The organism is Rossellomorea vietnamensis (assembly GCF_008180615.1).
Lineage (GTDB): Bacteria > Bacillota > Bacilli > Bacillales > Bacillaceae_B > Rossellomorea > Rossellomorea vietnamensis_D.
Window position 1 is genome coordinate 1 of sequence record NZ_VTEH01000016.1, and the last position, 57,377, is coordinate 57,377.

The window sequence follows — 57,377 nt, forward strand, 5'->3', positions numbered from 1 at the left end:
GCTGGTGTACCAGTTGTCTTGCCAAAGGCATCGCTGGGTAGCTATGTGCGGAAGGGATAAGTGCTGAAAGCATCTAAGCATGAAGCCCCCCTCGAGATGAGATTTCCCATCACTTTATGTGAGTAAGATCCCTGAAAGATGATCAGGTAGATAGGTCTGAGGTGGAAGCGTGGCGACACGTGCAGCTGACAGATACTAATCGATCGAGGACTTAACCACGAAATAACAGCGAAACTCGGAATACTTTCTTCTTTCTTCTGATACTTTATCTAGTTTTGAAAGAACAATGTTCTTTCAACAAAATATGTCTGGTGACTAAGGCGAAGAGGTCACACCCGTTCCCATGCCGAACACGGAAGTTAAGCTCTTCAGCGCCGATGGTAGTTGGGGGATCTCCCCCTGTGAGAGTAGGACGTCGCCAGGCAAACCAAAGAGTACCCGAAGAGGTGCTCTTTTTTTGTATTCAAAAAAGGGGGAGATCCCCAAAATAGATTCTCATTCCCCGCAGGAGCGAGGATGGGGAGGAGCAAGAAGGTCGAGGACGAGAGGGAGAGAGCACCGCAGTGGGCAACCGCCCATGAGGATGTGAGCGAGCGAAGCGGACGAAGAGATTCGCCGCTCATCGCCATCCTCGCCTTCAGCGCCGATGGTAGTTGGGACTCCCCCTGTGAGAGTAGGACGTCGCCAGGCAAACCAAAGAGTACCCGAAGAGGTGCTCTTTTTTGTATTTAAAATAAAAAGAGAGAAATGCCTTTCCCTCCGCAAAATCCATAAGACGCAGGAGCGAGGACGGGGAGGAGCAAGAAGGTCGAGGACGCGAGGGAGAGAGCACCGCAGTGGGCAACCGCCCATGAGGATGTGAACGAGCGAAGCGGACGAAGAGATTCGCCGCTCATCGCCGTCCGAGCCTTCAGCGCCGATGGTAGTTGGGGCTCCCCCTGTGTGAGTAGGACGTCGCCAGGCGATCCAAAGAGTATCCGAAGAGGTGCTCTTTTTTTGTATTCAAAAAAGGGGGAGATCCCCAAAATAGATTCTCATCGCCGATGGAAGTTGGGGCTCCCCCTGTGAGAGTAGGACGTCGCCAGGCAAAATTAAAGAGTACCCAAGGGGTGCTCTTTTTTTAGAAAAATTCCCCTAATAAATCTTCTCCGGTTACATGAGTGACTAGTTTAAGGAGTAGATAGATCCTCGCGTTGGGCCGTTGGTTACATGAGTGCCCCCTTTTCGGCATAGATATGTAATCACGCTGAGTCTCTGAGGAGATGAGTGACTTGTTTTGGAATAGATATTTCTTCACGTTGCCGCTCTAGATACATGAGTGACTCGTTTTTTGAGTAGATATGTCCTCACGTTGCCGCTCTGGATACATGAGTGACTCGTTTTGGTCGTAGATATGTCCTCACGTTGCCGCTCTGGATACATGAGTGACTCGTTTTTTGAGTAGATATGTCCTCACGTTGCCGCTCTGGATACATGAGTGACTCGTTTTTTGAGTAGATATGTCCTCACGTTGCCGCTCTGGATACATGAGTGCCCCCTTTTCGGCATAGATATGTCCTCACGTTGCCGCTATGGGTACATGAGTGACTTGTTTTTGGCAAAGATATGTCCTCACGTTGCGTCTCTGAGTATATGAGTGACTTGTTATTGGAGTAGATATGTCCTCACGATGCGTCACTGCATACATAAGTGCCCCCTTTTCGTATTAGATATATGTCTTCACGTTGTGGAATTCAACGAAAGAGCTAAGGGTGGAGAGGAGAAGGAAGGTCGAGGATGAGAGGGGGAGCACCGCAGTGGGTGACTGCCCATGAGGATGGGAACGAGCCTAGCAGACGAAGAGATCCGCAGCTCATCTCCAAATAATTTGATGAAAAATAAGGGATGACAAATCGCTTTGAAGTTGTCACTGCTTTTTTGATTGTAAAACAGCCGATTCGAGTTGGGAATCGGCTATCTTCGATTTTACTATCTTATATTCTCTTCAAATAATTCTTCAAAGTTTTCTGGTATGGTGTGGCCCATTCCTTCGATAACGATTAATTTACAAGGAACATTGTATTTTTCAAAAATAGGCATTGCTTCCAGGACGTTAGTATAGTAATAATCTTTATCACCAGTAATAATTACAAACTTCACCTTTGTTTTTTGATGTGTTTTTATTTTTTCTTCAATAATGTCCAGGTTCGCTAGGGTGGGTAACAGCGCAATTACTGTATCGTAATCTCTAGTCGGTTCAAAATACATTTGAATGGCTGTATCTGCTCCTTGGGAGGCTCCGAATATAATTCTATTTTTGATAGCCGATTCAACCTTATCATTGAATTTAACGTCCGAATTCTCAATTTCATTCTTAGCCATATCGTAATCATCCCAATGATAGCAGCCATGACTAAACAGTTGAGAAGATTGAATAAAGGAAAATAAATATCTGTCTCTTAGATTGTCAGTAACTATTTGCTGAGAAAAGTCTAAGGCATTTGAATTTTTCCAATGTAAAGCTGTGATGGTAGTTTCAGATTGACTATTTCCTACCGTATGAAGCAGCGAACTTGAGTTTCGTTTATGAAGATTGTATAACTCCTTGCTTTTGTGGATGATTTCTGCAAATTCTTCAGAGTCCTGAATTAAGGATAAGTCAGTATCGTTTGTTAATATATTTGGATTCCAGTATAAACCTTTATGCAGTACTTCTTTTAGTTCTTTGAGAGCGTCTTTTTTATTATTTTGGATACAGTAAATACCTGTAAGCCAATGTCCTATTCTGTCCACTTTATTAGGAAAAATGGTTTTCGCGTCTTCTAAGCTTTTAATTGCGTCTTGATATTTTTCTTCTTTAATTAGATCGATAGCGGATCTTTGTAAAACTAGAAAGTCTAAATATGTATTTTTCATATTCCCACCCCTTTATCTATAAAGTAATTTATATTACGTTCTAATGCAATGCCTGTTTTTGCTTTTAAATAAGCAAGGGGTAACGGAAAAACAGGTTAGCGAAGTGCGATTTTTTTTCGGATGATAAAATAAAGAGGTTATTTCGAAGTAATGAAGAATTCTTAGGGTATTAACAGCTGTTTTTGAAAAGGAGAGAATCTTATGGAGATTAAAGTGGATGATCTAACGGGGGATGCTATCCAGGAGCTGATTAGGGACCACCTTCGTAATATGGAAATGCATTCACCGGCAGAAAGCAGGCATGCGTTGGATCTGGAGGGTTTGAGGAAGCCTGAGGTCACTTTTTGGAGTGCGTGGGAGGGTGGAGTGTTGGTCGGGTGTGGAGCTCTTAAGGAGATGGATTCCCGTCATGGGGAGATTAAATCGATGAAAACCTCTCCATTTCATTTAAGGAAGGGAGTTTCACGTGGGCTTTTGCTATATATAATGGATGAGGCGAAGAAGCGGGGGTATATACGGCTGAGTTTAGAGACGGGTTCCATGATGGCTTTTGAACCTGCCAGGAAGCTGTATGAGAGTTTTGGTTTTCACTATTGTGGGCCATTTGGTGGTTATATGGAAGATCCGAACAGTTTATTTATGACAAAGGAATTGTGAGGCCGTGCTGGCTGGTAAACGGCGAAAAGTTTAACCAGCCTATTTAAAATTGCTATTTCTCTCAATATGTGTTTGACTTTTCTGTCTTTTTAGCATACCTTTAAATTATAATTCAGAGTTCGAAATAGTCGTTTTTCTGCGGAAGGAATCCCCACCTATCTTCAAACCAGTTTTTCCTCTGTATAACTCTTTATAATAGACTTTGTTTAGTTATACCGCTCTTTTTTTAAATCTATCACTATAAAACTTTTAATATCGAAAGGGGGGGAAGGCGTGAATACCCCGACCGCTGTTAGTAAGGAGATCCATGCCCTTCTTGCCGCTTTTTATGAAAATACCGATGACGCTGTATTGATTACGCAGTTTGCCTCTGATGGTTCCAGGGATTGCTTCTTTATTGGAGCCAATCCGGCTGCTTGTGATCTACTGGGATACGAAATGAAGGATTTATTGAAACTAAATCCTGACCAAACCCTTTTCTCCAATATAAGCAGCATGCTGTTGGACCTTATAAAGAAGCGTCTTATAGAGAAAAAGCGGGCTATGCTGGAAATCGAGCTTTGTATAAAGGATCGAGAATCGGTTGTGGTTGAGATGAAGTCAGCTATGGTTGAGGTCAATAGTAAGCAATATGTTCTCCATATAATCCGAAATATCGAGACAAAAAAAGCTGTGCAGGATGAGTGGCTGGCTGAAAGGAACAGAACGATGGAGCTGCTTGATGGGATACAGGCTTACATCATTATCATGGACCGAAGCGGACGCATTATCAGCATGAATACATTCACTGAGGAGAAGACAGGTTATACTGCGGATGAAGTGAAAGGCAGGGTGATCTGGAATTTCCTTGTGAATGAAGAGCAGCAGATGTCTTTTAAACGAACCTGCCAGGGAGGCTTGAAACCGGAGGAGAATCATGAGAGCTGCTGGATTTCAAAGAAGGGTGAGAAGCTTTTTGTTCAATGGTCAGTTTCCTTTATGAAGGAAGATGAGACCGGAAAAGGGTATATCATTGGTTCTGGAATTGACATTTCAGAGAGAAAGCAATATGAAGAAACGCTGTTGGAGAGTACGCAAAAATATCGCAGCCTTGTAGAAGATAACCCGGATGGCATCGTGGTTTTTTCAGAGGAAAATATGATGTATTTAAATAAGGAAGCCCAGAAGATTTTAGGCTACCCTTCTGAAATGGCCAGGAGGGATTCCTTATTCTCGAGAGTGCATCCTTATGACAGGGATAAAGCTCTGGCTTACTACAAAGGCATGGTCAGCAAGGAAGATTTTTCACATAACATAATTGATGTTGAGGTCATCAGGCCGGATTTCAGCAGAGTGACGGTGGAAGTGAAGGGGATAACGAGGAAGGTGCAGGGCGAGACGTTCATTCATCTTGTGATTAGAGACGTCAGCTTGCAAAAGAAAGCGGAATCTGACCTGAGGAAGATGAACGGGAGGATGGAAAATATCCTGAGTTCCACAGACGAGATCCTCATTGGATTATGTAAAGAACTGCGGGTGACTTTCGTGAATCATTCCCTGATTAAATTGATGGGACAGAAAGAGGGTCACTTGGTGGGAATCCCTGGACAGGCCCTGTTCGATCAGCTGTCTGAAACCGGGGGGAATCAGAAGCCAATTGACCTCCTTAAATTGATGAGTGGATCTGATCCGCAGGAAATTCATGTGCTTCAGAACGGAGTAAGAAAATATTTTGAAGTGAAGGTTCTTTCTCTTGGGTTTGATGAAGGTGCATTGGTTACAATGTACGATATTACTGACAGAAAACTGCTTGAGCAGCAGAGGGGAAAATATTATGACGCAATTGCATGCGGCATTACGGTGCAGGATAGCAGCGGCAGAGTAATTTTTGCCAACCAGAATGCTGAGGAGATTATCGGGCTTCCCAAGGAGAAAATCATGAAGTTAAGCTTGGAAAATCACAAGTGGCTGCTTTTAGATGAGAATGGTGATGAACTCAGCCTCAAAGAGCATCCCTGGAGGAAAGCGGTCAGGACGCAAAAGGAAATCAGAAATTTCATTATGGGCTTTCAACATCCCCAGCATAAAAGCTTGAAGTGGATCCTTGTGAATACGAGGAACGTGCTCATGGAGGAAGAAGATAGGGTTGAAAAGGTGATAGCGACTTTTCAGGACATAACGGCCAAAGTAGAAATGGATAAAATGATTAAAGAGAAGGAAAAACTTGCGCTGGCAGGGCAGCTTGCAGCAGGGGTTGCTCATGAAATCAAAAATCCTCTGACCAGCTCCCTTGGGTTTCTTAAATTAATGCGAAATGAAGAAGTGATCAATCATGATTATCTCAATATTGTTTTGGATGAGCTGGAGAGTATCAACCTAGTCACAAGTGAGTTCCTGGTTTTGGCTGAGCCAGAAGCAGCTAGAGAAGAAGATATCCTGCTGTTCGAGGATGTCCTCATTCCCCTGGTTTCTTCCTTTAAGCGCCAGCTCAGAGAGTGCGGGGCTGAAATAGACTTCCGCATGACCCCTTCCCGGCAGGAACTTCGGGGAGTGAAGGAAAAGATCCGCCAGCTGTTCTTAAATATCTTCAGAAACAGCCTGGAAGCTATGCCTGAAGGCGGGACCATAGATGTGTCGGCTATCCGTGAGCATAAGCATATAGTGGTACGGATCAAGGATGAGGGAGTAGGGATTCCCCCTGAGCGTTTAAAGCGTCTTGGTGAACCTTTTTATTCTATTAAGGAGAAGGGTACGGGCCTTGGGCTTCTGCTTTGCAAGAAGATAGCTCATGAGCATAGAGGGGCGATCGTCATAAAAAGTGTTCAGGGCAGGGGAACAATTGTCGAAGTCAGCCTTCCTGTAACTAATAGAAAATAACCAGAGAGGGTGGATTCCACTCTCTTTTTTTATGAGGTAGAGCTGAAGTAGATGTTTTGCCGATAAAAAGGTGGTTTCCGCTGATAAAAAGGGAAAAGCGCTGATAAAGTATGCGTTTTCGCCGATAAATCTTCACTTTCCGCTGATAACCAGTTCGTTTCCGCCGATAAATCTGTACATACCGCTGATAACCAGCTGTAATTCAATGCCAGCGCAGTCGCCCCTTTTCGCAATTTATCGTAATTTGCGGATTATCTGTTCACAAAAGGGGAAAATTCTAGTAGAGTAGGTAGAAATCCAGGAGCAGCAGGCGGGTTTCAAGTTTGTGCTGTTCCAATGATCAGAGGAGGAGAACGGATTGCTAGAGAATAGTTATGTCATGGTTGCCATCATTCTGATCATTAATATCGTGTATGTTTCGTTTTTTACGATCCGGATGATTCTCACGCTGAAGGGCTACAGGTATGTTGCCGCGTTTGTCAGTATGTTCGAAGTGGTCATATATGTCGTAGGACTGGGTCTTGTCTTGGATAACCTGAATGAGATTCAGAATCTCGCTGCCTATGCCATTGGATATGGGCTTGGAGTTATTGTCGGGATGAAAATTGAGGAGAAGCTCGCCCTGGGTTACATCACCGTCAATGTAATAACAGCTGATTATGATAAAGCCCTGCCGGACAGGTTGCGGTCAAAGGGGTACGGGGTGACCAACTGGGCCGCCCATGGCCTGGAAGGAGACAGGATGGCCATGCAGATTCTGACTCCAAGAAAATATGAAATGAAGCTGTATCAGACCATTAAGGAACTGGATCCGAAAGCATTCATCATTGCGTATGAGCCAAAAACGATCCATGGAGGCTTCTGGGTGAAGGCTGTTAGAAAAATCAGAAAGGAAAATTTACCTGACAATGAGTAAAAATAAAAAGATGTTTGAAGTTGTAGAAAATGAAAGTATTGCTCAATGCCTCGACAGGATGAAACAGGAAGGCTATTCACCTGTAAGGCGGATGGAAAAGCCTGTTTTCAACGAAGAGAAGAAGAATGGCAAGGTGGAATACGTCCCTGCCAGACAACAAATAATATTTGAAGGAAGAAAAAACGTCTAAAATACGAACATTAATTTTCTGAATTTTATTATCGTTCGATTTTTCGTTGACAGTTGCGTTGTGCTGTTGTTATGATGAAAACAACAAGAAAACACCCTCATATAATCTTGGGAATATGGCCCATAAGTATCTACCCGGTTACCGTAAATGACTGGACTATGAGGGAAAGTAGCTGTCTGGTAAACAACCCGGCCATAGGTCTATCCTTTCAGGGGACCGTGCCCAGGCTGTTTGAGCCCGGATTAACTGCTTTCTCTCATGAGAAGCGTTAATCCGGGCTTTTGTGTTTTTAGTGACCTGGTGCCAGGTACACAAAAGTAAACCCAAAAGAGTTTTATAGGTTGATTGAATGCAGCGAACCAAAATATATATTCCAGGAGGTAACAATATGCAGCCAAAAGTAGGAGTTGTCATGGGAAGTACTTCTGATTGGAAAACAATGAAGCAGGCTTGTGATATTCTAGACGAGTATGGCATCATTTACGAAAAAAAAGTTGTCTCTGCTCACAGGACGCCTGACCTGATGTTCAATTATGCAGAGGGTGCGCGTGAGAGAGGATTGAAAGTGATCATTGCCGGTGCTGGCGGCGCTGCGCATCTTCCAGGTATGGTAGCGGCGAAGACGACACTTCCTGTTATCGGAGTACCTGTTCAATCGAAGGCGCTTAATGGGCTGGATTCACTTCTGTCCATCGTTCAGATGCCTGGCGGTGTTCCGGTAGCCACAGTGGCGATCGGAGAAGCGGGGGCGAAGAATGCAGGCCTGCTTGCGGCACAGATTCTTTCCACCCAGGATGAGGAATTAGCCCGCAGCCTGGATGAAAATAGAGAAGCTTTAAGGCAAAAAGTGGTGGAGAGCAGTGATGAGCTTGAATAACAAAGTGATCTGCCCAGGACAGACAATCGGCATTATCGGCGGCGGCCAGCTTGGCAGAATGATGGCATTGGCAGCAAAGGAAGCGGGTTTTAGAATCGCTGTTTTAGACCCGGGCAGCAACGGTCCTTGCGCACAGGTTGCGGATGAAGTGATCTTGGCGGACTATGAAGATCGTGAGGCCCTGGAAAAACTGGCAGCAGTCAGCGATGTGATTACATATGAATTTGAAAATATAGATTATGAAGCACTGAAGGATCTTTCGGAAAAAGCGTATGTTCCTCAGGGAGCCGAATTGATCCGAATCACGCAGAACCGGATCGCGGAAAAGGAAGCCCTTGTATACGGAGGGGTGGAAGTTGCTCCTTATGAAGTCATCACCAATGAACAGGAAATCGGCGGTAAGGCGGATAAGCTTGGCTACCCGGCTGTCCTGAAGACAGCAAGAGGCGGGTATGACGGGAAGGGGCAGGTCGTCCTCTTCAATGAGGAAGATATTCAAAAAGCTGCAGTCCTGCTGGCCAACGGACCTTGTGTTTTGGAAAAGTGGATGCTCTTTGAAAAAGAAGTATCCGTCATTGTGAACCGGACACCGTCGGGGAAACTCAGTGTTTTTCCGGCCGTTGAGAACATCCACAGAGACAATATTCTTCATCAGACGATCGCACCTGCCAGAATAAGCCGCACAGACAATGAGAAGGCTGTTAGTATAGCGAAAAAAGTCGCAGAAACCCTGGATATGGTTGGGACGCTGGCGGTTGAAATGTTTTTAACAGAATCAGGTGAGATTTATGTCAATGAGCTGGCGCCGCGCCCGCATAATTCGGGCCACTTTTCCATCGAGGCCTGCGAGACGTCGCAATTCGCCCAGCATATCAGGGCGATCTGCAACTGGCCGTTGAAAGGCACGGAAATCATCAAGCCTGCAGTCATGGTCAATATATTGGGAGAGCACCTTGAGGCAGTGGTCGAAAGCATCCCGAATCAGCCGGACTGGAGCATTCATCTCTATGGAAAAGATGAACCGAAAGCGAAGCGCAAAATGGGGCATGTGACCATTCTGACGAGTGATATCGAGACAACTTTACAAAAAGTAAATGAAACAGGCATATGGAACAGTAAAGAGATGATCGGAGGAAAACTATCATGATTGAACGTTATACCCGCCCGGAAATGGGAGCGATATGGACAGAGGAGAACCGCTTTCAGGCATGGCTTGAAGTAGAGATTTTGGCCTGTGAGGCTTGGGCTGAAATAGGAGATATTCCTAAGGAAGATGTTGCGAAGATCAGAGAGAACGCCGGCTTTGATGTAGAGAGGATCAAAGAAATCGAAGAAGAAACACGCCATGATGTTGTTGCTTTTACAAGAGCGGTTTCTGAAACACTGGGCGAAGAGCGGAAATGGGTTCATTACGGGCTGACTTCAACGGATGTCGTTGATACAGCGCTGTCTTATGTGCTTCGCCAGGCAAACGAAATCATCATTAAGGACCTGGAGAACTTCATTGAGATCCTTAAAAATAAAGCGATCGAGCATAAGGACACTGTAATGATGGGGAGAACGCATGGTGTGCATGCGGAACCGACCACGTTTGGATTGAAGCTTGCCCTTTGGTATGAAGAAATGAAGAGAAACCTGAAGCGTTTTAAAGAAGCGGCTGAAGGAGTAGAGTTCGGTAAAATCTCCGGTGCAGTCGGGACTTATGCGAATATAGATCCTTTCGTCGAATCTTATGTGTGCGAAAAGCTCGGATTGACTGCAGCCCCTGTTTCCACACAAACATTGCAGCGCGACCGCCACGCCCACTATATGAGCATGATCGCTCTGATTGCGACTTCTATTGAGAAGTTTGCGGTTGAAATCCGCGGTCTTCAAAAAAGTGAAACACGCGAAGTGGAAGAGTTTTTCGCTAAAGGCCAAAAAGGGTCTTCTGCAATGCCGCATAAACGCAATCCGATTGGATCGGAGAATATGACAGGAATGGCCCGTGTCATCCGTGGATACATGATGACGGCGTATGAGAATGTGCCGCTTTGGCATGAACGTGATATCTCTCACTCTTCCGCGGAACGTGTAATCCTGCCGGATGCGACCATTGCCCTGAACTATATGCTGAACCGTTTCAGCAATATCGTTAAGAATCTGACCGTTTATCCTGAGAATATGCAGCGAAATATGAATGCTTCGCTCGGACTGATTTATTCTCAGCGTGTCCTGCTTGCTCTTATCGACAAAGGGATAGCTCGTGAGGAAGCGTATGATACGGTCCAGCCGAAAGCAATGGAAGCATGGGAGCAGCAAGTGCCATTCCGTACTCTTATAGAGGGCGAAGAGAAAATCACATCCAGGCTTTCACCTGCTGAGATTGACGACTGCTTTGATTACCGTCACCACCTGAAGCATGTCGACACGATCTTCGAGCGCTGCGGATTAAAGTAATTCTATAAAAGGAAGAGAGGGGTCTCTTCCTTTTTTTACAAAACATAGACTGAAGATTGCTAATATTCGGTTTTGATTTAGTGCTTTAAAGCGTGAAAAGGGACTGTCCCTCTTAGTGCGGTGAAGCGGTAAAGCACACACTTCAGTATAGAAAAGGGGATTTGTGGGGATGCAGAAGCAGGGTCTTTTATACGAGGGGAAAGCAAAGAGGATCTACAGTACGGAGAACAACGAAGAGGTTTGGGTGGAATATAAGGATTCGGCGACTGCCTTTAATGGGGAGAAGAAGGCAGAAATCGTCGGCAAAGGGGTTTTGAATAACGAGATTAGCAGTCTGCTGTTTTCGAAGCTGAAAAACAAAGGGATTGAGAGTCATTTTATCAAAAGGATTTCAGAGAATGAACAGCTGGTGAAGCGGGTGGATATCATTCCTCTGGAAGTTGTGGTCAGAAATGTTGCGGCCGGAAGTTTAGCAAAACGACTTGGATTGAAAGAAGGAACTGCTTTAAGGCACAGTATCGTCGAGTTTTACTATAAAGATGACGAGCTCGGTGATCCGCTGTTGACGGATGCCCATATTGACCTGCTGGAGCTGGCAAGCCGAGAAGAGGTTGAGTTCCTGAAGATCCAGGGGTTGAAAGTGGATGCAGTGTTAACGGAAATTTTTGAGGAAATAGACATCAAATTAATCGATTTCAAACTGGAGTTCGGAAAAGACAGTGAGGGGCGGATCGTGCTCGCTGATGAAATCTCGCCTGATACCTGCAGGCTTTGGGACATGGAAACAGACCAGAAGCTTGATAAGGATGTATTCCGCAGGGGATTGGGCAGTTTGACAGAGGTTTATTCTATTATTCTGGAACGATTGGGAGGAAAAGAAGCATGTACAAAGTAAAGGTATTTATCACGTTAAGAGAAAGCGTATTGGATCCACAGGGGAAGGCTGTCCAGAACTCACTTCACAGCATGAATTACAGCGGTGTGGAAGATGTGCGCATCGGTAAATATATGGAACTGACAATCTCTCCTTCTGACAAGAGTGTGGAAGAAACCGTTGAGGATATGTGCAGCAAGCTGCTGGCCAATCCGGTCATCGAGGATTACAGCTACGAAATTGAGGAGTTGACGGTTCAATGAAGTTTGCTGTAATCGTATTTCCGGGCTCGAACTGTGATATCGATATGTACCATGCCATCAAAGATGAAATCGGGGAAGAAGTCGAATACGTCTGGCATGACGCTGACAATCTGGAAGACTATGATGCTATTCTTCTGCCTGGGGGATTCTCTTATGGAGATTATCTGCGCTGCGGATCGATTGCCCGTTTTTCCAATGTCATGAGCGAAGTGGTCAAGGCAGCTCAAGCGGGAAAACCGGTTCTTGGTGTCTGCAATGGATTTCAAATTTTGCTGGAAGCTGGACTGCTGCCGGGAGCGCTTCTTCGTAATGATGGCTTGAAGTTCATCTGCCGCACTGTGCCGTTGAAAGTCGAGAACAATGAAACGTTGTTCACAGGAAGCTATGAAAAAGGCGAAGTCCTGCAAGTGCCTGTAGCCCATGGGGAAGGCAACTATTACTGCGATGAAAACACCCTGCAGGAATTGAAAGAGAACAACAGAATCGTATTTTCATATGATGGCGGAAATCCTAATGGAAGCACAGCGGCCATTGCGGGAATCACGAATGCTGCGGGTAATGTCCTTGGAATGATGCCTCACCCTGAAAGAGCAATGGATGACCTGCTGGGAAGCGCGGATGGCCTTAAATTATTTCAATCAATTGTAAAGCACTGGAGGGAACAACATGCCGTTAATGCTTGAGCCGAACGAAACCAGAATCAAGACTGAGAAAATCTACCGTGAGATGGGACTGACGGATGAAGAGTTCACAATGGTGGAAAACATCCTCGGAAGAACGCCTAACTATACCGAAACGGGGCTCTTCTCTGTTATGTGGTCAGAGCATTGCAGCTACAAAAACTCAAAGCCGGTCCTGAAGAAATTCCCTGTGACAGGAGAGAGGGTTCTTCAAGGGCCTGGGGAAGGAGCAGGAATTGTCGACATCGGAGATCAGCAAGCAGTTGTTTTCAAGATTGAAAGCCATAATCACCCGTCAGCGATCGAGCCTTATCAGGGCGCGGCAACAGGTGTCGGCGGAATTATCCGAGATGTATTTTCAATGGGTGCGAGGCCTGTCGCATTACTCAACTCTTTACGCTTTGGAGAATTGGATTCTCCTCGTGTTAAGTACCTTTTTGAAGAAGTAGTCGCAGGCATTGCAGGCTACGGAAACTGCATCGGCATCCCGACGGTCGGCGGAGAGGTTCAGTTCGATGCTGCCTATGAAGGAAACCCTCTTGTCAATGCGATGTGTGTCGGGTTGATCAACCATGAGGATATCCAAAAAGGCATCGCCAAGGGCACCGGCAACACTGTGATGTATATTGGTGCAAAAACAGGACGTGACGGGATTCACGGAGCGACATTCGCATCAGAGGAACTTGGGGAAGAATCCGAAGAGAAGCGCCCGGCAGTCCAGGTCGGCGATCCGTTTATGGAAAAACTTCTATTGGAAGCCTGCCTTGAATTGATCAAGTCGGATGCACTTATCGGAATCCAGGATATGGGCGCAGCTGGGCTTACCAGTTCTTCAGCCGAAATGGCGAGTAAAGCGGGATCTGGTATCGAGATGAACCTCGACCTTGTGCCGCAGCGTGAAAGAGGCATGACGCCTTATGAAATGATGCTCTCTGAATCACAGGAAAGAATGCTGATCGTCGTGGAAAAAGGGCGCGAAGCTGAAATCGAGAAGATCGTTTCCAAGTATGACCTGGATGCAGTGGCCATCGGCCGTGTAACAGAGGACCGTACACTGAGACTTCTTCACAAAGGCGAAATCGTTGCGGACGTGCCGGTGGATGCTCTTGCTGAAGACGCTCCTGTCTATCACAAGCCTTCTCAAGAACCTGCTTATTTTAAAGAGTTTCAAGAGATGAATGCGGAAACTCCGGCTGTGATCGATCACCAGGAAACTTTGGTCAAGCTGCTTTCACAGCCGACGATTGCCAGCAAAGAGTGGGTCTATGACCAATATGACCACCAGGTACGCACGAACACGGTTGTAAGTCCAGGGTCAGATGCAGCAGTCATCAGGATCAGAGGGACGAAGAAGGCATTGGCGATGACTACGGATTGCAATTCCCGTTATCTCTATCTTGATCCGGAAACAGGCGGGAAGATCGCGGTTGCCGAAGCTGCCCGCAATATCGTCTGCTCGGGAGGCGTTCCGCTCGCGATTACGGACTGCCTGAATTTCGGGAACCCGGAGAAACCAGAAATATTCTGGCAGATCGAGAAAGCGGTCGACGGGATGAGTGAGGCTTGTAACATGCTTTCCACACCTGTCATCGGAGGAAACGTTTCTTTATACAATGAGTCAAAAGGCAAAGCCGTCTATCCAACGCCGGTTGTCGGTATGGTCGGGCTTGTAGAGGACCTTTCCCATATCACGACTCAGGAGTTCAAGGCTGCAGGAGATTTAATTTATGTTATCGGCGAAGCTGCAAACGAGTTTGGCGGAAGCGAGCTGCAAAAGATGATGTACGGCAAAATCTTTGGCAAGTCGCCGGCCCTTGACTTGGATGTTGAAAAGAGAAGACAAGAGTCCTTATTAAATGCCATCCGCAAAGGGTATGCCGCATCGGCTCATGATATCGCGGAAGGCGGACTTGCTGTCGCAATGGCAGAATCCACATTCGGTACAACAGGACTTGGCGCTACTATCTGCGTCGGAGCGGATTTGACATCAGAATTATTCAGTGAGACTCAGTCCCGCTTCATCGTCTCCGTGAAGAAAGAACACAAAGAAGCGTTTGAAGCAGAAGTGCCTGACGCGAAGATGGCAGGAGAAGTAAATGATTCAGCTTATCTGAAATTCGTCGATGGAGAAGGCAAAGTCGTTCTGTTATCCCCCGTGGAAGAATTGGAATCAGCTTGGAAAGGAGCTATCCCATGCTTGCTGAAATCAAAGGCTTAAATGAAGAGTGCGGTGTGTTTGGCATTTGGGGCAACAGCAATGCTGCCCAAATTGCCTATTATGGACTTCATAGTCTCCAGCATCGCGGCCAGGAAGGTGCCGGAATTGTTGTCTCGGATGGAGAAAAACTCACAGGTGTGAAAGGCGAAGGGCTGGTAACAGAGGTATTCCAGCAGGGAGCGATCGACAACTTGAATGGTAAAGCAGCCATCGGACATGTGCGGTATGCAACAGCAGGAGGCGGAGGGTATGAAAATGTCCAGCCTCTCCTTTTCCATTCCGGAAACGGAAGCCTCGCTCTCGCTCATAACGGAAATTTGGTGAATGCCAATGCCTTGAAGCATCAGCTTGAAAGCCAGGGAAGCATTTTTCAAACCAGCTCTGATACAGAAGTGCTCGCTCATTTGATCAAGAGAAGCGGATTCCCGACTTTGAAGGACAGAGTGAAGAATGCCTTGACGATGTTGAAGGGAGCTTACGCCTTTATCATTATGACGGAAACGGAAATGATGGTGGCGCTGGATCCCAATGGGTTAAGGCCTCTGTCACTCGGGCGCATCGGAGATTCTTACTGTGTGGCATCAGAAACATGTGCATTCGACATTACGGGCGCGGAATTCGTTCGTGACGTCGAGCCTGGTGAATTATTGATCATCAATGATGAAGGAATTACTTCAGAAAAATTCACGATTTCTTGCAACACGTCTGTTTGTACAATGGAGTATGTTTATTTTTCAAGACCGGACAGCAACATCCATGGCATCAATGTTCACAGTGCCCGAAAACGGATGGGCATTCAGCTTGCGAAGGAAGCCCCGATTGAGGCGGATGTGGTCACAGGAGTGCCGGATTCGAGTATTTCCAGCGCCATCGGTTATGCCGAAGCATCAGGCATTCCCTATGAAATGGGCTTGATCAAGAACCGGTATGTCGGCAGGACGTTCATCCAGCCTTCCCAGTCGCTTAGGGAGCAGGGTGTGAAAATGAAGCTTTCCCCAGTAAGAGGCGTAGTGGAAGGAAAACGCGTGGTGATGGTTGATGACTCGATTGTCCGCGGAACGACAAGCCGCAGGATCGTCACGATGCTGAAGGAAGCGGGAGCGACAGAGGTCCATGTGGTCATCAGCTCGCCTCCGATCAAGAATCCATGCTATTACGGAATTGATACCAGCACTCATGAAGAACTGATCGCCAGCACCCGTTCAGTGGAAGAAATCAGGGAGATCATTGGAGCAGATTCGCTGACATTTTTAAGTGCGGAAGGAATGGTGGAAGCTGTCGGCCGGAAGGATTCTTCTGAAAACCGGGGCCACTGTCTTGCCTGCTTTACCGGCAAATATCCGACTGAAATCTACCCGGATACCCTTCATCCTTATGAAAAAGAGCTCGTACGCTAGGAGGAACGAAAATGGCTAATGCTTACAAAAATGCTGGTGTCGACATCGATGCCGGTTATGAATCGGTAAACCGGATCAAGAAGCATGTGGAACGGACGAAGCGCAAGGGAATGCTCGGTTCACTTGGAGGCTTTGGCGGAATGTTCGACCTGTCCGAACTCGGATTGAAAGAGCCTGTTTTGGTTTCCGGAACAGACGGTGTAGGAACGAAGCTGAAGCTTGCTTTCATGGCAGACAGGCACGACACAATCGGCATCGACTGCGTGGCGATGTGCGTTAACGATATTATCGTACAGGGCGCCGAGCCTCTCTATTTTCTGGACTATATCGCTTGCGGAAAAGCGGTACCTGAAAAAATCGAAAGCATTGTAAAAGGGATTGCCGATGGCTGTGAAATGGCAGGAGCCGGACTCATAGGCGGCGAAACAGCAGAAATGCCGGGTTTATATGAAATAGACGAGTATGACATTGCCGGTTTTGCTGTTGGGGCTTGTGAAAAAAGTAAAATAATCACAGGCGAAGAAATTTCTGAAGGAAATATGTTAGTCGGCCTGGCTTCGAGTGGTATACACAGTAATGGATACTCTTTAGTCAGGAAGATCTTTTTCAATGACCATTCATATGAAATGAATACGTATATACCTCAGATAAATTCGACACTGGGCGAGGCGCTGCTCACTCCAACCAGGATTTACGTCAAGCCGGTTTTAGCGGCCATGAAGAAGTTTTCCATCAAAGGCATGTCCCATATCACCGGCGGCGGGTTCATCGAGAACATACCAAGGATGCTGCCTGAAGGCTTGGGAGCCAAAATCAATGCTTCAAGCTGGGAACTTCCAGAGCTGTTTAAAGTGATGGAAGAATTGGGAAGCATCAAACGTGAGGAAATGTACAACATTTTTAATATGGGAATCGGATTTGTCATGGCTGTCGATGCTTCTGAAGCAGAAGCTGCAGTAGATTTTTTCAAAGAAATCGGGGAAGAGGCTTACCTCATAGGAAAAGTAACTTCCGGCGGTGGAGTCCGGATCATTGAAGGAGAAGGGCAAGAAGATTAAAATGGGAGCAAAGACACTCTATCCAACTGGATGGCATGCAGGTTCCCATTTTGGCTTTCGCCTTTTATATTAAGCTACAGCAGAAATGGGGACTAAAGATGAAAAAGATAGCAGTATTTGCTTCAGGAAGCGGAACGAACTTTCAATCGATTGTCGACTCGGTACATAGCGGAAGGCTGCAGGCAAAGGTGGAAATCCTTGTCTGCGACCGCCCGGATGCCTTTGTTATAGAAAGGGCAAAAGCGGCAGGGGTCGCGACCTTTGTCTTTAATCCAAAAGAATATAAGTCAAAACCGGATTTCGAAAGAGAAATTGCTGCGGAGCTGATGAACAGGGAAGTTGATTTCCTTGTCCTCGCAGGCTACATGAGGCTGATTGGAAACGTTCTCCTTGAGAGTTTCCCTGGTAGGATCGTCAATATCCATCCATCGCTGCTGCCTTCTTTTCCCGGCAAAGATGCGGTCGGGCAGGTAATTGAAGCGGGCGTCAAAGTGACGGGGGTGACCGTCCATTTTGTCGATGAAGGAATGGATACCGGACCCATCATCGCCCAGGAAGTTGTCAGGATATCTCCTTTTGATAACAGGCTGACGCTTCAGCAGAAGATCCAGGATGTCGAGCACAAGCTGTATCCGGAAACATTGACTCATGTATTCATGACATCGATCCACAACGTTTAAGAACGGTACTGCACTACAAGGAGGAAGATCTTTATGAAAAAACGAGCACTGATCAGCGTTTCAGACAAAAGCGGCATTGTCGAGTTTGCGAGGAGCCTTCAAGAGCTGGACTATGAACTCATTTCGACTGGCGGGACTAAGAATATCCTGTTGGAAAACGGCATTTCAGTCACCGGCGTTGAAGAAGTGACAGGCTTTCCGGAAATCATGGAAGGCAGAGTGAAAACCCTTCATCCAAAAATCCATGGAGGTCTGCTTGCGAAGAGAGATGTCGAAGGACACCGCAGACAGATGGAAGAACAGGATATCTTCCCGATTGACCTCGTATGTGTTAACCTCTACCCATTTCAGCAAACAATCGCTAAACCGAATGTCTCTGAAGAAGATGCTATCGAAAATATCGATATCGGCGGGCCGACCATGCTTCGCGCGGCTGCCAAGAATCATAAATATGTAACTGTCGTGGTCGATTCCCAGGATTATGATCAGGTCATCAATGAAATCAAGGCAAACGGAGGAGCCCCGGAGGTTTTCCGGAAAAAGCTTGCGGCGAAAGTGTTCCGCCATACAGCAGCCTATGATGCGTATATCTCCCAGTTCATGACAGATCTTGCAGGGGAAGAAAATCCTGAGGCCTTGACGGTGACATATGAACGGAAACAGACATTGAGATACGGCGAGAACCCTCATCAGAAAGCTGCTTTTTATAAGCAGCCCCTTGGCTCGGAATACTCCGTTGCGATGGCGAGACAGCTGCATGGCAAGGAATTATCGTTTAACAATATCAATGATGCGAATGCGGCCCTTCAGATCATCAAGGAGTTTGATGAACCTGCTGCTGTAGCCGTAAAGCACATGAATCCGTGCGGAGTCGGAACAGGCGAAACGATTGAAGCCGCTTTTGCAAAAGCCTATGAAGCTGATTCGACATCCATTTTCGGGGGAATCATTGCCCTGAACCGAGCAGTAGATGAAGAAACGGCTGCACGCCTGCATGAAATTTTCCTTGAGATCATCATCGCGCCTGCCTTCACAGACAGAGCAATGGAGATCCTGACAAGCAAAAAAAATATCCGCCTGCTGACGGTTCCATTCGATACTGCCAGGAAAGTGGAAGACAAATTGGTATCCATTGAAGGCGGTCTTCTTGTCCAGGAAGACGATACGTTTACACTGGAAGATGCCGATGTAAAAGTCGCAACCAAACGCGAACCGACGGAAGCGGAATGGGACGCAATGAAACTTGGCTGGAAGGTCGTCAAGCATGTGAAGTCCAATGCGATCGTCGTGGCCGATAAAGATATGACGCTCGGAATCGGAGCCGGCCAGATGAACCGGGTCGGTGCCGCAAAGATTGCCCTTGAGCAGGCAGGAGCGAAGTCCGAAGGTGCCGCAATGGCTTCCGATGCATTCTTCCCGATGGATGACACCGTTGAAGCAGCAGCAAAAGCGGGAATCACTGCCATCATCCAGCCGGGCGGATCGATCCGTGATGAAGACTCGATCAAGAAAGCAGATGAGTATGGAATCACGATGGTCATGACAGGAGTACGCCACTTTAAACATTAAGGATTGAAGGATGGGATTCAGCGGCGGTTCCTTTTTTGAAGAATGTTCGGGCGGCGAAATCTGAGTTTTGCCGCCCCTGCTTTATAAGGGGGTTGCTATTCCCGTTCACTTTGAAATAATTTAAGTGTTTGATGCTGGTTGGTTATTCGTGATTCCTTTATTTCATGCGTGAGCCTTGAAATTTGTACGTCACCGAACCGCCGCTTCCGCTTTATAATTTACCGCTCGCCATGCGGAGTCGTGCGCCTGGAGTGGAAATCAATTGCTTTTAAACAACAGGTGTCCCTCGAGGAAGTCACGAGAGACACTGAAAGGGTGAAAGGGCCCTCCAGGTGCCCCTCGAGAAAGTCACGAGGGACACTAAAAGGGTGAAAGAGCCCTCCAGGTGTCCCTCGAGGAAGTCACGAGGGACACTAAAAGGAGTAAAAAGCTCTCCAGGTGTCCCTCGAGAAAGTCACGAGAGACACTAAAAGGGTGAAAAGGCCCTTCAGGTGTCCCTCGAGAAAGTCACGAGAGACACTAAAAGGGTGAAAGGGCCCTCCAGGTGTCCCTCGAGGAAGTCACGAGGGACACTAAAAGGGTGAAAGGGCCCTCCAGGTGTCCCTCTAGAAAGTCACGAGAGACACTAAAAGGGTGAAAGGGCCCTCCAGCTGACCCTGGAGGAAGTCACGAGGGATACAAAAAGGAGAAAATACTTCCAGATTCAGAAAAAAGCATGGAAATAAAGGCTTATACATAAAAAGGGGTGTCCAAATGAACGTACTTGTTATCGGGCGGGGCGGAAGAGAGCATGCGCTTTGCGATGCCTTGCGAAAAGGTCCCAGCGTGGAAAGAGTATTTTGTGCTCCAGGCAACACCGGGATTGCAGGAATCGTCCAAACAGTCGATATTGCTGAAACAGATTTTGACGGACTGATTTCATTCTCGAAAGAAAACAAGATTGACTTGGCCGTGGTAGGTCCCGAAGTTCCGCTTTTAGAAGGAATTGCCGATGCCTTCAAAAAAGAGGGAATCAGGGTTTTTGGTCCCGATAAAAGAGCTGCGGTTATTGAAGGAAGCAAGTCGTTTGCCAAAGAATTGATGAAAAAATACAGCATCCCAACAGCTGCCTACGAAACGTTCTCTGATTTTGAGAGCGCTAAAGAGTATGTATTAAAATCAGGTGCTCCGATTGTCATCAAAGCAGACGGTCTTGCTGCAGGAAAAGGGGTCGTGGTTGCCCAGACAGTGGATGAGGCGCTGGATGCTTTGGAACAGATGCTCCTTCAATCAAAATTTGGGGAGGCATCCGCGAAGGTTGTCATTGAGGAGTTTTTAGAAGGAGAAGAGTTTTCCCTGATGGCCTTTGTAGACGGAGAAAACGTTTATCCAATGGAGGCAGCGCAGGATCATAAGCGAGCTTATAACGGTGATCAAGGTCCCAACACAGGCGGCATGGGTGCTTATTCTCCTGTACCGCATATCAGCACCAGCGTTATTAACGAAGCTGTCCAAACTATATTAATTCCAACGGCAAATGCGATGAAAGCTGAAGGTCGGCCATTTAAAGGGATCCTTTATGCGGGGTTAATTGTAACTTCTCAAGGCCCGAAAGTCATTGAATTCAACGCGCGTTTCGGTGATCCCGAAACACAGGTGGTCCTGCCGAGGCTTCGGTCCGACCTTGCCCAGGTGTTTTATAATATCTGCGAGGGCAAAAAAGTCACATTGGAATGGGATGAGTGCGGGGCTGCTGGTGTCGTGCTGGCTGCTGAAGGCTATCCGGAGGCATATAAAAAGTCGGTGCCCATCCACGGATTGGATCTGCTGAATGATGAGACACTCGTATATCATGCGGGAACCTGCCTGGATGAAAATGCCCGATTGGTATCCAATGGAGGAAGGGTTCTGCTGATTGCTTCGAAACAGCCTCAATTAGAGGAAGCACTGAAAAGAGTCTACAGTGAGATTGGGAAATTGGACATTGACGGACTTTTTTACAGGACAGATATCGGCAGAAGGGCTATCGAACGCGCTTCTTCCGCCCTTTCCGAATAAATGCATAAAGAATGGCAATGATGCCGCCAATGACAGAAATCAGCACATAAGCCATATCGGTCACATATTCCAAGAACATCGTGATCACTCCACTTCTATAGATTTGTAAACAACAGGGTGCCCAAAGAGGACACCCTGTTTTAATTGTATAGTCTCGTTTAACGTGTTAAAGCACTGATAGGGACAGTCCCTTTTCGTGTGGTAGAGCACTAAAAGCAAATCCCTTATGATGGGTTATACGGCAGGTCTGGTGTATCTGTGTTTCGTTCGTCGCTGTCGATGTCTTGGATTTTTTGGTGGGAATCATTCTCTCCCTTTTTCCCTTTCAGCATTGAAGCAATGTTCAGCATGCTTTTGCCTTCTTTTGCTTCGGAATCGCTGTCCATCTGATTTTCAAAAATGGCCGTGATGGGGCAGAAGCGAAGGATTCCTTCTCCCACTTTCATGCCGCCAAGAAGAGCCATCCATAGATAAGAGTCTCTCCAAGGCATTTTCACCAATTTTGCCGTTGCCCAGGATAAAACGGTAAACCCTACCGTAATTCGAATTAAAGCATTCACAATACCTATGTTTTGTGTAACCTTCATGGCAATTCCTCCTTACAAAATATTTACAATTTTTCTGTAAACCTTTAATGCGTTAAAGTCCAAACTATGATAACATTAGTAATTAATACATTGAGCTAATGCTGAAAGAACTTGTTCATTAGTGATCTCTATCAAGAGGAGTGTTCATAGTTGGTACAACGTTATCGATGGAAAAACAAGCAGCTGCGTGAACATATAGATGTTTTAAACGGCGAAGTGCAGCCGACCAAGATATTGAAAAATGCAGTATACCTGCATTCCGTTCTAAAGAAGTGGGTATCCGCCCATATCTGGATTTATGACGACCGCATCATCTACTGTGGCGATAAACTTCCTGAAAACCTTGAAGGGTGTGAAGTCACGGACTGCAGCGGCTACTTTCTTGTCCCTGGCTACATAGAACCCCATGTTCACCCGTTTCAACTTTATAATCCCCATTCTTTTGCACATTATGCATCCCAGACCGGAACAACGACCTTCATTAACGACAACCTTATGCTGTTTTTATTAATGAATAAAAAGAAAGCGTTTTCTTTTTTGGGAGAGCTGAAGAAACTTCCCTTTTCAATGTTCTGGTGGGCTCGTTTCGATTCGCAGACGGAAATGCAGAGGGAAGAGACGGTATTCTCCCACAGTGAAGTGAAGGCTTGGCTGGGACATCAAGATGTGGTCCAGGGAGGGGAACTGACTTCGTGGCCGAGGCTGCTGGATGGAGATGATATGCTGCTTCATCTTATGCAGGAGGCCAAGAGGCTGAACAAAGTGGTGGAAGGCCATTTGCCTGGAGCTTCTGAGAAAACGCTGGCTAAACTCGCTTTGCTGGGAATAGACGGCGACCATGAGGCCATGACGGGAAAAGATGTATACATGAGGCTCATGCAGGGCCTGGCGGTGACACTGAGAAATTCATCGATCCGGCCGGATTTGGATAAACTCCTGGAAGAAATAAAGGAATACAATATAGGTAACTATGATGAAATGATGCTTACCACTGACGGCTCAACACCTGGTTTTTATGAAAATGGTGTGCTGGATGACCTTATCGCAAAAGCCATTGCCAGCGGAATTCCGGTAATCGATGCCTATCATATGGCGAGCTACAATGTGGCCCGGCACTACCGGATTTCCCACCACCATGGAATGATTGCCGCGGGAAGGGTCGCAAACATCAATTTTCTTGAAAAGAAAGATCAGCCCGCTCCTCTAAGCGTTATGGCGAAGGGGCAATGGGTGAAATCGCTGCAAGGTGAACAGGCGGATGTCCCGGCACCGGATTGGGGAAGATTTGGCCTCGCCCCGCTTGATTTACAGTGGGAGTTGAGCTACGATGACTTGCAGTTTTCCATGCCGTTTGGAATCGAAATGGTAAATGAAGTGATCACGAAGCCTTATTCAGTCAGTATTGATGCCTCTGAAACATCCTTATCAGAAGCACATGATGAATGCTTCCTGATGCTGGTGGACAAAGGCGGCAAGTGGAGGATAAGCACCATGGTGAAAGGCTTTGCCTACAGCGTCAAAGGTTTCGTTTCTTCTTTTTCAAATACAGGCGATATCATTTTGATCGGCAAGGATAAAAGAGACATGATGAATGCTTTTAAAAGGATGAAAGAGATCGGCGGAGGAATTGTACTGAGCGAAAATGAAGAGATTCTTCATGAAATTCCGCTGAAGGTCGGCGGCATCATGTCAGACAAAGGGATGGTAGAGTTGATTGATGAGGAGAAGAAAATGAAAGAGCTGTTATTTGCAAGAGGCTACTCTTTCAATGATCCTGTTTATACCCTGCTGTTTCTGCAATCCACCCATCTCCCTTACATCAGGGTCACCCAGCGCGGAATATATGATGTTATGAAGAAAACGGTACTCTTTCCTACGATAATGCGTTAAAATGTTAAAGTGAGAGATAAAAGACAGGTTTAGGGGTGTAATACTTAGATGTGGAAGAAAACTGCGATAGCGGCAATGGCCGCGTTTCTGCTGACAGCATGCAGTTCAGATAATGAAGCAGCCGATAATAACGATAACACGGCAGACAACAATACAGAACAAAAAGAACAAAATCAGGATAAAAGTGATGAAGCGGCTGAACCTCAGTTTCATCATCCGCTGACTGGAACCGCTTCTGATGAAGAATCACAGCAGAGAACGGTGGCCGTGGTTGTCAATAACCATCCGAAAGCACGCCCGCAGTCCGGCTTGGATCATGCGGATATAGTCTATGAAGTCCTCGCGGAAGGAAATGTGACACGGTTTATCGCACTTTTCCAAAGTGAGCAGCCTGAAACGGTCGGGCCGGTCAGAAGTGCCCGCGACTATTTCATTGAGCTGGCAGAAGGCTATGACAGCTTCTTCGTGGCTCACGGGTACAGCCCTGAAGCGAAAGACTTACTGGCAAGCGGTTCTGTCGATAATATCAATGGCATGGAATACGACGGCTCATTATTCAAGAGGGCCGATTTCCGAAAGGCTCCGCACAATTCATATATATCATTTGAGAATATTGAAAAAGGTGCTGACAAAGTAGGAGCCGAAATGGATACTCCGCCGGAAGCGCTGGAGTTTGCTCAATCAGCAGAGGCTGAAGGAGAAGAGGCGGCATCTGTAAAGCTTTCCTACTATGATAATCCGTCATTTTCCCCGGTTTATAAGTACGAGCAGGCTGAAGGAAAATACACAAGAGTCTCTGATGGTGAAGTGCTGGAGGATTATGATACTGGAAATCCGGTACTGCTGGACAACATTTTTATCATAGAAGCACCTCATGCAGTCGTCGATGATGCCGGACGCCGGGACATCGACCTGTCCTCTGGAGGAAATGCATATCTCCTGCAAAAGGGGAAGCTTTTGAAAATAAAATGGGAAAACCAAGATGGAAGAATCGTTCCCGCTGGTGATGCAGGTTTGCTGCCGGGGAAAACATGGATCAATATCATTCCTGACAATCCAGGGCTGGAAGAATTCATCACAGTACAGTAATTGAATAAAGGCTCTTTTCATAAGCTTGTTTCAAAAGCAGCAATTTATCCGAAAATATCCTTCAATAAAAAGGAGAAATGAACATGCAGATCAATAAAATCAAAGGTAAAGAATTGGACCAGTTGTTTAATGCGATCTTGTCACTTCAAGATAAAGATGAGTGCTATCGTTTTTTTGACGATCTTGCTACAATCAACGAAATCCAGTCTCTTGCACAGCGCCTGGAAGTAGCGAGAATGCTGGAAGAAGGCAAAACCTATCATAAGATCGAGGCCGAAACCGGCGCCAGCACAGCAACGATTTCCCGTGTAAAGCGCTGCCTCAATTACGGAAACGACGCCTATCATATGGTATTGGAACGTGTCGGCAATCAGAAGGAAGAAGAGTAATAGTATTTCATAGTGTATGAGCGGAACCAGGCTTGAAGTAGAGTCCTTTCCGTAGAAAACCAAAAAGACTGGCACAGAGCAAAAATGTGCCAGTCTTTTTGGTTTTTCTTACGAATTATAAGATTATATTTTTCCTCGGTTAGTTCAGCGCCCAGCCCCTCGGGGTTAAATGGTTACGTCGGTCGGGCTGGGCTGGTTTGCGATGAGATGTGTATGAAGCGGCGGGAACATCGGCCGGGAGCAGGTGTTTTTTTGTAGAGATGTGTATGAAGCAGCGGGAACATCGGTCGGAAGCGGACGTTCTTTATAGAGATGTGTATTATGCAGAGGAAACCTTTCTCAAAATAGGAGTAAATATAGGCCCTGCAGAGTCTGAGCCAGGCACTTGCGGTTTGGGAATAAAATCCATACTCTCTCTGCACGGCTCCCTCGTTAATTGGTGATAGGAATGGTATAATGTTTTAATGGAAATGAATGAATTGGAGGATGTAAGGATGTACGATGTCAGAGAGTGGCGCCATGTATTTAAGCTCGACCCTGCCAAGGAGATCAGCGACGTAGATTTAGATAGAATCTGTGAATCGGGAACGGATGCGGTAATTATTGGCGGGACCGACGATGTCACCCTTGAAGGGGTTCTGGACCTGATGGCGAGAGTCAGGAGGTACACTGTGCCGTGTGCTCTCGAGGTCAGCAATATGGAATCTCTCACCCCGGGATTCGATTTTTATTTTATCCCGACTGTGTTAAACAGTGACGACCCCTTGTGGCTGAAGGGCCTGCATCATCAAGCGGTGAAGGAATATGGGGAAATCATGAACTGGGACGAGATATTCGTAGAGGGATATTGTATCCTGAACAGTGACTGCAAAGCAGCCAAGCTGACAGGCGCCAGCACGGATTTGGCTAAAGAAGATGTGGCAGCCTATGCAATGATGGCAGAAAAAATGTTCCATCTTCCTATCTTTTATCTGGAATACAGCGGCATGTACGGTGATATCGAGTATGTCCGCGAAACAGCGCGGGTGCTTGAAAACACAACCCTGTTTTATGGCGGGGGCATCCAAACACCGGAACAGGCACGCGAAATGGGAGAGCACGCAGACGTCATCGTCGTCGGAAATATTATTTACGAAGATTTAACCGCAGCATTGAAAACAGTGAAAGCTGTTCAAACAGTATAAATTCATAATATTTATCCATCTTTGAGAGTTAATCATGATTAATTTTCAAGAGGGTGCAAAATTGAAGCGAAAATTAATCAGCAGTTACCCTTAATTAATCCTTCATATTAAATGGTAAAAATTGATATAATAAGAACAAATGTTCGTTATGGTGGTGGAATAGGAAAATGCAATTTTTAACAGATCGATTACTGAATGGAATGAACCCTCCGCAGGCTGAAGCGGTGAAAGCGACGGAAGGGCCCCTATTGATTATGGCAGGTGCCGGTTCAGGGAAAACCCGGGTCCTGACACACCGCATCGCTTATTTGATGGTTGAAAAAGGAGTCAATCCTTACAACATCCTGGCGATTACTTTTACAAACAAAGCAGCACGGGAAATGAAGGACAGGATCAGCAAAATTCTTGGAGGAGTAGCGGAAGAAATCTGGATTTCGACCTTCCACTCCATGTGTGTGCGCATCCTTAGAAGAGATATCGACCGCATCGGTTTTACCCGAAACTTTACCATCCTTGATTCCACGGATCAGTTATCCGTGATCAAGTCCATCCTGAAAGATAAGAACATCGACCCGAAAAAATTCGATCCAAGGTCGATCCTTGGTTCTATTTCTTCAGCGAAAAATGAATTGAAAACACCTGAAGATTTTGAAAAGGAAGCAGGCAGCTACTATGATAATGTCGCTTCTGACGTTTACAAAGAATATCAAAAACGTCTCAGGAAAAATCAGGCGCTCGATTTTGACGATCTTATCATGATGACGATTCATTTGTTCGAGCGTGTGCCGGAAGTGCTGGAATATTATCAAAGAAAATTTCAATATATCCATGTGGATGAGTATCAAGATACAAACAGAGCGCAATATATGCTTGTGAAAATGATGGCATCCCGCTTTCAGAATCTCTGCGTAGTCGGTGATTCGGATCAGTCGATTTATCGCTGGCGCGGTGCGGATATCGCGAACATCCTCTCTTTTGAAAAAGACTATCCAAGGGCTAATGTGATTCTGCTTGAACAGAATTATCGTTCAACAAAGACGATTCTGCATGCAGCAAACGATGTCATCCAGAAGAATATGAACCGTAAAGCCAAGAATCTCTGGACCGAGAATGATCAAGGAGAGAAAATCACCTATTACAGAGGGGACAGCGAGCAGTCAGAAGCACAGTTTGTTGCAGGTAAAATCAAAGAAATGACGGACAGCGGCAAGAGGAAATTCTCTGAGTTTGCCATCCTTTACCGTACCAATGCACAGTCCCGTGTTATAGAGGAAGTACTTCTGAAATCAAATATCGAGTACAGCATCGTCGGCGGCATCAAGTTCTATGACAGAAAAGAGATCAAGGATATCCTGGCTTACTTAAGGTTGATCGCCAATCCTGATGATGATATCAGTCTCCGCAGGGTCATCAATGTACCGAAACGGGGAATCGGCTCGACATCTCTTGATAAAATCGCTAATTACGCTGCGATGAATGATTTGTCCATGATGCAGGCATTAGAGGAAGCGGACTTTATTGGATTGAGCCCGAAAATAACCAAAGCGGTTATTGAATTTAAGGAACTTTTGAAGGGCTATACTGCAATGCAGGAATATCTTTCTGTAACAGAACTGGTTGAAGAAATTCTTGAAAAATCAGGTTATAGAGAAATGCTGAAGGTGGAGAAATCCATTGAAGCGCAGAGCCGTCTGGAGAATATTGACGAGTTTCTATCTGTTACCAAAAGTTTTGAAGAAAGCAATGATGATAAATCACTGGTTGCTTTTCTTACCGACCTGGCGCTTGTGGCAGACATCGACAAGCTCGATGATGATGAACAGCCTTCGGACGCTGTTATCCTGATGACCCTGCATGCGGCCAAAGGCCTTGAATTTCCGGTCGTATTCCTGATGGGGCTGGAGGAAGGTGTCTTCCCGCACAGCCGGTCGCTTATGGATGAAGAGGAAATGGAAGAAGAGCGCCGCCTTGCCTATGTAGGGATAACACGGGCAGAAGAGGAATTATTCATGACCAATGCCCAGATGCGGACATTATATGGCCAGACGAAAATGAACCCGGTATCCAGGTTCATTGCGGAAATTCCTGAGGATCTCATCGATAATTTTGAGCCGCAAAAGAAAAGCCCATTCTCATCAGGTGGCGCAGGAGCTGCGGCTTCAGCAAGGCCTCAGCCAAGGAGGAAACCTGTTACCCGCCCTGTGCCGACAACAACTGGAGGCGAAGGGATCTCCTGGCAGGTTGGCGATAGAGCCGCTCATAAAAAATGGGGCACTGGGACAGTTGTCAGCGTTAAGGGAAGCGGAGATGGCATGGAGCTCGATATCGCGTTCCCGAGTCCGACTGGCATCAAGCGCCTCTTAGCTAAATTTGCTCCAGTCGAAAAAGTTTAATTTGTACACGAGAAAGGGCTGTTATTGTGGATATCAAAAGCGCAGAACAAAAAGTTGCAGAACTTCATAATCTCCTAAATCAATACAATTATGAATATCATGTGCTGGACAAGCCGTCGGTGCCGGACGCCGAGTATGACCGTGTCATGAATGAACTGATTGCCATCGAGAACGAATTTCCTGAGCTGAGGACGGCAGACTCACCGACTCAGAGGGTGGGAGGCAACACTCTGGAGGCTTTTCAAAAAGTCGAACACAGAACCCCGATGCTCAGTCTCGGTAATGCTTTTAATGAAGAGGACTTGAGAGACTTTGACCGAAAAGTCCGCCAGGCAGCGGGAGATGACTATTCATACGTGTGTGAATTGAAGATCGACGGCCTCGCTGTTTCCCTCCGTTATGAAGACGGCCTCTTCATACAGGGGGCGACACGGGGAGATGGCACGGTTGGTGAAGACATCACGGCAAACCTTAAAACCATCAAGTCTATCCCATTGAGAATTTCAGAGCCATTGACGATGGAGGTAAGAGGAGAAGCGTTCATGCCGAAACGTTCTTTCGAAGCATTGAATAAGGCTAAGGAAGAACGCGAAGAAGAACCTTTCGCCAATCCACGCAATGCCGCAGCCGGCTCTCTGAGACAGCTTGATCCGAGGATTGCCGCTTCCCGGAACCTGGATATCTTTCTTTATGCCATTGCAGATGTCGGTGAAACGGGTGTTGTGTCTCACAGCTCCGGCTTGGATCTTTTAGATAAATTCGGCTTCAAAACCAATAAAGAGAGAAAGAAATGCAGTACTATCGATGAAGTTATTGAGTATGTAGAAGGCTGGGTCGAAAGAAGGCCGGATCTTCAGTATGATATCGATGGAATTGTTATTAAGGTAGATTCCCTCGAACTGCAGGAGAGGCTGGGGACCACTGCCAAGAGTCCGCGATGGGCAGTCGCGTACAAATTCCCTGCAGAGGAAGTTGTCACGAGGCTGAAGGATATCGAGTTGAGTGTCGGAAGGACAGGGGTTGTGACGCCAACAGCCATCCTTGAACCTGTGAGAGTGGCCGGTACAACGGTTCAGCGGGCATCTTTGCACAATGAAGATCTTATCAGAGAAAAGGATATTAAGATCGGCGACTATGTGGTCGTTAAAAAGGCAGGGGACATCATCCCGGAAGTGGTGAACGTCCTTGAGGAAAGACGGACCGGCGAGGAGCTGGATTTCCGTATGCCGGAAGAATGCCCTGAATGCGGAAGCGGGCTGGTGAGGCTTGAGGGAGAAGTTGCGCTTCGCTGCATCAATCCAAAATGCCCGGCACAAATCAGGGAAGGGCTTATCCATTTCGTATCCCGGAATGCCATGAACATAGACGGACTTGGAGAAAAAGTTATCAGCCAGCTGTTCCAAGAGGGATTGATCGAGGATGTAGCCGATATTTACCGGCTGGAAAGAGAACAGCTTCTTCAGCTGGAAAGAATGGGCGAGAAATCGGTTGATAACCTGCTGAATGCCATAGAAGCTTCTAAAGCTAATTCTTTGGAAAAGCTCCTATTCGGCCTGGGGATCCGCCATGTGGGTGCTAAAGCGGCGAAAACCCTTGCACAGGAATTTGAAACAATCGACACGCTGATGAATGCTTCGAAGGATGAATTGACGGCCATTAACGAGATTGGCGATAAAATGGCAGATGCTGTTGTCGCTTATTTTGAAAAAGAGGAAGCAATTGAGCTGATCGGTGAGCTGAAAGCGGCAGGGGTCAACATCGAATATAAAGGTCCAAAACCCGTGAAAGCGGAAGAAATTGATTCCTATTTTGCCGGCAAGACGGTTGTTCTGACAGGAAAGATTGAACAGCTTGGAAGAAATGAAGCGAAACAGAAAATTGAAGAGCTTGGCGGAAAGGTCACAGGATCGGTCAGCAAGAAAACAGACCTCCTTATTGCCGGGGAAGATGCCGGTTCGAAACTCGCCAAGGCTCAAGAATTAGAGATAGAAATATGGGACGAAGAGAAACTGCTTGAGGAACTTAACCGTTAAAGGTGGAGGAAATGAATGAAAAAGTGGTGGGCGGCAGCCGCAGCCGCTCTTGTTTTGAGCGGCTGTGCTCCCGCGTTTGAAAAACAGGAGCAAGTAGTGGAAGATGATGCTCAGCAAACAGAAAAGGCGATCATACCTAATTATCAGATTTCAAGTGATTATTTTAAAACACTGCTCCCTTATGAATCAACAGACACAAGGGGGATGGTCGTCAACAACCTGCGATCCCGTTATGATATTGAGGTCTTTGAATCAGGATTGGTCAGAATGGCGAAGGAAGCTTATTCAACTGACCAATATCTCTTCAAAGAAGGCCAGATATTGGACAAGGAAACAATCCAATCATGGCTGAACAGGAAGTTCACCAGTGAACAATTGAAAGAAAAAGGATTAGAGGAAAAAGATAATGTCGGCCTTAATCCTGTTGGAGATACACCAGGTGAGGGGAAAGACTCCCCGATCTACCTTGCCCACGTGATCGAGCATAATTACTTGGAAAAATTTGAGGGAAATAAAATCCAGCTCTCGGGTGTCGCTGTCGGGCTCGCGCTGAATTCAGTATCCTATTATCAGGACCAATCGACAGGCGAGACAAGGCAGACAACCATCAGCCATGAAGAAGTCAGGCAGCAAGGGACCGAGATAGCCCAAGAAGTGATCAACAGAATGAGACAAAACCCTGAACTGGATGGAGTTCCGATTATGATTGCCATGTATGAACAATCAAGTAAAGGTTCTGTTACCCCCGGAAGCTATTTCGCCTATGCGAATGTTCCAGCAGAAAGTTCGTCGATCAGTGAGTGGGTCAATGTGGATGAAGAGCATTATTTCTTTCCGTCTGATGAGGCGGAAGAGTCTCATCCTGAAGACTTGAACATTTTCAATGAATTTAAAGAGAAAATAGAAACCTACTTTCCGAACTATGTAGGTGTCGTAGGAAATGCTTTTTACAAAGACGGAGCTATGAAAAAACTGGAGATTGATATTCCGATCCAATTCGCTGGAAAAGCTGAAACAATCGGCTTTACTCAGTATGCGGCAGAGCTTGCTGCTGAAAATTTCCCGGATGAGATGAATGTAGAGATTGAAATCACTTCAGGAGATGGTCCAGAGGCATTAATCGTCCTCGGCCCGGAGAAGGAACCGTTTGTGCACATCTATGAATAAGTCAAATGAAGGCTGTCCTCTTAAGGGGCGGTCTTTTTTGTATTAATTTTAAACTTGCTGCAAGTATAAAAGGGATTTTTTTTTGTAAAAAACTCATCAGCAAAAAAGTGTTTTGCTCCCTTTAATTGAAAGCCCCTGAAGCCAGAAAGTCCCGCAAGCAATCTTTTCTGCAAGCTGCTCAATTATTTGCATAGCTCTAGATAAAGCGGGAAAAATAAGGGCGTCACTACTCGCTGGAAACTCAGAAGATAGTGAATGAAAAATTTTTTGGAAATAGTAGTTAGGAAGACTTCTCATGATGAAGAGTGGTCTGGGCAGGAACTAATTTGAAGGTGTATTTTCTGAAGAATGGAGTGATTTGAGTAAGATCTGCCGGAGTGGCGCATGTAAGATCTTAAGCTTTGGAGCCTTGGCCGGGTCATGTATGAAGATAAGTACGGAGGGAATTATTAAAGAAAGAAACAGGAGCCGGAGAGGAAAGATACCATTACTTTCAGGTTTGCAATAGAGAGTTTTGTACAAATTATGAATTTAATTTTATAAATTTTTCTGAATATATATAATTGCTAAAGCGCTTTCATAGAAACATTTATACAAAATAACCGTATATTTAATCAGTTGTCAAATTATATTCAGAATATTAAAAATGATTTAGTGTTTACTATGTGTTAGGATTATTAATGTTGAAGAGTTATCCTGGGCTGATCGGTCTTATTCATCTCCTCTGCGGGAAGGAGTATGTATGAATAAGTTTACAAGTGTGATGCATAGGGTAAATAAGAGCGTCAAAAGCAAAAAAGCACTACTCATCTTAGAGGTTCAACTTAAAAAAATATTAAGGTATTGAAAGGAGAATGTAGACAACATATGGATACTGCTACTTTAGTCACGTTTATTGTTTATTTAGTCGGTATGTTAGCAATTGGTATTATTTCTTACAGATTAACTAGTAACTTGTCTGATTACGTTTTAGGAGGACGCAGCTTGAAACCAGGCGTTGCGGCTTTGAGTGCCGGAGCATCTGATATGAGTTCCTGGCTGCTGCTGGGTCTGCCGGGTGCCGCATATGCATCGGGTCTTGGATCCATCTGGCTTGCGATTGGCCTAACAATCGGTGCTTACCTTAACTGGAAATTTGTTGCTTCCAGACTTCGCTCTTACACAGAGGTTGCGAACGATTCCATCACAGTTCCTGACTTCTTTGAGAACCGTTTTAAAGACGGATCCCGTATTCTCCGCGTTATTTCAGCACTTGTAATCCTGATTTTCTTTACTTTCTATACTTCGTCAGGTCTTGTCGGCGGAGCTATTCTATTCCAAGAATCATTTGAGATGAGCTATAATACTGCACTTCTTATTGGTGCGATCGTTATTATTTCTTACACATTCCTGGGCGGATTCCTTGCCGTCAGCTGGACTGACTTCATCCAGGGCATCCTGATGTTCCTTGCTTTAGTCGTAGCGCCGATAGTTGCGATCACTGAACTTGGAGGCTGGGGAGACACTATGGATCAAGTGACTGCCGTAAATCCGGAAGGCCTTGACTTATTCGCAGGTGCTTCAGCCATCGGTGTCATTTCACTGCTTGCGTGGGGGCTTGGCTACTTCGGCCAGCCGCATATCATTACTCGTTTTATGGCATTAAGATCAACAAAAGATGTACCGAAAGCGCGTTTGATCGGTATGAGCTGGATGATCGTTTCTGTAGCTGGTGCAGTATTGGTCGGCCTTGCGGGGATTGCTTACTTTGCGGCCGATCCGCTTATTGCAAACGGAGTCGACAACTCTGAAAAAGTATTCATCCTGTTCACGGATGTGCTATTCAACCCTTGGGTATCGGGTATCCTTTTAGCAGCAATCCTGTCTGCGATCATGAGTACAATCGACTCTCAGCTTCTTGTTTCTTCAAGTGCCCTTGCAGAGGATTTTTATAAAGCCATTCTCCGCAAGAATGCTTCTGATCAAGAATTGGTTTGGGTAGGACGTTTTGGAGTTATTCTGATTGCAGTTATAGCGGTGCTTCTTGCACTTGGAGGTAACCCTGCCAATGAAAATGCATCAAGTATCCTGGACCTTGTAAGTTACGCTTGGGCTGGATTCGGATCTGCGTTTGGACCGGTTATCGTGTTGGCTCTGTTCTGGAAAGGCATGACACGAAACGGTGCACTGGCTGGTATGATTACTGGAGCTGTAACAGTTGTTGTATGGCCTATGCTTGAAACTGAACTATATGAAATGGTTCCTGGTTTCATCCTGGCTACACTCGCTATCATAATCTTCTCCAAAGTTGGACCACAGCCTAGTGAAGAGATTAAGGCTGAATTTGATTCAGCTGTGGCAAATGATATAACCAAATAATATAGAAGCCATAGTGCTGCACCGTCCATCGGATTATCCGATGGACGGTTTTTTGTTGCCTGGAAAATTATAAAGTCACCATTTGTGGATAATCTTATCCACGTCCAGCTACGCACCTAGCCCCTCGGGGTCAAATAACCCTCAGAGAATAAAAGGAAAGAGCACCCTTTTTTTCTCTGAGGAACATTTGCCTGTCGGGGCTGATCGAGGTGCTTCCGCTTTTGATAGGTTTTGGGATCAGGACAAGGGGTATACAAAAATTACTAGAAAGACTAGGAGGAATGGGAATGAAAAAACGTAATGTATTTGCAGCTTTTCCGCTTGCGGCCGGTCTTTTATTGGCAGGGTGTTCCGATGATGGCAATTCGGATAACTTTGAGGAAGTAGAAGAGGAAACAGAACAAGGTGCCGAAGAGCTGGACCAAGAATCAGAAGAAGGCTTGGATGAAGTGGAAGAAGAGGTAGAAGATATAGAAGAAGATGCAGAGGAAGCAGGGAAAGAAATAGAAGGTGGCGCAAATAATGCCGGGGAAGAAATTGAAGAGGCGGTAGAGGAAACAGAAGAAGATACGAATGAAGAAGAGTAGAAGGATACGCCTCGATCACATAGCAGGACAGTTCATCTGTTTAACCTAATAGTTATAATGGAGAACCTTTTCCCGACAGGTAAAGGTTCTTTTCCGATTTAGGGGATAATGTTTTTTTTCTGATAATAAGGGAAAGAGAAAAATATAGCAAAAAAAGACTAGGAGGTAATGGAAATGAAAAAACGCAATCTAATAGCAGCAGTTCCAATGGCAGCTGGTCTTTTCTTGGCAGGCTGCGCTCAGGATGATAATGAAGCAGCAGACATGGAAGAAGTTGAACAGGAAGCGGAAGACAATAGTGTAGACGTAGAAGAAGGTGCCGATAACCTTGAGGAAGAAGCAGAAGATGCAGGAGAGGCAGCTGAAGAAGAAATTGATGATGCCGGGGAAGAATCAGAAGAAGGAATAGATGAAGCCGGCGAAGAAGTTGAGGATGCAGCAGAATCTACAGAAGAAGAACTGGAAGAAGAAGCTGGAGAAGCAATTGATGAAGCAGAGGAAGAATTGGACGAAGATGAATAATAGCTGTTTGAAAATTTGATAATATCAGCGTCTGTTACCATGCAGGCGCTTTTTTGATGTAGTAAAACCCCAGGGGAGAGTTAAAGCGATGTTATTTTGGCCAGCCCTTTCGAGGTCAAATAACCCTCAGAGAATAAAAGGAAAGAGCGCCTTTTTTCTCTTTGGAACATTTGCCTGTCGGAGCTGATCAGGGCGCTTCCGCTTTTGGTGCAACTTATACGTATTAAGCAATGGGGACATGCCGATACTGCTACTGTTAAATGTGCCTTGATGGTGCAATTTCAGAAAAGGACGGAGTCGGCATGAAAAAGGTATTCTTATTCGTATTTCCAGCAGCGGCAGTAATGCTCGCAGTATTCTATACCTATCCCCCTTCCATCAATTCTCCGGCTCCATCTTCTGATGAGAAAGCCCTCATTGATGAACCCGCTTTTTTTTCAGAAGTGATCAAAGGGGAAAAGAAAGCATCCGCAGAAGAAGAGACTTTTATGGAAAGAGTGGCTTTTCAATATAAAACACCGGAGATTGAAATACCGTGGAGCGAAATAGACGGTGACAGTTTTGCGATTGTTGGAATCGGTGACTCCCTGACTTTAGGGACAGGCAGTGAGCACCCGGACGGCTATCTAAACTCCGTCAAAACCTTTTACCAGCAGCAAAATGACAAGGTGGTTTTGGTTAATCATAGTGTATATGGAGCCCAGGCAGGCCATTTATTGAGAATGCTGGAACAGCCCAACCTTCAGAGTGATATCGAAAACGCGGATGTCTTATTTATGACTGTCGGCGGCAATGATCTGATTTCTGTGTTTAACCACAACTTCAATGACTTGAGCATTGGAGATTTTACAAAGGGAGAAGAGAGCTTCAAAGCAGATCTTCGGAAGATCATGTCAACGATCCGGATTTTGAATGAAGATGTGCCGGTCTATTTTATCGGTATCTTTAATCCTGTCTTTGAATCTTTGGCAGATGTAAAAGAGTTTGATCAAATTATCACCTCCTGGAATGCTTCCACGAAGAACCTTTTGGAAATGTATCCTAATACAACGTTTATTTCCATTCAGCATCTTTTTGAGGAGGAAACAAATAAGTATTTGGCGGAAGATTTTTTTCATCCTAATGAGGAAGGATATAGAAGAATCGGTAAGGAAATTATTTCGCGGACAGAGGAATTGCTGATGGTACAGAGAAACCCCTTGTGATTGCAATTTTTTTAACGGTAACATATAGTGTAGGGAATCTGAGTATCAATGTGGAGGTGTAAGAAGTGGAAAGATCGAATGTCGATGAATACTTGCAGCAGGGAATGTATGGACAGAAGCAGACGAAACCGGACGAACGGAGGAAGTTCCTCGGTACGATCAGAGAAAGGATCGTGTTTGCTTTGACCCAGCGGCAGGTCAGGAGAAAAGGGACCCTGCCACAGGCTGAATCATTAATGAAAAAGAATGCGGGTGCTCATATGTTTCTGAACGGCAATATGAGTTATACGTATCTGTCCAAATATATTAAGCTCGCTGAAAAATATGGGATCCACTATACAATGGTGACCAACAAGGAGCATAACACGGATATCGGCCTGGTGCTTGCCTATCCACATGCCATTGATAAAGAAGAGATCTATATCGACGAAAGTCAAGAAGGCCAACAGGCTGAGCCCAAGGTAAAAGCTAAAAAGAAATCCTTCTTCGCGAAGTTGTTTCGATAATAATGTCTATTCAATAAGCGTGCCGCTTCTATAGCGGCACGCTTTGTGTTTGGTGACAGTCACGCCCCGGAATTTGTCGAATCAGGGGAAAATAGTTTTCTTCTAAAAAGCCATTTGAGGATAATCGGCACTACAAACAGAATGAACAGGATACGGAACAGATGGTAGCCGGTAATGATGGATAGGTCCGCATGTAAGGCCTGTCCCACGATGGCCATCTCTGCCATACCTCCAGGAGCCATGCTCAGAAATGAAGTGATGAATGAAATATGGTGTGACGCCATCAAAATCGCTCCAAGTCCGAACGTGAAGCCGACAAGCAGGATGGACGTTGCCACAGTGAGCCCAATGAACTTGGATAGAGAACCTGAACCCTCGAATTTCATCATTTTACTAAAATAAATTCCGAGGAAAATCTGGGCGGCGATGATAGCGGCATCAGGCATATGAGAGACAGCGATTCCAGATGCCGATAACAGACCAATACCCAGTATGGGTCCCAATAAGGTCGGAGTGGGAAGCTTAAGCTTAACCGCAATCAGGGCAGAGGCAGCCGCAGCTGCGAAAAAGATCAGCAGCGGGAGGCTTATAGTAAAAGCTGCTGATGCAGGACCCTCCACAAGCCCGTCTTTTGCTCCTTGAAAAAGGGGGCTGAACGCCAGGAAGGGAACAATGAAAATCACAGATAGCAGCCGGACGACCTGGATAATCGTCACGACGGTAACATCGATATCCTCGAGTTCTTCTCCCAGGACGACCATTTGAGACAACCCGCCTGGAATGCAGCCGGTAATGGTAGACTTCAGATTGATTCCCGTCAATTTTGTAATGAACAAGGCGAGAACGCCGCTGAATAAAAGAAGAAGGACAGTCAGGAACAGCATCCACGGAAGCTGATGGAAAATTTCAAGTGCTGTATCCCGTGAAAAAGACTGCCCGATCGCATATCCGACGATAATCAAGCCGATATTCCGGAAAATGGGCGGCCAATATACCTTAAAGGGGGTCAGTTTCTCAGCAGCGAATACCGCAGTCATCGAACCAAGCATCCATGCCAAGGGAATATGAAGCAGACTAAAAACCCATCCTCCGGCCAAGCCGATCAGAAGTGTATAGAAAAATTTTAAGAACATGTAATCCCTTCTTCAATGAGTAGTAATATCGTAATGATTGTATTGGTGAAACCGTGTACTCTTGGACGTGCGAGAATTTCATTATGCTGACTACAATTGCGGGCAGCTTGGGCTGTAAAGTTTATGATATAAATCGAATCAACCTTACTTTCTATTTTTAATGGAGATGGCATCGGAAAATCCAGCCTTGATGAGAATAAGCTTACCACATGGACTGTTGAAAGAGAAAACCGTCTGCTTAAGAGGTCGATCGGCTCTCCTGTCGACGAAATCAGGCCGTCTATCAACGGTATATTTGCTGCTATCGACGAGTTTTGGCTGTCTATCAACGAAAATGGTACTGCTATCGACGAAATCAGGCTGTCTATCAACGAAAAAGGTGCTGCTATCAACGAATTCAGGCTATCTATCAACGAAAAGTACCTGTCTATCAACGAATCCGGCTTTTCACTGGCTCCTTTCAACATGAGGCAAGGTCATAACGGGGAGCAGAGGTGCTGAACGCAACAAAAAAAGCTGCCCTGCGAATCTGTGACTCGCAAGGGCAGTTTCATTAAAAAAGGATGATTTCACTCAACCAACCATTATTTCGTATGTATTAGCTTGGTCATCCAGAAGCACTTATTATTGGTATTTAACGAGTTCAGCTCAGTGGTTTCTGAACCTACTTCAAACCTAAAAATCTCTCAGGATCGAATGCTTCTCCTTCCGCAACAATGGCGGTCATTCCGGTATCAGAACCGGATTCGTGGTTCTCACCAGTATCCCAGAACACGGCAGTCCCTTTTTCAACAGGGATTTTTTCCCCGCCTTCAACCCTTACCCAGCCGCTGCCTTCTGTTACAATGAAAAGCTGCGGACACATCGCTTCATGCATACCGAGTACACTGTTTTGGTCAAGATACATACAGCCAATCTGGAAAGGTTTTTCTGACTTAACAAGAGGATGAATGACAGCCCCTTTGCTGTCGAAACGGTCAATGATTCTGCCGTCCTGTTGATAGTATGTAAAAATCTTCAATGAAATCACCTCAACCTTCTATTCGCCAAGCCACTCTCATTTCCTTCTATAGTAAGGAGGTTTTCTCATGAATTGCTGCTTTCGGAAAAATTCCAAGTGCCGGTTCATACCGCTAAACAGGAGATCAGATCTATTCTTTCTTGCTTACCAGGTTTTCTTCGCTCAATTAGCAATCGTTTTCGAAATTTATATTCAATAGCAGCAAAACGGACTAAAAGAGCTTATATTAATGAAGAAACCCGCCGCCGCTTATACTTTCCTGAAAAAAAGACCATCATGTTAGAATGGGGTTAGGGACTTTAGTACACTGAAGTACGAAAAGGGACAGTCCCTCTTAGTGCATTAACGCGTTAAACCAGATAGCCCTATCAAAAAAGGTTGAAAAAAACAGCGAAATGACGGGACTTAGTTGCCATTTCGACTGAAATTTTGATATTATCAATAGTATTGCTAGTGTTCGAAATTTTGCGGAGGTGAATAGTATGTCAAGAATCTCAGAAGATCAGGTCAAGCATGTGGCACACCTTGCCCGTCTTGCGATCACAGAAGAAGAAGCCCAAAAATTCACGACTCAACTGGATGCCATCATTGGCTTTGCAGAGCAGCTGAATGAGCTTGATACAGAGAACGTCGATCCGACAACACATGTGTTGGAGATGAAAAATATCGTGCGTGAAGATAAGCCTGTGAAGGGCTTGCCGCAGGAAGAAGTTTTGAAAAATGCACCAGACCACCAGGATGGACAGGTCCGTGTGCCATCTGTTTTAGAATAGGAGGGAAATTCAATGTCATTATTCGACCATAAATTAACGGAACTTCATGAACTGATGCAGAAGAAAGAAGTTTCTGTCAGCGACTTAGTGGATGAATCTTATAAAAGAATTGGCGCGGTTGAAGGAAAAGTGAAAGCTTTTTTAACGCTCGATGAAGAAAATGCACGTGCAAAAGCAAAGGAATTGGATAAGAAAATTGGAACGGACGAAGCAAAGGGCTTGCTGTTCGGTATGCCGATCGGTGTTAAAGACAACATCGTGACGAAAGGCCTTCGCACGACTTGTGCCAGTAAAATCCTTGAAAACTTCAATCCGATTTATGATGCCACAGTCGTGAATAAACTGCGTGATGCGGAAACAGTAACAATCGGAAAGCTGAATATGGACGAATTCGCCATGGGTTCTTCCACAGAAAACTCCGGTTTCCAAAAAACCAGCAATCCATGGAACCTTGATACGGTGCCGGGCGGTTCATCCGGTGGATCAGCGGCTTCCGTTGCAGCAGGAGAAGTACCATTTTCCCTTGGTTCAGATACAGGCGGATCGATCCGCCAGCCGGCAGCCTTTACAGGAACTGTTGGACTAAAGCCTACATATGGACGTGTTTCCCGTTTCGGTCTTGTAGCGTTTGCGTCTTCCCTTGACCAAATCGGCCCGATCACGCGCAATGTTGAAGACAATGCCTACCTTTTACAAGCTATTGCAGGTGTCGATGCGAATGATACAACTTCAGCAAATGTTGAAGTGCCGGACTATGCTGCAGCTCTGACAGGTGATGTTAAAGGACTGAGAATCGCCGTACCGAAAGAATACCTTGGTGAGGGCGTTGGAGAAGAAGCCCGCCAATCGGTAATGGCCGCGTTGAAGCTGCTTGAAAGCATGGGGGCGACGGTTGATGAAGTGTCTCTTCCACACTCTAAATATGGTGTAGCTACATACTATATCCTTGCTTCATCCGAAGCGTCTTCCAACTTGAGCCGTTTTGACGGAATCCGTTACGGCTACCGCACGCCAAACCCTGAGAACCTTCTTGATCTCTACAAAAAGACACGTGCAGAAGGCTTCGGTGATGAGGTGAAACGCCGTATCATGCTCGGAACTTTCGCATTAAGCTCCGGCTATTATGATGCTTATTACAAAAAAGGCCAGCAGGCTCGTACGCTGATTAAAAAAGATTTTGAAGATGTCTTTGAAAACTATGATGTCATCATTGGACCAACAACGCCGACTCCTGCATTTAAAATTGGGGAAAAAATCGATGATCCGCTTACGATGTATGCGAATGATCTTTTAACCATCCCAGTGAATCTTGCGGGTGTACCAGGAATCTCGGTTCCATGCGGTTTTTCAAAAGACGGGCTTCCACTTGGTCTTCAAATCATCGGAAAGCACTTTGATGAAAGCACAATTTACCGTGTTGCACATGCTTATGAGCAGGCGACAGACTTCCATACACAAAAACCACAATTGTAAGGGGTGAAATCAATGAACTTTGAAACGATTATCGGACTTGAAGTCCATGTTGAGCTAAAAACAGATTCGAAAATGTTCTCTCCTGCCCCGAACCATTTCGGCGCAGAGCCAAACACCAACACAAACGTGATCGATTTAGGTTACCCGGGCGTTCTTCCTGTTGTCAACAAGCGTGCCATCGATTTCGGAATGAAAGCGGCGCTTGCCCTGAACTGTGAAATCGCGTCAGATACCAAGTTCGACCGCAAAAACTATTTCTATCCTGATAACCCGAAAGCCTACCAGATCTCACAGTTCGATAAGCCAATCGGTGAGAACGGATGGATCGAAATCGAGGTAGACGGCTACAAGAAGCGTATCGGGATCACCCGCCTGCATCTTGAAGAGGATGCCGGAAAACTGAACCACTCTGGCGATGGGTATTCGCTCGTTGATTACAACCGCCAAGGTACACCGCTGATTGAAATCGTATCTGAGCCGGATCTTCGTACACCGGCTGAAGCGTATGCTTACTTGGAAAAATTAAAATCTATCATCCAATATACAGGCGTTTCCGATTGTAAAATGGAAGAGGGATCTCTTCGCTGTGACGCCAACATCTCATTGCGCCCGATCGGACAGGAGAAGTTCGGTACAAAGGCCGAGCTGAAGAACCTGAACTCCTTCAACTTCGTTCGAAAAGGGATTGAGCACGAGCAGATCCGCCAGGAAAAAGTTCTGCTTTCAGGCGGAATCATTGAGCAGGAAACACGCCGTTTCGACGAAGCGACAGGCAAAACGATCCTTATGCGTGTTAAAGAAGGCTCGGATGATTACCGTTACTTCCCAGAGCCGGATCTAGTGCTTCTTCACATTGATGAAGAGTGGAAAGAGCGCGTGCGTGCCGAGATTCCAGAGCTTCCGGATGCCCGCCAAAAACGGTATGTGGAAGACATGGGACTGCCTGCGTATGACGCGATGGTTCTTACACTCACGAAGGAAATGTCCGATTACTTCGAAGCAACAGTCGCTGCTGGAGCCGACATCAAACAGGCATCCAACTGGCTGATGGGTGAAGTATCTGCCTACATGAACGCTGAACAAAAAGAGCTGCAGGACCTGCCGATGACACCGGAAGGACTTGCAGGCATGATCAAGCTGATCCAGGACGGAACACTGTCTTCTAAAATGGCGAAGAAAGTCTTCAAGGAGCTTGTTGAAAAAGGAGGAGACCCTTCGCAAATCGTCAAAGAGAAAGGATTAGTCCAAATCTCCGATGAAGGCGAACTTCTGAAAATCGTCTCTGCGACGCTGGACGACAATCCGCAGTCCATCGAAGACTTCAAGAACGGTAAAGACCGTGCCCTTGGATTCCTTGTCGGACAGATCATGAAAAAGACCAAAGGCCAGGCCAACCCGCCGATGGTCAACAAACTATTGATCGAAGAAATGAACAAGCGTTAATAAAGCTTTGTCAATTAACCCGACCGGCTGCTGCCGGCGGGTTTTTTATGTGGATTGGGCAGTGGGGGAGCTGGATAGTGCAATTGATTGATGACTTAGAATGAGCTTTGTCCGCAGGTCGCTGCAGCAGGTGACACTCCAACCGATTCTGAAAGACACCTGCTGCAGAAAACCAGCCATGTGGTGTTACTCGAGCGATATCCGAGAGACACCAGCCGCCGAAAATCAGCCCGCAGTTTCCTAAGAGAGCCCCTACCTGCCCAAACTGCAAGAGTTCCACTTCAAAAGGTCACCAAGAAAGCTCCTACCTGCCCAAACTGCAAGAGTTCCACTTCAAAAGGTCACCAAGAAAGCTCCTACCTGCCCAAACTGAAAGAGATCCACTGCAAAAGGTCACCAAGAGAGCTCCTACCTGCCCGAACATCAAGAGTTCCACTTCAAAAGGTCACCAAGAAAGCTCCTACCTGCCCAAACTGCAAGAGTTCCACTTCAAAAGGTCACCAAGAGAGCCCCTAAATACCCAACATCCCTGACTCAAGCTGAAATAGGCCATCAAGTACAGCTCCCAACTGTTCAACACGCTATAAAAATATCGGAACAGAAGGGTGAGTAATTAAAGCACTCAAGAGCCATTGGCTGAATCCACAAAGGCAGGGAAACTCCCTTGTACTATAGAAGTAGAATAAGAGGCGGGATGTGAAGCAAGAACAGGAGAATGGCTGTTGGGCCGTCTCATTATGCAATCGAGGTGAAGAAGGATGTCGAAGGAAATTTATTGTGACTTCTGCCAAAAGCAGATCAAAGTGAGAGATGATCTCATAACTTCAACAATGATGCTAGAGGTGGTCCCATTTCATGAGAGATGCTTCGGAAGCAATATTAAAGGAGCAAGGACGTTATTCGTAAGCAATGAACCCATCAATGGCTTGGCGGGAAATGTCACCGCGGTCATTTCACTGATTCTGGCCGCGCTTTGGCCGATATTTGCAGAAGGGGTAATGAAATGGGCATTTTTACTGGCATTAATCCCAGTTGGATATAGAATTTATTCTTTTGTTAAATTTGAACGCCATCTGGAAAAATAGGAAGAAAATTAGTTGGGGAATAGAGCGAAGGTAATGTGGTTCTTAATGGTTCGGGATTTTAGAGTGTCCCGGCCGCATACTTTTCCATATGAAAAACGCTTGGAAGAAGCTGTTCAACCTTCTTCCAAGCGTTTATTTTTTCTACTCGATAAACTGTAAATATTCCAGAGTGTTTCCTGATGGGTCTTTAAAGCTTATGTATTTACCCGGCGGGCAGTCGGCAGGTTCCGGCATGAGAAGCTCCACTCCATGTTTTTTAAGTGCCTGCGCCGTCTGGTAAATATCCGCTGTCTGAAGTCCCAGGACAATTCCTGAACCTCCTGCAGCTTGCTGCTTCCGTTCTTCCAAAACAATCGGCAGTCCGTCATGAACAAGCGATACAATGGAAGCTCCATACCTTTTGTTTACTTCAAACCCAAGTACATCTCCGTAAAAATCAAGAGCTTCACTCATATCCTTTACATAAATACTGATCACGCAAGCCTGTGCCATCCCCATTCCTCCTCTGAATTCTTTAATGCTTTAAAGTGCGAAGAGGGACAGTCCCTTTTAGTGCTTTAAAGCAAATAAAATAAACAATCTCCCCATTCGCCTGGAACTATTATACAGTTTCTGTAGCAGGAACGTAATCTATTTCGAATCCTAAATCCCTGAGCATTTCATGGTCTTTAGTGCTTTCCTGGCCTGCGGTTGTCAGGTAGTCGCCGACGAATATAGAGTTGGCGGCATATAGGCCCAGCGGCTGCAGGCTGCGCAGGTTAACTTCCCGGCCGCCGGATATCCGGATTTCTTTAGAAGGATTGATATAGCGGAACAGAGCCAATGTTTTCAGGCAATAACGGGGATCAAGCACATCCGTGCCTTCGAGTGGCGTTCCGTCAATTGCATGCAGGAAGTTCACAGGAATTGAATCGGCATCCAGTGCTTTCAGGCTGCGTGCCATATCAATGACATCTTCCTTGGTCTCCTTCATCCCGATGATGACGCCGGAGCAGGGGGAGATACCCGCTTCTTTTGCTGTATTGACCGTCGAAATTCTGTCGTCATATGTATGAGAAGTAGTAATGCTGTCATGGTGGCCTTTTGAGGTGTTGAGGTTATGGTTGTAGCGGTCAACTCCAGCCTCCTTCAAGCGCCTGGCTTGCTCAGGCTTCAGGATCCCAAGGCAGGCACAGATTTTCAAGTCATAGTTTTGTTTGATATCTTCGACAGCGCTGATGACCGTGTTGACATCGCGGCTGCTCGGTCCGCGTCCGCTCGCGACGATGCAGTAAGTGCCGACATTCATTTTGTGTGCCTGCTCCGCTCCCTGCAGCAGCGTTTCTTTGTTCACCATTCGATAGGATTCAATAGGGGCATTGGAAATGGAAGACTGTGCACAGTAGCCGCAGTTTTCCGGACATAATCCAGACTTGGCATTCATAATCATATTGAGCTTCACTTTTTTGCCGTAGTAGTGCTTTCGTATTTGGAAAGCTCCGTGTAATAAAAGCAGGATTTCGTCATCGGGGCATTCCAAAATGGATAGAGCTTCCGTATCTATCAGTTCTTCTCCGTTCAGTACACGTCCAGCAAGTTCATTCCAATAGGTCATAGAATTCCGTCTCCTTTTAAAGAAATTATTCAGCTTTAAATATCGGTTGTTGGATAAAAAAATCCGGAAGAAGTGATTTCCGGAGGAGAGTGATTATGCAGCTTTGCTGGTAAGAGTATTCGTGTTTTTGCGGATGGCTGCCAGGAAGCGCGGTGCAACGGCTCCTGCAAAAGCGGATAGAATGATGTCTTTCGGCAGCGGAGCAAGCATCCATGCCCAAGCCATTCCATAAGAGAATCCTTCAGGCGCATCTGCCCAGAAGATGTAAGCGGCGTACATCCAGTTGGTCCCCAGCACGTAGTTCACGGTCATACCGACAAGGGCTGCAGTGATGAACATTTTTTTGCCTGATTTCGCCTCGACCATTTTGCCGACAATGTAAGCTACTAGAATATAAGAAAGAATGAATCCAAAAGTTGGTTTCAATAGAACACCTGGTCCTCCAGTGAAACCGGCGAATACTGGTGCACCGACTAAGCCGATCAGAGCATAGACCGTCATGGAGATGGCTCCCAGCCTGCTTCCCAGAATCAATCCGGCCAGCACGCAGAAGAACGTCTGCAGTGTGATAGGAACACCGCCAATGACCAGCATGGAAGTAAGATTGGCGCCGATAGCCATAAGAGCGGCGAACATGGCCGCCATTGTGATGTCGATAGCTTTGAGTTTCATAGTATGTATCCTCCTATTTGTTTTCTGAAAATAGAATATATTAAAACCTTATTTTGTGTCAACCTATTTCAATAAATTAGTTAACTTAAATTCAAAGAAGGATTTAACCCACCTCAGAACGAAATAGAAGAGAGGGAAATTTTATATAAAAATCTGAGAACAGATTATGCGCTTAATAGGATTTACTCTTTAAGAGGTACAATCTAAACCGCAATAAATTAATAAAACAGGAGTCACAATGAAAATACATATTATCGGTTCGGTCGGCAGCGGCAAATCAACGCTTGGCAGAAGGATGTCAGCAGAAATGGACATTCCTCTCTATGAATTGGACAACGTCGTCTGGCATAGGCATGAAAACGGGGATATCCGAAACAGTCCGGAAGTACGAGACGAGGAATTTACTAGAATTATAAACCAGAAGGACTGGATCATTGAAGGAGTTCATCATACCTGGACGACAAAAGGGTTTCAGGAAGCTGACATCATTATTTACCTTGACACCCCAATCGCTGTGCGAAACTGGCGGATCCTAAAACGTTTTACCGTCCAGAAGCTTGGTTTTGAAAAAGGAAACTACAAACAGACATGGAGTATGCTTAAAAAGATGTATCAATGGAACTATCAATTTGAGAGAGTCAGCAAACCAGAAATCATGACAATGCTTAAACCCCTTGAAGAAAAAGTTAAAATCATGACAGATATTAACAGCATAAAGGAGATCACTCGATGAAATTCGTATTTGATTTGGACGGAACGATTTGTTTTAAAGGGCAGCCGGTAACAGAACGGATTATGGAGGCTCTTGAAAAATTGGAAGATAGCGGACATGAGGTTATTTTTGCTTCGGCCAGGCCGATCCGTGACATGCTCCCGGTGCTTCACCCCCGCTTCCATACGAATACGCTTATCGGTGGAAATGGCTCCATGATATACAGGGACGGTGATCTGGTTTTTTCCCAGGCCTTCCCGGAAGGTGACTTGGGACGGATCAAGGAGCTGATAGTCAAGTATGAGGCAGCGTATTTAATTGATGGCGACTGGGATTATTGTTATACAGGACCTGCGAATCACCCAATCCTCGGGAATCTGGATCAGGCCAACCTGGCAAATTCTGTGTCGATTGAGAGTCTGTTTGCAGTCCTTAAAGTGTTGATCCTGACGGCAACCGCTTTTGAAAAAATGGCAGAAGAACTATCAGCGCTGGATGTCACGATACATACTCACCGGAATGAAAAGGTGATTGATATTTCTCCTAAGAACATTGATAAATGGAGTGCGTTAAAAGCGGTGGGAATCGAAGAGTCAGAATACATAGCCTTTGGCAATGATGCCAACGATATCTCCCTTTTCCAGCACGCAGGACACACGGTCATGATCGGCCATCATGAAGAGCTCTCCTCATATGCGACTGATACCATTACACTGCAAGGGGATTATGAGGAAGACATCCTCAGGAAATTGGAGGAACTCGCGGAGAAGCAGCGTATGATGGTTGGATAATATGGCTTGAGGCAGAGAAGGGCTCTCGTATAAAATTTTAATAAAGCTGATAAGGACGGTGATCTTTTTTACAGATTGCTTGGTTTTGTTTCAAATAGAAGGTATGTAAAAGCAACTTATTACGTAGTATTGGAGTGTGGTAACGAATGACAGGGGAAGCTCTCATCTTTTTGGCGTTTGCCGTATTGCTGCTGTTTCTTACCCCGTACCTGATTGTCAGGGGGATAAGACAGGGGCAGTCATTCACCGACCAGTTCACATCCAATGGAATGTTGATTCTCTTGTTCTTTGTAGCGGTTGGCGAGGTATTGAAGTCGGTTTGGGACGAGGGAAGGATGGAGCAGTTCAATCAGTTCTTATTTCTCGGTTTTATCCTGATTGGCGCGGTTCCGGCTTTGATTCTGTTCGTTTATCATTTTCCAAAAGAAATGGAAAAATGGAAGGACCCCGGGGAGTATAAGCATCCGCTGGCATATCGCTTCAGGTATTTTCTTCTGGTTGTTTTGTTCGCTTTTATGGGGGGCGCCCTTTTTATGCTGTATCAAAGTTACAAGGTCGTTTTCTAGTTTTGTTTCAGGTCGCCCTTCTGGATAATCTTTTTTGCTAGGCGAAAATACATGTCAGCTTCTGCCTTGCTTTCCGCCTTTTGCATCAAGACCAGGAAATTTTGAAATCGAAGCTTGTCGATTGACGAGACTTTCAGCACAATTTTACGCATGCGGCACCTTCCTCTGTAATGGACAAAATTGTGTCCAATTGTCTATTCAGAAAATTCTGTAAATAATGTATACTATTAGTAAATCAATCCAGAGGGTGGATGAAATGTCCTTAATTGAATTGATACTGTTACCGATGTTGATGGGAGGTATTGGTGGCTTAGGACATATTTTAGTTTTTAAAGGCGGCCGCTTTACATTTCCCCGTATTCTCGTTGATGAAGGTGGAGAGAAGCATTATGTCTTTGGATCCTCAAAAGATATCATTATTGGGGTGTTGGCCGGTTACTTGTCAGTATTGCCTGTTGTGGAAACGGTACCCGTCTGGTATGTGATTTATATCAGTTTATTATCCGGCATTGGCGGAAGTTCGGTGATTACAAGAAAAATCGAGCAAAACCTGGAAAAAACAAAATGGGAATACCTTCAAGAGCTTTCAAATTATCAGCTCGAGACGACCTCTACTATAGGAGGATCTTCAAAACATAATGAGGTGAAACCTGTTGGCGAAGTCCAAGAAAGAGAAGAAAACAACAGTTAAGTTGCCCCCGGAGCAATATTCCAAAGCAGAGAACTATTTGGAAAAAATAAAGGAGGCAGATAGCGTAACCGAGCTGAAGCATTACTATGCTAAATTCAAGAATATCATTGAGAGTTCCCAGAAATGTTAAATAGCATGAGGCTGTCGCAGAAGCAGCAGTCTCTTTTTTATGCGCGGATTTTTTCGCAGAATTATTTATTTCTTGCAAAGGTATGTAATTAGGTCTTTAATTAATTATATGCCTGTAAGCATATTTTTTTCAAACAATACTTTTACAAAAGTATCAAATTTTAATGAAAAGTTAATAGAGAATAAGCTGGGAGTACTCAGCAGCCAGGTGAAGGTACAAGGAGGATATCAATGGATCTTAAACGGTGGTTTGAAAAGGGGCAGACGCCTCAAGAATATATAGATGGGATGAAAGCCCACAAAGATAATTTGCAGAGAATTTATCGAAGCTTTACCGTTCCCGAAAGTGAAAAAGAAAACTTAAAACAAGTTGCATTGAAGGATTTGAATGTCATTGTATTGACAGAGGACTGGTGTGGAGATGCGATGGTCAACCTGCCTGTTCTGCTTAGAATAGCGGAAGCAGCCGGTATGGATGTGCGCACGCTGAACAGGGATGAGAATCTTGAATTGATGGATCAGTACTTGACGAACGGCACATCCCGGGCAATTCCGATTTTCATCTTCGTGGACAGCGATTTCAATGAGCAGGCCGTTTGGGGACCGAGGGCGCAAATGGTCCAGCAGCTTGTGGATGAAGAGAAAGCAAAACTTCCGCCCAGTGATCATGAAACCTTCCCGCAGGCGCAAAAAGAAATGATCGGCAGGCTGACAGCCCAATACACAGGAAACGAAGCCATCTGGCATGAAGTCTTCCAGAGCATCAAAACCACTCTCATGAATCAAGTTCAAATGTAAAAAGAAAGGGGACTGTCCTGAATGGGGGACAGTCCCCTTCTGTGTGCTGCCGCGTTAAAGTGATGAAAGGGACAGTCCCCTATAGCGCACTGACGCTTTAAAGCACGAAGAGGGACAGTCCCTTGTCGTGCTTTAAAGCAGCAAAGCGGGTGTGGAAATGGAACTCTTTCCCTCTTCACGAATTACGGAAATCACGGTATTCTTATAGAGAATACTGTTAGGGGGTAACAGCATGATTCATCAAAAGACAAATGCCATTGTTATTGAAACCCTCGATAAGTTTCCTCATAAAGTCAATATCAAGCTGGGAAAAATCCTTAAAGAACGCGGAATGACACAGGGTGACCTTCACCGTCTTACTGGTCTTCGTGTCGCGACAATCAATGAACTGGTAAACTTTAAAAAGAAATCGTTAACCGTCGCTCACCTGATTTCCATCATGGCGGCCCTTAGAATATGGGACCTCCGGGATTTAATAGAAATTGAGTTTGACGAAGAAGTGGTGGACTATTTCCGCGGGGAACGCCTGCAAATGAAAGACGGCTTAACCTCAGACATGAAAAAGACTTTAGAGACAAACTTCGAGCGTATGAATCAATAACATTATATATTGAAGCGGCTGCTATGCAGGCCGTTTTTTTCTTTGTGTTTATTCTCTTGAGAACATTTGCCTGACTGGGCTGATTGAGGTGAGGCCTCTCAGGAAACAATTCTCCTAACATCCCGATATAACTGATTCTTCCGAAAATAGAGGGATTCGCCCCAATCATCCCGAATTCTAATGCAAAGACAATGAATCTTGGAAAAATAAGTGGTAAAATAGCAGGGAAAATACAAGGATAGGGAAGCAAAGGATTGAACCTCTTCTTAGAAGGGAAACAAGAGCGTGTAACCCCCTTATGGCAATCCATGAGGAAAATGAGAGAGTGATAATGTGGAAGAAATCAAAAAACAGTATCTTTCGTATTTAAATCTGACGCTTGAACGGCCAAGCATCAATTACTTGCAGCGGCTCATCCAGCACCACTTGATCCGTGTACCATACGAGACATTCAGTAAGTTCCATTATTTCAATCACTACGATGAATATGTCCCGACCCTGCATCAGTTTGTACATAACTTGATAAACCGGGGCTGGGGAGGCACCTGTTATACACTGAATATCAACTTTGGCAGGCTGCTCAAAGAAATTGGCTTTGACATCCATTTTGTCAGGGTGAAGCCGGGACACTTAGGACTCATGGCAGTTATAGAAGGCAGGAAGCTCTATGTAGACGTGGGCTATGGGTCTCCAATCATGAAACCAGTTGAACTGGAGTCGCGCAGAAAGCATGTACTTCACGGCTTTGGCGAAGAGATTACTTTTACCCAGAAAGATCAGGCGCTGTATGAAATTGACCGCAAATCCAATGGGAAATGGTTTGTCAAAAAAGAAATTATCTGGCAGCCCCTCAGTGAAAAGGATCTTGCTTCAGACATAGAAGCCTCTTACCATGATAACGAGGAAAATGTGGTGATGCGGAGAATTACCGCGGTCCGTTTTCACGGCAACACCTGCTACTTCCTTCGCAACGGGACACTGAAGGCCATGACATACCGGAACATAAGAGAGTATCAAATGCGCGACATCGACAAATGGGTGAACACAGTCTATGATATCTACCATTTTGATAAAGAGTCGATTCAGGAAAGCATTGATTTCCTTGAAAAACGAAATATAAAAATTTTCTCATAAGCTGTCTGAAGGAATTTCCCTTTTGGCAGCTTTTTTTAATGGTAAATAATGACTCTTGTGAATATTGCAGCTACTTTAAGAGTAGTTGATTTCCGCTCCAGGTGTACGACTTCGCGGGGCGAGCGGTGAGCCTCCTCAGCTTCGCCTCTGCGGGGTCTCACCTGCCCGCTACTCCCGCAGGAGATCGTTCACCTTCCACTGCAATCAACGCTGTTTAAAAAGTTTTTTATGAAAATTACAAGCAATTAGAAATCATCTTTATAAAGAGTGCAGTTAAAGGAAAAGACAGTTGGAGAATCTCCCCGCGTGGATACAAAGCCTTTTTTTGTAGCGGTAATTTATTTTTGCACGGTAGTCATGATATTCAATGAAAGTATAGAAATTGATTTCCAAAAGAACATATATCAACTAGGTAAAATCACGAAAACACTTTATATAAGATTTTTTTATAACTTAATTATTTTTTGAAAAACTTTTTTAAAAAAGTGAAGGGGAAACAGGGAGTTCGTTCGTCTATTAGTATAGAGCAGTCGGAAAGGGGGGAGAGAGTATTGGAGGAAGAGCTGATTGAAAAAGTGAGGAACGGAAGCCACCATGCATTCCGGCTCCTTATTGAAAGATATAAAGACCAGGTCTTCCGAACGGTCTATGCAGTCCTCCGGAATCAAAAAGATGCGGAAGATGCTTCCCAGGAAGTATTCGTGAAAATCTATACTTCTCTCTCCCGGTACGAGAATCAAGGGTTCAAAACATGGATTACAAGGATTGCGGTGAACCATGCGATTGATTGCAAACGAAAGGCAGCCCGCCGGAATGAAGAAATAACCGGGAGCGCCGTTCAACCGCCTAAAGAAGATATCCTGCTGGAAAGGCTGGATTCAGTGGAAGCCAAGTTCGAGGAAAAACAGCTGCGGCTGCTGGTCAGGCGGCGGATCGGAGAAATGCCGGAGAATTACCGCAGAGTGATTCATGATTATTACATAAAGGAGAAGTCCTATAAAAAGATTGCAGAGGAACAGGAAGTAGAAGTGAAGACGATTGAAACCAAACTCTATCGGGCGAGACTCTGGATGAGAAAGCACTGGAAGGAGGAAGATTTCCAATGAAACACATACCTTATGAAGATTGGTTGAAATATGTTGAAGATGGACTGGGCGAACCGGTCCGGGAGCAATACGAAGAGCACTTATATTCTTGTGATCATTGCATGGAAATCTACCTGGCGGCACTCCAGTTCAACGAAACCTCCTTGCCTGCCCTCCCGGATGCATTGCGTTTTACCGACCAAGTTATGGCAGATGTTTTGGCCGGAAAACAGAAGGAAACCCCTGGTGCAGGAAAAGAGGAGAAGTTTTACCAGAGGGCAGCCTTCCATTATATAGTGGCGGCGGCAATGACCATTTTACTGATGACTACTGGGGTATTTCAGCAGATGATCGGATTTGCAGAGGAGTTCCAACGCAACTCCGGCCCGTCTGTAACCACTGAACTGATGAATAAGACGACCGATTTTATAAATAATGTTGAAAACGAAACGAGGAAGGAGAGAAACGAATGAAAAAAAATCCGCTTATTGCATTTTTGTTAGCATTTTTCCCGGGAGGCGGCTTGATATATCTTGGAAAGCTGCTGAGAGGAATGTTTTATACTGCAAGTGTTTTTGGTGCCGCGGTGGTGACCATCTATCTGGCCTTTTCTTACTGGTCAGTGTCGGGAATAGAATTTGTGTTTTTTATAGGAGGATTTCTTCTATATATAGTGAACTTGATCGATACCGCGATAACAGCGTCCAAGCTATATAAGACGACCACGGCAGCAGGTGATGGTGAAAAAGAAGAGAGCACACCTGAATCCGAACGCTTCTTCACGATTATATTATCGCTTGTGCCCGGGCTCGGCCACTTTCAGCTTGGCCTGATGAACAGAGGAGTGACGCTGCTGGCTGCCTTTCTTGGCTTGGCCGTGATGGTCATTTTCGTCACTGTCCTTTCATCTCGCGGGGAATTCTTAGTGTTCCTCGCTTTCCTGCCTGTTCTATGGGTGTACAGCTTTTTTGACAGCATGCAGCAGCTCGCAAAGAAACAGCGTGGGGAAGAGCTTGTCGACCAGTCAATCCTGGAAGAATTCGAGAATCGAAGGGAAGAGGGAAAAAAATCTAAATCGCTGGCGACCATGCTTTCGATTTTTCCTGGAGCAGGGCATCTGTATCTTGGCTATCAACGCAGAGGCATTCAGTTAATGGCCGCCTTCCTGTTTTCTATCTATATTATGGATGTGATGCGCCTGGGTATCTTTCTTTTCCTAGTGCCGATTATCTGGTTTTACAGCTTTTTCGATGGGCTGCAAAAGGCATCGCGATATGGAAAAGAACCGATTGAAGATATTCCGGTGATTTCCTATCTAGTGAATCATCAGAAATGGGTTGGGATCGGCCTGGTCACCCTGGGAATTTATTATTTGCTTACCAATGTTGCTCTGCCTGTGCTTCAGCCGTTCATTTATGAATATATGAAAGTGGATGCGTACTTCTGGTTTGAGCGGTATATACAGACGGCCATTGTCTGCCTTGTATTAATAGGAGGGGGCATCAAGCTGCTGGCAGGAAGCAAGAAGAAGGGGGAGACAATACAATGAGAGTTTGGCGGGTAGGATCAATTTCTATGGGGGCTGCGTTGGTTTTCTTAGGAATCATGCTGCTTCTCACACAGATTTTGGAATGGAATAAGGCTTACGTAATGACAGGGTGGTGGCCCTTCATCCTGATTGTCCTTGGCGGAGAAATATTGTTCTATTTATTTTTTGCCAATCAAGAGAATCCCAAAGTGAAATATGATGTAGTAAGCATTTTGTTTGCTGTGATTATCAGTGCTGCCGGAATCAGCCTCAGCCTTCTTCAGGCCTCCGGTGTGATGGGGGCGGTGCAAAGCTGGGTGTCAGCTGAAGAAAAGACACTGGAGATTCCAGTCTTCAATCACCCTCTCACTGATGAAATCAAACGCGTAATAGTGGACACTGGTCCCCATGATTTGACGATAGAGGGCGGGACCGGAGACGAAGTCAGCGTTTTTGGCACTTACCGTTCTACTACATATGACGGCAAAGGCAAACTGAACTCTCCAGAGGATTACCTTCAGTATGAAAAGAAAGGCGACAGTCTGTATATTTCCCTGATGGGGCTTCCATCAGAATCCGGCCCATTTGAGAGGTACAGCCAGATGGATGCCACCTTGGTTGTGCCGACTAAGGTTGGACTTCAGGTTTCAGGGCAGGATACGTCCATTACAATGAAACCGCGCCATTTGCTCAGCAACTGGTCTGTGACGAAGAGTTCCCAGGTGAATATTTTGTTATCCCAAGACAGTGATATTAACCTATTGGCGGATAAGGTTACGGACATTAGAGATGATGAGAAGTGGGAAATGGAAGAGAACAAAAATGAAGCGGAAGAGTTTCAAGATGAAGTCATTTACGAAGAGGACACAGAGAGCGGCACGTATACCACAGGGAAAGGGACTTACGAGCTGCTCATAAGCGACAGCTACAGCCTGGCAGTCAGGCTGGGTAATTAACGCTAGAAAACACCGGGGAATGCCACCCTGGTGTTTTCTTTATGAAAATTCTATGGTGACATAAAAATGTTAATAAAACCCTATCGATATGCGCCAGCGATAGACAAATTTCCCCGGAAATAAGCAAGATAAATACCGGGAAGTGTCTCTATTCGACAATCACTTTAATGCGTTAAAGCGCAAAGAGGGACTGTCCCTGGCAGTGCTTTAATGCGGCAAAGCGCCTACGGTTTCAGTATCATAAAGATGAACAGTAGTACTCCCAGGGTGGAGGCGAGATAGAAGTAGCCATTCATATTATTGAGGTAATTCTGTGCCTCCTCGGGCAGTTCCCCGGTTACATCTTTATTTTCTGGAGCGTCGAGCCACTTTCTTAAATGGCTGCTGTTAGGAGTTACGAAACCGATGACAATAATTTGAATAAGGACGTAAAGAATCAAGGAACCGAGTATCCAGACTTGAGTGAATGCCCCGTATTCACCAGCAAAGAAGAGAATAAGACCTGTGATGACGGCAAGAGTCCCGCCGATTTTCGGGAACTTTTCCAAGTGGGCGCCAAGCACCAGTGTATGCCTTAACTGATCGGCTGTTTGCTTTTTCCTTGCTAAAACATGTGCAAAGAAAGTCGGCCCTACTCCAATAAACGCGGAAAGGACATGCAGTAAAACTAGAAATTTCATTAAAAAACCTCCTTGGGAACTATTGGCATATGACATTTTATTCATAAGCAGAAGCGGGTATGTTACAAAAGAAGGGTATTCTTCACTAATAGCTTTTTTTGTAAAAAAGAGGTATGATATTTTCGGTAGATGAGTTAATATGTTGAGGCAAGATAGATAAATGATAGAGGATGGGTTTGTAACATGTCCTCCGGGGTAGTAATAAAGGTACCAAATCGGGGTTTGTAAAGCTGTCGCAGGCTTTTGAAATATCAAGATAGGATGATGGGGAATGAAAAGAGCAAGAATCATTTATAATCCGACTTCAGGACGCGAGCTTTTCAAAAAGCATCTGCCTGAAGTATTAATTAAATTAGAACAGGCAGGCTACGAAGCGTCCTGCCATGCAACCATCTGTGAAGGGGATGCAACCGAAGCTGCCCGTACAGCTGTTGAACGCAAGTATGACTTAGTGGTGGCAGCCGGCGGCGACGGAACTTTGAATGAAGTGGTCAATGGTCTGGCTGAACAGGATTATCGTCCGCGATTAGGGATTGTTCCAATGGGGACAACCAATGATTTTGCACGTGCCTTGAACATCCCAAGGGATATCGGGGCTGCGGTGGATGTCATCATCAAAGGCGACACCATTCCCGTGGATATCGGCCGAATGAACAGCAATCGCTATTTCATCAACATTGCCGGTGGAGGGCGCCTGACCGAACTGACATACGAAGTGCCAAGCAAACTGAAAACGGTATTGGGCCAGCTGGCGTACTATCTTAAAGGAGTAGAGATGCTTCCTTCCATTAAAGCAACCGACTTGACGATTGAATATGATGGAAAGTTGTTTGAAGGCGAAGCGATGTTATTCCTGATCGGACTCACCAATTCGGTCGGAGGCTTTGAAAAACTTGCTCCTGATGCGTCCATCAACGACGGAATGTTCTCTTTGCTGATTTTAAAGAAAACGAACCTGGCTGAATTCATCCGGATTGCGAGTCTGGCTGTCAGAGG

Annotated in this window: 55 protein-coding genes, 2 rRNA genes and 1 riboswitch (1 of these 58 running past the window's edge); of the genes, 46 read left to right on the forward strand and 11 right to left on the reverse strand. The window is 45.5% G+C overall.

Annotation, left to right across the window (positions count from 1 at the left end; genetic code table 11):
- Both FZC79_RS17430 and rrf read left to right on the forward strand, forming a co-directional pair.
- Positions 1–219, forward strand: a 23S ribosomal RNA gene (locus FZC79_RS17430); the annotation flags it as partial.
- Positions 220–307: 88 nt separating this feature from the next.
- Positions 308–424: ribosomal RNA gene (gene rrf / locus FZC79_RS17435) — 5S ribosomal RNA — on the forward strand.
- Between the two features lie 1,544 nt (positions 425–1,968).
- On the opposite strand, the gene FZC79_RS17440 is transcribed toward rrf, so the two are convergent.
- Complete coding sequence (locus FZC79_RS17440; protein WP_148948036.1) at positions 1,969–2,895, reverse strand: hypothetical protein; 927 nt, start codon at positions 2,893–2,895, stop codon at positions 1,969–1,971.
- Between the two features lie 201 nt (positions 2,896–3,096).
- On the opposite strand from FZC79_RS17440, the gene FZC79_RS17445 reads away from it, so the two are divergent.
- From FZC79_RS17445 to purD, 16 genes are all read left to right on the forward strand, one after another.
- Complete coding sequence (locus FZC79_RS17445) at positions 3,097–3,552, forward strand: GNAT family N-acetyltransferase (protein WP_148948037.1); 456 nt, start codon at positions 3,097–3,099, stop codon at positions 3,550–3,552.
- Between the two features lie 273 nt (positions 3,553–3,825).
- Entirely contained in the window at positions 3,826–6,408 is a 2,583-nt protein-coding gene (locus FZC79_RS17450; protein ID WP_148948038.1) for a PAS domain-containing sensor histidine kinase, read from the forward strand.
- A 358-nt stretch (positions 6,409–6,766) separates the two neighbouring features.
- Entirely contained in the window at positions 6,767–7,324 is a 558-nt protein-coding gene (locus tag FZC79_RS17455; RefSeq protein WP_148939535.1) for a DUF2179 domain-containing protein, read from the forward strand.
- Entirely contained in the window at positions 7,317–7,514 is a 198-nt protein-coding gene (locus FZC79_RS17460) for an NETI motif-containing protein (RefSeq protein WP_148948039.1), read from the forward strand. The genes FZC79_RS17455 and FZC79_RS17460 overlap by 8 nt, the downstream gene beginning before the upstream one ends.
- A 77-nt stretch (positions 7,515–7,591) precedes the next feature.
- A riboswitch (purine riboswitch) is annotated at positions 7,592–7,693 on the forward strand.
- Between the two features lie 209 nt (positions 7,694–7,902).
- The gene (gene purE, locus FZC79_RS17465) at positions 7,903–8,391 is read left to right on the forward strand and encodes a 5-(carboxyamino)imidazole ribonucleotide mutase (protein ID WP_148948040.1); all 489 of its coding nucleotides are present in this window, start codon (positions 7,903–7,905) and stop codon (positions 8,389–8,391) included.
- Positions 8,378–9,538, forward strand: a complete 1,161-nt coding sequence (gene purK / locus FZC79_RS17470; protein WP_187442853.1) for a 5-(carboxyamino)imidazole ribonucleotide synthase — start codon at positions 8,378–8,380, stop codon at positions 9,536–9,538. The genes purE and purK overlap by 14 nt, the downstream gene beginning before the upstream one ends.
- On the forward strand, positions 9,535–10,830 hold the full coding sequence (gene purB, locus FZC79_RS17475) for an adenylosuccinate lyase (RefSeq protein ID WP_148948041.1): 1,296 nt from the start codon (positions 9,535–9,537) through the stop codon (positions 10,828–10,830). Before purK ends, purB begins: the two co-directional genes overlap by 4 nt.
- Positions 10,831–10,999: 169 nt before the next feature.
- The gene (gene purC / locus FZC79_RS17480; protein ID WP_148948042.1) at positions 11,000–11,725 is read left to right on the forward strand and encodes a phosphoribosylaminoimidazolesuccinocarboxamide synthase; all 726 of its coding nucleotides are present in this window, start codon (positions 11,000–11,002) and stop codon (positions 11,723–11,725) included.
- Positions 11,713–11,967 carry a phosphoribosylformylglycinamidine synthase subunit PurS gene (gene purS / locus FZC79_RS17485; protein WP_148948043.1) on the forward strand — a complete coding sequence of 85 codons (255 nt, stop codon included), beginning with the start codon at positions 11,713–11,715 and terminating at the stop codon, positions 11,965–11,967. Before purC ends, purS begins: the two co-directional genes overlap by 13 nt.
- Positions 11,964–12,650: a phosphoribosylformylglycinamidine synthase subunit PurQ gene (gene purQ / locus FZC79_RS17490; RefSeq protein ID WP_148948044.1), complete on the forward strand. Its 687-nt coding sequence runs from the start codon at positions 11,964–11,966 to the stop codon at positions 12,648–12,650. The genes purS and purQ overlap by 4 nt, the downstream gene beginning before the upstream one ends.
- Positions 12,634–14,865 (forward strand): phosphoribosylformylglycinamidine synthase subunit PurL, encoded by a 2,232-nt coding sequence (gene purL, locus FZC79_RS17495; protein ID WP_148948045.1) that lies wholly within the window; start codon positions 12,634–12,636, stop codon positions 14,863–14,865. The genes purQ and purL overlap by 17 nt, the downstream gene beginning before the upstream one ends.
- Positions 14,841–16,262 carry an amidophosphoribosyltransferase gene (gene purF / locus FZC79_RS17500; RefSeq protein ID WP_148939543.1) on the forward strand — a complete coding sequence of 474 codons (1,422 nt, stop codon included), beginning with the start codon at positions 14,841–14,843 and terminating at the stop codon, positions 16,260–16,262. The genes purL and purF overlap by 25 nt, the downstream gene beginning before the upstream one ends.
- 11 nt (positions 16,263–16,273) lie before the next feature.
- Entirely contained in the window at positions 16,274–17,320 is a 1,047-nt protein-coding gene (gene purM, locus FZC79_RS17505) for a phosphoribosylformylglycinamidine cyclo-ligase (RefSeq protein WP_148948046.1), read from the forward strand.
- Between the two features lie 98 nt (positions 17,321–17,418).
- The gene (purN, locus tag FZC79_RS17510; RefSeq protein ID WP_148948047.1) at positions 17,419–18,000 is read left to right on the forward strand and encodes a phosphoribosylglycinamide formyltransferase; all 582 of its coding nucleotides are present in this window, start codon (positions 17,419–17,421) and stop codon (positions 17,998–18,000) included.
- A gap of 33 nt (positions 18,001–18,033) precedes the next feature.
- Complete coding sequence (gene purH, locus FZC79_RS17515) at positions 18,034–19,569, forward strand: bifunctional phosphoribosylaminoimidazolecarboxamide formyltransferase/IMP cyclohydrolase (protein ID WP_148948048.1); 1,536 nt, start codon at positions 18,034–18,036, stop codon at positions 19,567–19,569.
- A 753-nt stretch (positions 19,570–20,322) separates the two neighbouring features.
- Positions 20,323–21,606: a phosphoribosylamine--glycine ligase gene (gene purD / locus FZC79_RS17520; protein ID WP_148948049.1), complete on the forward strand. Its 1,284-nt coding sequence runs from the start codon at positions 20,323–20,325 to the stop codon at positions 21,604–21,606.
- Here purD and FZC79_RS24035 read toward each other — a convergent pair.
- Both FZC79_RS24035 and FZC79_RS17525 read right to left on the reverse strand, forming a co-directional pair.
- Entirely contained in the window at positions 21,572–21,685 is a 114-nt protein-coding gene (locus FZC79_RS24035; RefSeq protein WP_353733569.1) for an EYxxD motif small membrane protein, read from the reverse strand. The genes purD and FZC79_RS24035 overlap by 35 nt on opposite strands.
- Positions 21,686–21,830: 145 nt before the next feature.
- Positions 21,831–22,193: a YgaP family membrane protein gene (locus FZC79_RS17525; protein ID WP_148948050.1), complete on the reverse strand. Its 363-nt coding sequence runs from the start codon at positions 22,191–22,193 to the stop codon at positions 21,831–21,833.
- A 150-nt stretch (positions 22,194–22,343) separates the two neighbouring features.
- Between FZC79_RS17525 and FZC79_RS17530 the strand changes: the two genes are divergently transcribed.
- The 12 genes from FZC79_RS17530 (at position 22,344) to FZC79_RS17585 (ending at position 37,516) form a co-directional block, all read left to right on the forward strand.
- The gene (locus FZC79_RS17530; protein ID WP_148948051.1) at positions 22,344–24,083 is read left to right on the forward strand and encodes an adenine deaminase C-terminal domain-containing protein; all 1,740 of its coding nucleotides are present in this window, start codon (positions 22,344–22,346) and stop codon (positions 24,081–24,083) included.
- A gap of 48 nt (positions 24,084–24,131) precedes the next feature.
- Positions 24,132–25,172, forward strand: a complete 1,041-nt coding sequence (locus FZC79_RS17535; RefSeq protein ID WP_148948052.1) for a DUF3048 domain-containing protein — start codon at positions 24,132–24,134, stop codon at positions 25,170–25,172.
- Positions 25,173–25,255: 83 nt separating this feature from the next.
- Positions 25,256–25,561 carry a YerC/YecD family TrpR-related protein gene (locus FZC79_RS17540; protein WP_113926517.1) on the forward strand — a complete coding sequence of 102 codons (306 nt, stop codon included), beginning with the start codon at positions 25,256–25,258 and terminating at the stop codon, positions 25,559–25,561.
- Between the two features lie 494 nt (positions 25,562–26,055).
- A complete protein-coding gene (locus FZC79_RS17545) occupies positions 26,056–26,745 on the forward strand; it encodes a heptaprenylglyceryl phosphate synthase (RefSeq protein WP_148948053.1) in 690 nt (229 codons plus the stop codon).
- A gap of 167 nt (positions 26,746–26,912) precedes the next feature.
- Positions 26,913–29,138 carry a DNA helicase PcrA gene (pcrA, locus tag FZC79_RS17550; protein WP_148948054.1) on the forward strand — a complete coding sequence of 742 codons (2,226 nt, stop codon included), beginning with the start codon at positions 26,913–26,915 and terminating at the stop codon, positions 29,136–29,138.
- A 26-nt stretch (positions 29,139–29,164) separates the two neighbouring features.
- The gene (gene ligA / locus FZC79_RS17555) at positions 29,165–31,171 is read left to right on the forward strand and encodes an NAD-dependent DNA ligase LigA (RefSeq protein WP_148948055.1); all 2,007 of its coding nucleotides are present in this window, start codon (positions 29,165–29,167) and stop codon (positions 31,169–31,171) included.
- A 15-nt stretch (positions 31,172–31,186) separates the two neighbouring features.
- On the forward strand, positions 31,187–32,338 hold the full coding sequence (locus FZC79_RS17560) for a CamS family sex pheromone protein (protein WP_148948056.1): 1,152 nt from the start codon (positions 31,187–31,189) through the stop codon (positions 32,336–32,338).
- Between the two features lie 867 nt (positions 32,339–33,205).
- On the forward strand, positions 33,206–34,696 hold the full coding sequence (putP, locus tag FZC79_RS17565) for a sodium/proline symporter PutP (RefSeq protein ID WP_148948057.1): 1,491 nt from the start codon (positions 33,206–33,208) through the stop codon (positions 34,694–34,696).
- Positions 34,697–34,983: 287 nt separating this feature from the next.
- On the forward strand, positions 34,984–35,283 hold the full coding sequence (locus FZC79_RS23305) for a hypothetical protein (protein WP_187442854.1): 300 nt from the start codon (positions 34,984–34,986) through the stop codon (positions 35,281–35,283).
- Between the two features lie 174 nt (positions 35,284–35,457).
- On the forward strand, positions 35,458–35,805 hold the full coding sequence (locus FZC79_RS17575) for a hypothetical protein (RefSeq protein WP_148948058.1): 348 nt from the start codon (positions 35,458–35,460) through the stop codon (positions 35,803–35,805).
- A 302-nt stretch (positions 35,806–36,107) separates the two neighbouring features.
- Entirely contained in the window at positions 36,108–37,010 is a 903-nt protein-coding gene (locus FZC79_RS17580) for a GDSL-type esterase/lipase family protein (protein ID WP_187442855.1), read from the forward strand.
- Positions 37,011–37,075: 65 nt separating this feature from the next.
- Positions 37,076–37,516, forward strand: a complete 441-nt coding sequence (locus tag FZC79_RS17585) for a YueI family protein (RefSeq protein WP_148948060.1) — start codon at positions 37,076–37,078, stop codon at positions 37,514–37,516.
- Positions 37,517–37,575: 59 nt separating this feature from the next.
- On the opposite strand, the gene FZC79_RS17590 is transcribed toward FZC79_RS17585, so the two are convergent.
- The 3 genes from FZC79_RS17590 to FZC79_RS17600 form a co-directional block, all read right to left on the reverse strand.
- Positions 37,576–38,649, reverse strand: coding sequence for an AbrB family transcriptional regulator (locus FZC79_RS17590; RefSeq protein WP_148948061.1), 1,074 nt, complete (start codon positions 38,647–38,649; stop codon positions 37,576–37,578).
- Positions 38,640–39,116, reverse strand: a complete 477-nt coding sequence (locus FZC79_RS17595) for a hypothetical protein (protein WP_148948062.1) — start codon at positions 39,114–39,116, stop codon at positions 38,640–38,642. Before FZC79_RS17595 ends, FZC79_RS17590 begins: the two co-directional genes overlap by 10 nt.
- 197 nt (positions 39,117–39,313) lie before the next feature.
- Complete coding sequence (locus FZC79_RS17600; RefSeq protein WP_353733618.1) at positions 39,314–39,679, reverse strand: cupin domain-containing protein; 366 nt, start codon at positions 39,677–39,679, stop codon at positions 39,314–39,316.
- Between the two features lie 473 nt (positions 39,680–40,152).
- Between FZC79_RS17600 and gatC the strand changes: the two genes are divergently transcribed.
- The 4 genes from gatC to FZC79_RS17620 all read left to right on the forward strand — a co-directional run bounded on the left by gatC (position 40,153) and on the right by FZC79_RS17620 (position 44,444).
- On the forward strand, positions 40,153–40,443 hold the full coding sequence (gatC, locus tag FZC79_RS17605; protein WP_148948064.1) for an Asp-tRNA(Asn)/Glu-tRNA(Gln) amidotransferase subunit GatC: 291 nt from the start codon (positions 40,153–40,155) through the stop codon (positions 40,441–40,443).
- Positions 40,444–40,455: 12 nt separating this feature from the next.
- Positions 40,456–41,916 carry an Asp-tRNA(Asn)/Glu-tRNA(Gln) amidotransferase subunit GatA gene (gene gatA, locus FZC79_RS17610; RefSeq protein WP_148948065.1) on the forward strand — a complete coding sequence of 487 codons (1,461 nt, stop codon included), beginning with the start codon at positions 40,456–40,458 and terminating at the stop codon, positions 41,914–41,916.
- A gap of 12 nt (positions 41,917–41,928) precedes the next feature.
- Positions 41,929–43,359, forward strand: a complete 1,431-nt coding sequence (gatB, locus tag FZC79_RS17615) for an Asp-tRNA(Asn)/Glu-tRNA(Gln) amidotransferase subunit GatB (protein ID WP_148948066.1) — start codon at positions 41,929–41,931, stop codon at positions 43,357–43,359.
- A 758-nt stretch (positions 43,360–44,117) separates the two neighbouring features.
- Positions 44,118–44,444 (forward strand): hypothetical protein, encoded by a 327-nt coding sequence (locus FZC79_RS17620; RefSeq protein ID WP_148948067.1) that lies wholly within the window; start codon positions 44,118–44,120, stop codon positions 44,442–44,444.
- 141 nt (positions 44,445–44,585) lie between these two features.
- Here the strand turns inward: FZC79_RS17620 and FZC79_RS17625 are convergent, their stop codons facing one another.
- From FZC79_RS17625 to FZC79_RS17635, 3 genes are all read right to left on the reverse strand, one after another.
- Entirely contained in the window at positions 44,586–44,936 is a 351-nt protein-coding gene (locus FZC79_RS17625; RefSeq protein WP_148948068.1) for a VOC family protein, read from the reverse strand.
- Between the two features lie 109 nt (positions 44,937–45,045).
- Complete coding sequence (gene bioB / locus FZC79_RS17630) at positions 45,046–46,038, reverse strand: biotin synthase BioB (RefSeq protein ID WP_148948069.1); 993 nt, start codon at positions 46,036–46,038, stop codon at positions 45,046–45,048.
- A 93-nt stretch (positions 46,039–46,131) separates the two neighbouring features.
- The gene (locus FZC79_RS17635) at positions 46,132–46,710 is read right to left on the reverse strand and encodes a biotin transporter BioY (RefSeq protein WP_148948070.1); all 579 of its coding nucleotides are present in this window, start codon (positions 46,708–46,710) and stop codon (positions 46,132–46,134) included.
- A gap of 238 nt (positions 46,711–46,948) precedes the next feature.
- On the opposite strand from FZC79_RS17635, the gene FZC79_RS17640 reads away from it, so the two are divergent.
- The 3 genes from FZC79_RS17640 to FZC79_RS17650 all read left to right on the forward strand — a co-directional run bounded on the left by FZC79_RS17640 (position 46,949) and on the right by FZC79_RS17650 (position 48,779).
- Positions 46,949–47,443 (forward strand): DNA topology modulation protein FlaR, encoded by a 495-nt coding sequence (locus FZC79_RS17640; protein WP_187442856.1) that lies wholly within the window; start codon positions 46,949–46,951, stop codon positions 47,441–47,443.
- Positions 47,440–48,213 (forward strand): HAD-IIB family hydrolase, encoded by a 774-nt coding sequence (locus FZC79_RS17645; RefSeq protein ID WP_148948071.1) that lies wholly within the window; start codon positions 47,440–47,442, stop codon positions 48,211–48,213. Before FZC79_RS17640 ends, FZC79_RS17645 begins: the two co-directional genes overlap by 4 nt.
- A gap of 146 nt (positions 48,214–48,359) precedes the next feature.
- On the forward strand, positions 48,360–48,779 hold the full coding sequence (locus tag FZC79_RS17650; RefSeq protein ID WP_148948072.1) for a hypothetical protein: 420 nt from the start codon (positions 48,360–48,362) through the stop codon (positions 48,777–48,779).
- Here the strand turns inward: FZC79_RS17650 and FZC79_RS23310 are convergent.
- Positions 48,776–48,931: a hypothetical protein gene (locus FZC79_RS23310; RefSeq protein WP_187442857.1), complete on the reverse strand. Its 156-nt coding sequence runs from the start codon at positions 48,929–48,931 to the stop codon at positions 48,776–48,778. The two genes, FZC79_RS17650 and FZC79_RS23310, sit on opposite strands and share 4 nt — an antisense overlap.
- Positions 48,932–49,035: 104 nt before the next feature.
- On the opposite strand from FZC79_RS23310, the gene FZC79_RS17655 reads away from it, so the two are divergent.
- The 8 genes from FZC79_RS17655 to FZC79_RS17690 all read left to right on the forward strand — a co-directional run bounded on the left by FZC79_RS17655 (position 49,036) and on the right by FZC79_RS17690 (position 55,701).
- A complete protein-coding gene (locus FZC79_RS17655; protein WP_148948073.1) occupies positions 49,036–49,470 on the forward strand; it encodes a hypothetical protein in 435 nt (144 codons plus the stop codon).
- Between the two features lie 360 nt (positions 49,471–49,830).
- A complete protein-coding gene (locus FZC79_RS17660; protein WP_187442858.1) occupies positions 49,831–50,397 on the forward strand; it encodes a thioredoxin family protein in 567 nt (188 codons plus the stop codon).
- Positions 50,398–50,629: 232 nt separating this feature from the next.
- Positions 50,630–50,998, forward strand: a complete 369-nt coding sequence (locus tag FZC79_RS17665; protein WP_148948075.1) for a helix-turn-helix domain-containing protein — start codon at positions 50,630–50,632, stop codon at positions 50,996–50,998.
- Positions 50,999–51,331: 333 nt separating this feature from the next.
- Positions 51,332–52,132 (forward strand): arylamine N-acetyltransferase, encoded by an 801-nt coding sequence (locus FZC79_RS17670; protein ID WP_148948076.1) that lies wholly within the window; start codon positions 51,332–51,334, stop codon positions 52,130–52,132.
- A 551-nt stretch (positions 52,133–52,683) separates the two neighbouring features.
- Positions 52,684–53,238, forward strand: coding sequence for an RNA polymerase sigma factor (locus FZC79_RS17675; protein WP_148948077.1), 555 nt, complete (start codon positions 52,684–52,686; stop codon positions 53,236–53,238).
- Positions 53,235–53,690, forward strand: coding sequence for a hypothetical protein (locus FZC79_RS17680; RefSeq protein WP_148948078.1), 456 nt, complete (start codon positions 53,235–53,237; stop codon positions 53,688–53,690). The genes FZC79_RS17675 and FZC79_RS17680 overlap by 4 nt, the downstream gene beginning before the upstream one ends.
- Positions 53,687–54,766, forward strand: coding sequence for a hypothetical protein (locus FZC79_RS17685; protein WP_148948079.1), 1,080 nt, complete (start codon positions 53,687–53,689; stop codon positions 54,764–54,766). Before FZC79_RS17680 ends, FZC79_RS17685 begins: the two co-directional genes overlap by 4 nt.
- A complete protein-coding gene (locus FZC79_RS17690) occupies positions 54,763–55,701 on the forward strand; it encodes a LiaF transmembrane domain-containing protein (protein WP_148948080.1) in 939 nt (312 codons plus the stop codon). Before FZC79_RS17685 ends, FZC79_RS17690 begins: the two co-directional genes overlap by 4 nt.
- 224 nt (positions 55,702–55,925) lie before the next feature.
- On the opposite strand, the gene FZC79_RS17695 is transcribed toward FZC79_RS17690, so the two are convergent.
- Entirely contained in the window at positions 55,926–56,381 is a 456-nt protein-coding gene (locus FZC79_RS17695; protein ID WP_148948081.1) for a DUF2269 family protein, read from the reverse strand.
- A gap of 271 nt (positions 56,382–56,652) precedes the next feature.
- Here FZC79_RS17695 and FZC79_RS17700 point away from each other — a divergent pair, with 271 nt between their 5' ends.
- Positions 56,653–57,377, forward strand: partial view of a diacylglycerol kinase gene (locus tag FZC79_RS17700; RefSeq protein WP_148948082.1) — the 5' portion only. The gene runs 199 nt beyond the window's last position; only the first 725 of its 924 coding nucleotides appear in the window; the start codon lies at positions 56,653–56,655; its stop codon lies off the right edge, out of view.

Excerpts from the sequence above, each read along its gene's own strand:
- FZC79_RS17440 (WP_148948036.1), bottom strand. The coding sequence starts at position 2,895 with ATGAAAAATACATATTTAGACTTTCTAGTTTTACAAAGATCCGCTATC.
- FZC79_RS17445 (WP_148948037.1), top strand. The coding sequence starts at position 3,097 with ATGGAGATTAAAGTGGATGATCTAACGGGGGATGCTATCCAGGAGCTG.
- FZC79_RS17460 (WP_148948039.1), top strand. The coding sequence starts at position 7,317 with ATGAGTAAAAATAAAAAGATGTTTGAAGTTGTAGAAAATGAAAGTATT.
- purE (WP_148948040.1), top strand. The coding sequence starts at position 7,903 with ATGCAGCCAAAAGTAGGAGTTGTCATGGGAAGTACTTCTGATTGGAAA.
- purK (WP_187442853.1), top strand. The coding sequence starts at position 8,378 with ATGAGCTTGAATAACAAAGTGATCTGCCCAGGACAGACAATCGGCATT.
- purB (WP_148948041.1), top strand. The coding sequence starts at position 9,535 with ATGATTGAACGTTATACCCGCCCGGAAATGGGAGCGATATGGACAGAG.
- purC (WP_148948042.1), top strand. The coding sequence starts at position 11,000 with ATGCAGAAGCAGGGTCTTTTATACGAGGGGAAAGCAAAGAGGATCTAC.
- purS (WP_148948043.1), top strand. The coding sequence starts at position 11,713 with ATGTACAAAGTAAAGGTATTTATCACGTTAAGAGAAAGCGTATTGGAT.
- purQ (WP_148948044.1), top strand. The coding sequence starts at position 11,964 with ATGAAGTTTGCTGTAATCGTATTTCCGGGCTCGAACTGTGATATCGAT.
- purL (WP_148948045.1), top strand. The coding sequence starts at position 12,634 with ATGCCGTTAATGCTTGAGCCGAACGAAACCAGAATCAAGACTGAGAAA.
- purF (WP_148939543.1), top strand. The coding sequence starts at position 14,841 with ATGCTTGCTGAAATCAAAGGCTTAAATGAAGAGTGCGGTGTGTTTGGC.
- purM (WP_148948046.1), top strand. The coding sequence starts at position 16,274 with ATGGCTAATGCTTACAAAAATGCTGGTGTCGACATCGATGCCGGTTAT.
- purN (WP_148948047.1), top strand. The coding sequence starts at position 17,419 with ATGAAAAAGATAGCAGTATTTGCTTCAGGAAGCGGAACGAACTTTCAA.
- purH (WP_148948048.1), top strand. The coding sequence starts at position 18,034 with ATGAAAAAACGAGCACTGATCAGCGTTTCAGACAAAAGCGGCATTGTC.
- purD (WP_148948049.1), top strand. The coding sequence starts at position 20,323 with ATGAACGTACTTGTTATCGGGCGGGGCGGAAGAGAGCATGCGCTTTGC.
- FZC79_RS24035 (WP_353733569.1), bottom strand. The coding sequence starts at position 21,685 with ATGTTCTTGGAATATGTGACCGATATGGCTTATGTGCTGATTTCTGTC.
- FZC79_RS17525 (WP_148948050.1), bottom strand. The coding sequence starts at position 22,193 with ATGAAGGTTACACAAAACATAGGTATTGTGAATGCTTTAATTCGAATT.
- FZC79_RS17535 (WP_148948052.1), top strand. The coding sequence starts at position 24,132 with ATGTGGAAGAAAACTGCGATAGCGGCAATGGCCGCGTTTCTGCTGACA.
- FZC79_RS17540 (WP_113926517.1), top strand. The coding sequence starts at position 25,256 with ATGCAGATCAATAAAATCAAAGGTAAAGAATTGGACCAGTTGTTTAAT.
- FZC79_RS17545 (WP_148948053.1), top strand. The coding sequence starts at position 26,056 with ATGTACGATGTCAGAGAGTGGCGCCATGTATTTAAGCTCGACCCTGCC.
- pcrA (WP_148948054.1), top strand. The coding sequence starts at position 26,913 with ATGCAATTTTTAACAGATCGATTACTGAATGGAATGAACCCTCCGCAG.
- FZC79_RS17560 (WP_148948056.1), top strand. The coding sequence starts at position 31,187 with ATGAAAAAGTGGTGGGCGGCAGCCGCAGCCGCTCTTGTTTTGAGCGGC.
- putP (WP_148948057.1), top strand. The coding sequence starts at position 33,206 with ATGGATACTGCTACTTTAGTCACGTTTATTGTTTATTTAGTCGGTATG.
- FZC79_RS23305 (WP_187442854.1), top strand. The coding sequence starts at position 34,984 with ATGAAAAAACGTAATGTATTTGCAGCTTTTCCGCTTGCGGCCGGTCTT.
- FZC79_RS17575 (WP_148948058.1), top strand. The coding sequence starts at position 35,458 with ATGAAAAAACGCAATCTAATAGCAGCAGTTCCAATGGCAGCTGGTCTT.
- FZC79_RS17580 (WP_187442855.1), top strand. The coding sequence starts at position 36,108 with ATGAAAAAGGTATTCTTATTCGTATTTCCAGCAGCGGCAGTAATGCTC.
- FZC79_RS17590 (WP_148948061.1), bottom strand. The coding sequence starts at position 38,649 with ATGTTCTTAAAATTTTTCTATACACTTCTGATCGGCTTGGCCGGAGGA.
- FZC79_RS17595 (WP_148948062.1), bottom strand. The coding sequence starts at position 39,116 with ATGTTGAAAGGAGCCAGTGAAAAGCCGGATTCGTTGATAGACAGGTAC.
- gatC (WP_148948064.1), top strand. The coding sequence starts at position 40,153 with ATGTCAAGAATCTCAGAAGATCAGGTCAAGCATGTGGCACACCTTGCC.
- gatA (WP_148948065.1), top strand. The coding sequence starts at position 40,456 with ATGTCATTATTCGACCATAAATTAACGGAACTTCATGAACTGATGCAG.
- gatB (WP_148948066.1), top strand. The coding sequence starts at position 41,929 with ATGAACTTTGAAACGATTATCGGACTTGAAGTCCATGTTGAGCTAAAA.
- FZC79_RS17620 (WP_148948067.1), top strand. The coding sequence starts at position 44,118 with ATGTCGAAGGAAATTTATTGTGACTTCTGCCAAAAGCAGATCAAAGTG.
- FZC79_RS17625 (WP_148948068.1), bottom strand. The coding sequence starts at position 44,936 with ATGGCACAGGCTTGCGTGATCAGTATTTATGTAAAGGATATGAGTGAA.
- bioB (WP_148948069.1), bottom strand. The coding sequence starts at position 46,038 with ATGACCTATTGGAATGAACTTGCTGGACGTGTACTGAACGGAGAAGAA.
- FZC79_RS17635 (WP_148948070.1), bottom strand. The coding sequence starts at position 46,710 with ATGAAACTCAAAGCTATCGACATCACAATGGCGGCCATGTTCGCCGCT.
- FZC79_RS17640 (WP_187442856.1), top strand. The coding sequence starts at position 46,949 with ATGAAAATACATATTATCGGTTCGGTCGGCAGCGGCAAATCAACGCTT.
- FZC79_RS17645 (WP_148948071.1), top strand. The coding sequence starts at position 47,440 with ATGAAATTCGTATTTGATTTGGACGGAACGATTTGTTTTAAAGGGCAG.
- FZC79_RS17650 (WP_148948072.1), top strand. The coding sequence starts at position 48,360 with ATGACAGGGGAAGCTCTCATCTTTTTGGCGTTTGCCGTATTGCTGCTG.
- FZC79_RS23310 (WP_187442857.1), bottom strand. The coding sequence starts at position 48,931 with ATGCGTAAAATTGTGCTGAAAGTCTCGTCAATCGACAAGCTTCGATTT.
- FZC79_RS17655 (WP_148948073.1), top strand. The coding sequence starts at position 49,036 with ATGTCCTTAATTGAATTGATACTGTTACCGATGTTGATGGGAGGTATT.
- FZC79_RS17660 (WP_187442858.1), top strand. The coding sequence starts at position 49,831 with ATGGATCTTAAACGGTGGTTTGAAAAGGGGCAGACGCCTCAAGAATAT.
- FZC79_RS17665 (WP_148948075.1), top strand. The coding sequence starts at position 50,630 with ATGATTCATCAAAAGACAAATGCCATTGTTATTGAAACCCTCGATAAG.
- FZC79_RS17680 (WP_148948078.1), top strand. The coding sequence starts at position 53,235 with ATGAAACACATACCTTATGAAGATTGGTTGAAATATGTTGAAGATGGA.
- FZC79_RS17685 (WP_148948079.1), top strand. The coding sequence starts at position 53,687 with ATGAAAAAAAATCCGCTTATTGCATTTTTGTTAGCATTTTTCCCGGGA.
- FZC79_RS17690 (WP_148948080.1), top strand. The coding sequence starts at position 54,763 with ATGAGAGTTTGGCGGGTAGGATCAATTTCTATGGGGGCTGCGTTGGTT.
- FZC79_RS17695 (WP_148948081.1), bottom strand. The coding sequence starts at position 56,381 with ATGAAATTTCTAGTTTTACTGCATGTCCTTTCCGCGTTTATTGGAGTA.